The sequence below is a fragment of the Virgibacillus subterraneus genome, from assembly GCF_900110695.1.
In the GTDB taxonomy this organism is placed as follows: domain Bacteria; phylum Bacillota; class Bacilli; order Bacillales; family Amphibacillaceae; genus Lentibacillus; species Lentibacillus subterraneus.
On the sequence record NZ_FOEH01000007.1, the window covers coordinates 57,672 to 113,487 of the forward strand.

78 protein-coding genes, 2 pseudogenes and 1 other annotated feature (2 of these 81 only partly in view) are annotated in these 55,816 nt (G+C 36.1%); of the genes and pseudogenes, 12 read left to right on the forward strand and 68 right to left on the reverse strand.

What is annotated here, in order from left to right:
- From BMY13_RS16640 to BMY13_RS16760, 25 genes and pseudogenes are all read right to left on the reverse strand, one after another.
- Positions 1-344: the 5' portion of a class I SAM-dependent methyltransferase gene (locus tag BMY13_RS16640; RefSeq protein ID WP_245736140.1), read on the reverse strand. It extends 226 nt beyond the left edge of the window; the window shows 344 of its 570 coding nt (coding positions 1-344); the start codon lies at positions 342-344; the stop codon falls past the left edge of the window.
- A gap of 81 nt (positions 345-425) precedes the next feature.
- Positions 426-1,031: a peroxiredoxin family protein gene (locus tag BMY13_RS16645; RefSeq protein ID WP_092493372.1), complete on the reverse strand. Its 606-nt coding sequence runs from the start codon at positions 1,029-1,031 to the stop codon at positions 426-428.
- 16 nt (positions 1,032-1,047) lie between these two features.
- Positions 1,048-1,806 (reverse strand): cytochrome c biogenesis CcdA family protein, encoded by a 759-nt coding sequence (locus BMY13_RS16650; protein ID WP_092493371.1) that lies wholly within the window; start codon positions 1,804-1,806, stop codon positions 1,048-1,050.
- 518 nt (positions 1,807-2,324) lie between these two features.
- Positions 2,325-2,725 (reverse strand): annotated as a pseudogene (locus tag BMY13_RS19810) (DUF6157 family protein).
- Positions 2,726-2,775: 50 nt separating this feature from the next.
- Complete coding sequence (locus BMY13_RS16660) at positions 2,776-3,342, reverse strand: maltose acetyltransferase domain-containing protein (protein ID WP_092506011.1); 567 nt, start codon at positions 3,340-3,342, stop codon at positions 2,776-2,778.
- 21 nt (positions 3,343-3,363) lie between these two features.
- Complete coding sequence (locus tag BMY13_RS16665; protein WP_092493368.1) at positions 3,364-3,975, reverse strand: DUF3267 domain-containing protein; 612 nt, start codon at positions 3,973-3,975, stop codon at positions 3,364-3,366.
- 15 nt (positions 3,976-3,990) lie between these two features.
- Positions 3,991-4,530, reverse strand: a complete 540-nt coding sequence (locus tag BMY13_RS16670; protein ID WP_092506013.1) for a GNAT family N-acetyltransferase — start codon at positions 4,528-4,530, stop codon at positions 3,991-3,993.
- A 19-nt stretch (positions 4,531-4,549) separates the two neighbouring features.
- Positions 4,550-4,930 carry a VOC family protein gene (locus BMY13_RS16675; protein WP_092506015.1) on the reverse strand — a complete coding sequence of 127 codons (381 nt, stop codon included), beginning with the start codon at positions 4,928-4,930 and terminating at the stop codon, positions 4,550-4,552.
- A 162-nt stretch (positions 4,931-5,092) separates the two neighbouring features.
- Entirely contained in the window at positions 5,093-5,824 is a 732-nt protein-coding gene (locus tag BMY13_RS16680; RefSeq protein ID WP_092493365.1) for a nucleotidyltransferase domain-containing protein, read from the reverse strand.
- A 716-nt stretch (positions 5,825-6,540) separates the two neighbouring features.
- A complete protein-coding gene (locus tag BMY13_RS16685) occupies positions 6,541-7,188 on the reverse strand; it encodes a Type 1 glutamine amidotransferase-like domain-containing protein (protein ID WP_092506017.1) in 648 nt (215 codons plus the stop codon).
- Positions 7,189-7,236: 48 nt separating this feature from the next.
- Entirely contained in the window at positions 7,237-7,623 is a 387-nt protein-coding gene (locus BMY13_RS16690) for a VOC family protein (RefSeq protein WP_092506018.1), read from the reverse strand.
- On the reverse strand, positions 7,607-8,020 hold the full coding sequence (locus BMY13_RS16695) for a flavoprotein (protein ID WP_092493362.1): 414 nt from the start codon (positions 8,018-8,020) through the stop codon (positions 7,607-7,609). Before BMY13_RS16695 ends, BMY13_RS16690 begins: the two co-directional genes overlap by 17 nt.
- A 19-nt stretch (positions 8,021-8,039) precedes the next feature.
- Positions 8,040-8,594, reverse strand: coding sequence for an AAA family ATPase (locus BMY13_RS16700; protein ID WP_092506020.1), 555 nt, complete (start codon positions 8,592-8,594; stop codon positions 8,040-8,042).
- 22 nt (positions 8,595-8,616) lie between these two features.
- Complete coding sequence (locus BMY13_RS16705) at positions 8,617-9,111, reverse strand: GNAT family N-acetyltransferase (RefSeq protein ID WP_092493360.1); 495 nt, start codon at positions 9,109-9,111, stop codon at positions 8,617-8,619.
- A gap of 26 nt (positions 9,112-9,137) precedes the next feature.
- Positions 9,138-9,413, reverse strand: a complete 276-nt coding sequence (locus tag BMY13_RS16710) for an HIT family protein (protein ID WP_425445167.1) — start codon at positions 9,411-9,413, stop codon at positions 9,138-9,140.
- Positions 9,414-9,580: 167 nt separating this feature from the next.
- Positions 9,581-9,928, reverse strand: coding sequence for a VOC family protein (locus BMY13_RS16715; RefSeq protein ID WP_175476847.1), 348 nt, complete (start codon positions 9,926-9,928; stop codon positions 9,581-9,583).
- Between the two features lie 16 nt (positions 9,929-9,944).
- Entirely contained in the window at positions 9,945-10,403 is a 459-nt protein-coding gene (locus tag BMY13_RS16720) for a helix-hairpin-helix domain-containing protein (RefSeq protein ID WP_092506022.1), read from the reverse strand.
- A 487-nt stretch (positions 10,404-10,890) separates the two neighbouring features.
- Entirely contained in the window at positions 10,891-11,928 is a 1,038-nt protein-coding gene (locus tag BMY13_RS16725; RefSeq protein ID WP_175476848.1) for a serine hydrolase domain-containing protein, read from the reverse strand.
- A 213-nt stretch (positions 11,929-12,141) separates the two neighbouring features.
- Positions 12,142-12,543 carry a hypothetical protein gene (locus tag BMY13_RS16730; RefSeq protein WP_139180795.1) on the reverse strand — a complete coding sequence of 134 codons (402 nt, stop codon included), beginning with the start codon at positions 12,541-12,543 and terminating at the stop codon, positions 12,142-12,144.
- Between the two features lie 35 nt (positions 12,544-12,578).
- Positions 12,579-12,818 carry a hypothetical protein gene (locus BMY13_RS16735; protein ID WP_092506024.1) on the reverse strand — a complete coding sequence of 80 codons (240 nt, stop codon included), beginning with the start codon at positions 12,816-12,818 and terminating at the stop codon, positions 12,579-12,581.
- The gene (locus BMY13_RS16740) at positions 12,818-13,174 is read right to left on the reverse strand and encodes a hypothetical protein (protein ID WP_092506026.1); all 357 of its coding nucleotides are present in this window, start codon (positions 13,172-13,174) and stop codon (positions 12,818-12,820) included. The genes BMY13_RS16735 and BMY13_RS16740 overlap by 1 nt, the downstream gene beginning before the upstream one ends.
- A gap of 1 nt (position 13,175) precedes the next feature.
- Positions 13,176-13,643: a hypothetical protein gene (locus BMY13_RS16745; RefSeq protein ID WP_092493354.1), complete on the reverse strand. Its 468-nt coding sequence runs from the start codon at positions 13,641-13,643 to the stop codon at positions 13,176-13,178.
- Between the two features lie 55 nt (positions 13,644-13,698).
- A complete protein-coding gene (locus BMY13_RS16750) occupies positions 13,699-14,196 on the reverse strand; it encodes a metallophosphoesterase family protein (RefSeq protein WP_092493353.1) in 498 nt (165 codons plus the stop codon).
- 15 nt (positions 14,197-14,211) lie between these two features.
- A complete protein-coding gene (locus BMY13_RS16755; RefSeq protein WP_092506028.1) occupies positions 14,212-15,618 on the reverse strand; it encodes a hypothetical protein in 1,407 nt (468 codons plus the stop codon).
- A gap of 564 nt (positions 15,619-16,182) precedes the next feature.
- Positions 16,183-17,628: a DEAD/DEAH box helicase gene (locus tag BMY13_RS16760; RefSeq protein WP_092506031.1), complete on the reverse strand. Its 1,446-nt coding sequence runs from the start codon at positions 17,626-17,628 to the stop codon at positions 16,183-16,185.
- Between the two features lie 163 nt (positions 17,629-17,791).
- Between BMY13_RS16760 and BMY13_RS16765 the strand changes: the two genes are divergently transcribed.
- Complete coding sequence (locus BMY13_RS16765) at positions 17,792-18,229, forward strand: S1 domain-containing RNA-binding protein (RefSeq protein ID WP_092493350.1); 438 nt, start codon at positions 17,792-17,794, stop codon at positions 18,227-18,229.
- A gap of 90 nt (positions 18,230-18,319) precedes the next feature.
- On the opposite strand, the gene BMY13_RS16770 is transcribed toward BMY13_RS16765, so the two are convergent.
- Together BMY13_RS16770 and BMY13_RS16775 are read right to left on the reverse strand one after the other, a co-directional pair.
- Positions 18,320-19,147 (reverse strand): LCP family protein, encoded by an 828-nt coding sequence (locus BMY13_RS16770; protein ID WP_092493349.1) that lies wholly within the window; start codon positions 19,145-19,147, stop codon positions 18,320-18,322.
- A complete protein-coding gene (locus BMY13_RS16775) occupies positions 19,137-19,664 on the reverse strand; it encodes a sigma-70 family RNA polymerase sigma factor (protein WP_092493348.1) in 528 nt (175 codons plus the stop codon). Before BMY13_RS16775 ends, BMY13_RS16770 begins: the two co-directional genes overlap by 11 nt.
- Before the next feature lie 138 nt (positions 19,665-19,802).
- Here BMY13_RS16775 and BMY13_RS19575 point away from each other — a divergent pair, with 138 nt between their 5' ends.
- Both BMY13_RS19575 and BMY13_RS16780 read left to right on the forward strand, forming a co-directional pair.
- Positions 19,803-19,964: a hypothetical protein gene (locus tag BMY13_RS19575; RefSeq protein ID WP_175476849.1), complete on the forward strand. Its 162-nt coding sequence runs from the start codon at positions 19,803-19,805 to the stop codon at positions 19,962-19,964.
- A 183-nt stretch (positions 19,965-20,147) separates the two neighbouring features.
- A complete protein-coding gene (locus BMY13_RS16780; RefSeq protein ID WP_092493347.1) occupies positions 20,148-20,333 on the forward strand; it encodes an aspartyl-phosphate phosphatase Spo0E family protein in 186 nt (61 codons plus the stop codon).
- Positions 20,334-20,424: 91 nt separating this feature from the next.
- On the opposite strand, the gene BMY13_RS16785 is transcribed toward BMY13_RS16780, so the two are convergent.
- From BMY13_RS16785 to BMY13_RS16795, 3 genes are all read right to left on the reverse strand, one after another.
- Positions 20,425-20,979 (reverse strand): DUF3231 family protein, encoded by a 555-nt coding sequence (locus BMY13_RS16785; RefSeq protein WP_092506033.1) that lies wholly within the window; start codon positions 20,977-20,979, stop codon positions 20,425-20,427.
- Between the two features lie 69 nt (positions 20,980-21,048).
- Positions 21,049-21,312: a hypothetical protein gene (locus BMY13_RS16790; protein ID WP_092493346.1), complete on the reverse strand. Its 264-nt coding sequence runs from the start codon at positions 21,310-21,312 to the stop codon at positions 21,049-21,051.
- A 125-nt stretch (positions 21,313-21,437) separates the two neighbouring features.
- Positions 21,438-21,995 carry a beta-class carbonic anhydrase gene (locus tag BMY13_RS16795; RefSeq protein ID WP_092493345.1) on the reverse strand — a complete coding sequence of 186 codons (558 nt, stop codon included), beginning with the start codon at positions 21,993-21,995 and terminating at the stop codon, positions 21,438-21,440.
- A gap of 193 nt (positions 21,996-22,188) precedes the next feature.
- On the opposite strand from BMY13_RS16795, the gene BMY13_RS16800 reads away from it, so the two are divergent.
- Entirely contained in the window at positions 22,189-22,374 is a 186-nt protein-coding gene (locus BMY13_RS16800) for an aspartyl-phosphate phosphatase Spo0E family protein (protein WP_092493344.1), read from the forward strand.
- A 14-nt stretch (positions 22,375-22,388) separates the two neighbouring features.
- Here BMY13_RS16800 and BMY13_RS16805 read toward each other — a convergent pair.
- The 7 genes and pseudogenes from BMY13_RS16805 to BMY13_RS19300 all read right to left on the reverse strand — a co-directional run bounded on the left by BMY13_RS16805 (position 22,389) and on the right by BMY13_RS19300 (position 29,449).
- Positions 22,389-23,266: pseudogene (locus BMY13_RS16805) on the reverse strand (DMT family transporter).
- 400 nt (positions 23,267-23,666) lie between these two features.
- Entirely contained in the window at positions 23,667-25,025 is a 1,359-nt protein-coding gene (locus BMY13_RS16810; protein ID WP_092506035.1) for an FAD-binding oxidoreductase, read from the reverse strand.
- Between the two features lie 28 nt (positions 25,026-25,053).
- Positions 25,054-25,440: a VOC family protein gene (locus BMY13_RS16815; protein WP_092506038.1), complete on the reverse strand. Its 387-nt coding sequence runs from the start codon at positions 25,438-25,440 to the stop codon at positions 25,054-25,056.
- Positions 25,441-25,501: 61 nt separating this feature from the next.
- The gene (locus tag BMY13_RS16820; protein WP_092506040.1) at positions 25,502-26,395 is read right to left on the reverse strand and encodes an aminoglycoside phosphotransferase family protein; all 894 of its coding nucleotides are present in this window, start codon (positions 26,393-26,395) and stop codon (positions 25,502-25,504) included.
- Positions 26,396-26,474: 79 nt separating this feature from the next.
- A complete protein-coding gene (locus BMY13_RS16825) occupies positions 26,475-27,296 on the reverse strand; it encodes a DUF4349 domain-containing protein (protein WP_175476850.1) in 822 nt (273 codons plus the stop codon).
- A gap of 227 nt (positions 27,297-27,523) precedes the next feature.
- A complete protein-coding gene (locus BMY13_RS16830; protein ID WP_092506044.1) occupies positions 27,524-28,891 on the reverse strand; it encodes a TrkH family potassium uptake protein in 1,368 nt (455 codons plus the stop codon).
- Positions 28,892-29,272: 381 nt separating this feature from the next.
- The gene (locus BMY13_RS19300) at positions 29,273-29,449 is read right to left on the reverse strand and encodes a hypothetical protein (RefSeq protein WP_175476851.1); all 177 of its coding nucleotides are present in this window, start codon (positions 29,447-29,449) and stop codon (positions 29,273-29,275) included.
- A gap of 116 nt (positions 29,450-29,565) precedes the next feature.
- Here BMY13_RS19300 and BMY13_RS16840 point away from each other — a divergent pair, with 116 nt between their 5' ends.
- Entirely contained in the window at positions 29,566-30,063 is a 498-nt protein-coding gene (locus BMY13_RS16840; RefSeq protein WP_092506046.1) for a GNAT family N-acetyltransferase, read from the forward strand.
- 97 nt (positions 30,064-30,160) lie between these two features.
- Here BMY13_RS16840 and BMY13_RS16845 read toward each other — a convergent pair whose 3' ends face one another.
- Positions 30,161-30,343, reverse strand: a complete 183-nt coding sequence (locus BMY13_RS16845; RefSeq protein WP_092493336.1) for a hypothetical protein — start codon at positions 30,341-30,343, stop codon at positions 30,161-30,163.
- A 161-nt stretch (positions 30,344-30,504) separates the two neighbouring features.
- Between BMY13_RS16845 and BMY13_RS16850 the strand changes: the two genes are divergently transcribed.
- Entirely contained in the window at positions 30,505-31,092 is a 588-nt protein-coding gene (locus tag BMY13_RS16850) for a TetR/AcrR family transcriptional regulator (RefSeq protein ID WP_175476852.1), read from the forward strand.
- A gap of 11 nt (positions 31,093-31,103) precedes the next feature.
- On the forward strand, positions 31,104-32,360 hold the full coding sequence (locus BMY13_RS16855) for an MFS transporter (protein WP_092506050.1): 1,257 nt from the start codon (positions 31,104-31,106) through the stop codon (positions 32,358-32,360).
- Between the two features lie 32 nt (positions 32,361-32,392).
- Here BMY13_RS16855 and BMY13_RS16860 read toward each other — a convergent pair whose 3' ends face one another.
- The 5 genes from BMY13_RS16860 to BMY13_RS16880 all read right to left on the reverse strand — a co-directional run bounded on the left by BMY13_RS16860 (position 32,393) and on the right by BMY13_RS16880 (position 35,538).
- Complete coding sequence (locus BMY13_RS16860) at positions 32,393-32,965, reverse strand: histidine phosphatase family protein (RefSeq protein WP_092506052.1); 573 nt, start codon at positions 32,963-32,965, stop codon at positions 32,393-32,395.
- A gap of 39 nt (positions 32,966-33,004) precedes the next feature.
- Complete coding sequence (locus tag BMY13_RS16865) at positions 33,005-33,547, reverse strand: GNAT family N-acetyltransferase (RefSeq protein ID WP_092506054.1); 543 nt, start codon at positions 33,545-33,547, stop codon at positions 33,005-33,007.
- 95 nt (positions 33,548-33,642) lie between these two features.
- On the reverse strand, positions 33,643-34,503 hold the full coding sequence (locus BMY13_RS16870) for a hypothetical protein (protein ID WP_092493331.1): 861 nt from the start codon (positions 34,501-34,503) through the stop codon (positions 33,643-33,645).
- A gap of 140 nt (positions 34,504-34,643) precedes the next feature.
- A complete protein-coding gene (locus BMY13_RS20090) occupies positions 34,644-34,841 on the reverse strand; it encodes a DUF2197 domain-containing protein (protein ID WP_092493330.1) in 198 nt (65 codons plus the stop codon).
- A gap of 157 nt (positions 34,842-34,998) precedes the next feature.
- The gene (locus BMY13_RS16880) at positions 34,999-35,538 is read right to left on the reverse strand and encodes a hypothetical protein (protein ID WP_092493329.1); all 540 of its coding nucleotides are present in this window, start codon (positions 35,536-35,538) and stop codon (positions 34,999-35,001) included.
- Positions 35,539-35,735: 197 nt separating this feature from the next.
- On the opposite strand from BMY13_RS16880, the gene BMY13_RS16885 reads away from it, so the two are divergent.
- Together BMY13_RS16885 and BMY13_RS16890 are read left to right on the forward strand one after the other, a co-directional pair.
- Entirely contained in the window at positions 35,736-36,281 is a 546-nt protein-coding gene (locus tag BMY13_RS16885; protein WP_092506056.1) for a sigma-70 family RNA polymerase sigma factor, read from the forward strand.
- A complete protein-coding gene (locus BMY13_RS16890) occupies positions 36,278-36,949 on the forward strand; it encodes a hypothetical protein (RefSeq protein WP_092506058.1) in 672 nt (223 codons plus the stop codon). Before BMY13_RS16885 ends, BMY13_RS16890 begins: the two co-directional genes overlap by 4 nt.
- Before the next feature lie 41 nt (positions 36,950-36,990).
- Here BMY13_RS16890 and BMY13_RS16895 read toward each other — a convergent pair whose 3' ends face one another.
- From BMY13_RS16895 to BMY13_RS16905, 3 genes are all read right to left on the reverse strand, one after another.
- Positions 36,991-37,449 carry a hypothetical protein gene (locus BMY13_RS16895; protein ID WP_139184838.1) on the reverse strand — a complete coding sequence of 153 codons (459 nt, stop codon included), beginning with the start codon at positions 37,447-37,449 and terminating at the stop codon, positions 36,991-36,993.
- 38 nt (positions 37,450-37,487) lie between these two features.
- Positions 37,488-37,931 carry a DUF2243 domain-containing protein gene (locus BMY13_RS16900; RefSeq protein ID WP_245736142.1) on the reverse strand — a complete coding sequence of 148 codons (444 nt, stop codon included), beginning with the start codon at positions 37,929-37,931 and terminating at the stop codon, positions 37,488-37,490.
- 178 nt (positions 37,932-38,109) lie between these two features.
- Positions 38,110-39,594 (reverse strand): flotillin family protein, encoded by a 1,485-nt coding sequence (locus BMY13_RS16905; RefSeq protein WP_092506062.1) that lies wholly within the window; start codon positions 39,592-39,594, stop codon positions 38,110-38,112.
- A 659-nt stretch (positions 39,595-40,253) separates the two neighbouring features.
- Here BMY13_RS16905 and BMY13_RS16910 point away from each other — a divergent pair.
- Positions 40,254-40,700, forward strand: coding sequence for a DUF5392 family protein (locus BMY13_RS16910; RefSeq protein WP_092493323.1), 447 nt, complete (start codon positions 40,254-40,256; stop codon positions 40,698-40,700).
- Between the two features lie 412 nt (positions 40,701-41,112).
- On the opposite strand, the gene BMY13_RS16915 is transcribed toward BMY13_RS16910, so the two are convergent.
- The 22 genes from BMY13_RS16915 to fosM all read right to left on the reverse strand — a co-directional run bounded on the left by BMY13_RS16915 (position 41,113) and on the right by fosM (position 54,418).
- Entirely contained in the window at positions 41,113-41,628 is a 516-nt protein-coding gene (locus BMY13_RS16915) for a GrpB family protein (protein WP_092506064.1), read from the reverse strand.
- A complete protein-coding gene (csaA, locus tag BMY13_RS16920; protein ID WP_092493321.1) occupies positions 41,628-41,957 on the reverse strand; it encodes a chaperone CsaA in 330 nt (109 codons plus the stop codon). The genes BMY13_RS16915 and csaA overlap by 1 nt, the downstream gene beginning before the upstream one ends.
- A gap of 189 nt (positions 41,958-42,146) precedes the next feature.
- On the reverse strand, positions 42,147-42,665 hold the full coding sequence (locus BMY13_RS16925; protein WP_092506066.1) for a shikimate kinase: 519 nt from the start codon (positions 42,663-42,665) through the stop codon (positions 42,147-42,149).
- A 17-nt stretch (positions 42,666-42,682) separates the two neighbouring features.
- Positions 42,683-43,192, reverse strand: coding sequence for a GNAT family N-acetyltransferase (locus BMY13_RS16930; protein WP_092506068.1), 510 nt, complete (start codon positions 43,190-43,192; stop codon positions 42,683-42,685).
- A gap of 24 nt (positions 43,193-43,216) precedes the next feature.
- Complete coding sequence (locus tag BMY13_RS16935) at positions 43,217-43,408, reverse strand: SelK/SelG family selenoprotein (protein ID WP_092493319.1); 192 nt, start codon at positions 43,406-43,408, stop codon at positions 43,217-43,219.
- Positions 43,409-43,648: 240 nt separating this feature from the next.
- Entirely contained in the window at positions 43,649-43,939 is a 291-nt protein-coding gene (locus tag BMY13_RS16940) for a hypothetical protein (RefSeq protein ID WP_092506070.1), read from the reverse strand.
- Positions 43,940-43,978: 39 nt separating this feature from the next.
- Positions 43,979-44,152: a phosphoesterase gene (locus tag BMY13_RS19815; protein WP_245736143.1), complete on the reverse strand. Its 174-nt coding sequence runs from the start codon at positions 44,150-44,152 to the stop codon at positions 43,979-43,981.
- Positions 44,133-44,708: a metallophosphoesterase gene (locus BMY13_RS19820; RefSeq protein WP_342729419.1), complete on the reverse strand. Its 576-nt coding sequence runs from the start codon at positions 44,706-44,708 to the stop codon at positions 44,133-44,135. The genes BMY13_RS19815 and BMY13_RS19820 overlap by 20 nt, the downstream gene beginning before the upstream one ends.
- Before the next feature lie 243 nt (positions 44,709-44,951).
- Positions 44,952-45,434: a site-2 protease family protein gene (locus BMY13_RS16950; RefSeq protein WP_175476853.1), complete on the reverse strand. Its 483-nt coding sequence runs from the start codon at positions 45,432-45,434 to the stop codon at positions 44,952-44,954.
- A 4-nt stretch (positions 45,435-45,438) separates the two neighbouring features.
- Entirely contained in the window at positions 45,439-46,173 is a 735-nt protein-coding gene (locus BMY13_RS16955) for an alpha/beta fold hydrolase (RefSeq protein ID WP_092506074.1), read from the reverse strand.
- A gap of 20 nt (positions 46,174-46,193) precedes the next feature.
- On the reverse strand, positions 46,194-46,601 hold the full coding sequence (locus BMY13_RS16960; protein WP_092506076.1) for a hypothetical protein: 408 nt from the start codon (positions 46,599-46,601) through the stop codon (positions 46,194-46,196).
- Between the two features lie 57 nt (positions 46,602-46,658).
- On the reverse strand, positions 46,659-46,922 hold the full coding sequence (locus BMY13_RS16965; protein ID WP_092493313.1) for a hypothetical protein: 264 nt from the start codon (positions 46,920-46,922) through the stop codon (positions 46,659-46,661).
- 18 nt (positions 46,923-46,940) lie between these two features.
- Positions 46,941-47,411 (reverse strand): alpha/beta fold hydrolase, encoded by a 471-nt coding sequence (locus tag BMY13_RS16970; protein ID WP_092506078.1) that lies wholly within the window; start codon positions 47,409-47,411, stop codon positions 46,941-46,943.
- A complete protein-coding gene (locus BMY13_RS16975) occupies positions 47,384-47,833 on the reverse strand; it encodes an alpha/beta fold hydrolase (RefSeq protein WP_175476854.1) in 450 nt (149 codons plus the stop codon). The genes BMY13_RS16970 and BMY13_RS16975 overlap by 28 nt, the downstream gene beginning before the upstream one ends.
- Before the next feature lie 74 nt (positions 47,834-47,907).
- A complete protein-coding gene (locus tag BMY13_RS16980; protein ID WP_092493311.1) occupies positions 47,908-48,093 on the reverse strand; it encodes a hypothetical protein in 186 nt (61 codons plus the stop codon).
- Positions 48,094-48,179: 86 nt separating this feature from the next.
- Positions 48,180-48,797, reverse strand: coding sequence for an NUDIX hydrolase (locus tag BMY13_RS16985; RefSeq protein ID WP_092506082.1), 618 nt, complete (start codon positions 48,795-48,797; stop codon positions 48,180-48,182).
- A gap of 91 nt (positions 48,798-48,888) precedes the next feature.
- A complete protein-coding gene (locus tag BMY13_RS16990) occupies positions 48,889-49,590 on the reverse strand; it encodes an HAD family hydrolase (RefSeq protein ID WP_092506084.1) in 702 nt (233 codons plus the stop codon).
- Between the two features lie 44 nt (positions 49,591-49,634).
- On the reverse strand, positions 49,635-50,507 hold the full coding sequence (locus BMY13_RS16995) for an alpha/beta hydrolase (protein WP_092506086.1): 873 nt from the start codon (positions 50,505-50,507) through the stop codon (positions 49,635-49,637).
- A 564-nt stretch (positions 50,508-51,071) separates the two neighbouring features.
- The gene (locus tag BMY13_RS17000; protein ID WP_092506088.1) at positions 51,072-52,289 is read right to left on the reverse strand and encodes an MFS transporter; all 1,218 of its coding nucleotides are present in this window, start codon (positions 52,287-52,289) and stop codon (positions 51,072-51,074) included.
- A 316-nt stretch (positions 52,290-52,605) separates the two neighbouring features.
- Positions 52,606-52,858, reverse strand: a binding site (T-box leader).
- Between the two features lie 81 nt (positions 52,859-52,939).
- On the reverse strand, positions 52,940-53,398 hold the full coding sequence (locus BMY13_RS17005; protein WP_092506090.1) for a GNAT family N-acetyltransferase: 459 nt from the start codon (positions 53,396-53,398) through the stop codon (positions 52,940-52,942).
- Positions 53,399-53,506: 108 nt separating this feature from the next.
- Positions 53,507-53,980, reverse strand: coding sequence for a GNAT family N-acetyltransferase (locus BMY13_RS17010; protein WP_092506092.1), 474 nt, complete (start codon positions 53,978-53,980; stop codon positions 53,507-53,509).
- Positions 53,981-54,004: 24 nt separating this feature from the next.
- Positions 54,005-54,418 carry a FosM family fosfomycin resistance protein gene (fosM, locus tag BMY13_RS17015; RefSeq protein WP_092506094.1) on the reverse strand — a complete coding sequence of 138 codons (414 nt, stop codon included), beginning with the start codon at positions 54,416-54,418 and terminating at the stop codon, positions 54,005-54,007.
- A gap of 163 nt (positions 54,419-54,581) precedes the next feature.
- On the opposite strand from fosM, the gene BMY13_RS17020 reads away from it, so the two are divergent.
- Positions 54,582-54,908, forward strand: coding sequence for a DUF6376 family protein (locus BMY13_RS17020; protein WP_175476855.1), 327 nt, complete (start codon positions 54,582-54,584; stop codon positions 54,906-54,908).
- A gap of 251 nt (positions 54,909-55,159) precedes the next feature.
- Positions 55,160-55,816: the 5' portion of an MFS transporter gene (locus tag BMY13_RS17025; RefSeq protein ID WP_092493303.1), read on the forward strand. 579 nt of this gene lie beyond the right edge of the window; the window shows 657 of its 1,236 coding nt (coding positions 1-657); it begins with the start codon at positions 55,160-55,162; the stop codon falls past the right edge of the window.

Below are 55,816 nucleotides of genomic sequence, written 5' to 3' on the forward strand. Positions count from 1 at the left end.
TCATGAATAACAAATGCCACCAAAACCTTGTTCACTGAATCATCTTTCAAATTAATGCCTTCTAAATCACTAACGATGTATTGAATATTTTCAATTTGTTGTTCATCTGCACGTTTTTCCAGCAATTTAAGCATTTGGGACTCGATATCGACAGCATAAACCACTTCATTTGTTCTTTCTGCTATTGGGATGGTAAAAAATCCATTACCAGCGCCAAGATCGGCAACTCTATCCCGTTCACGAATACCAATCTTATCAATGATTTTATTAGGTTTTAGACTTTCTTTTCTTTCCTCACTTAAGAGTTTATCTGCTTTATTCGGGTTAAATCGTTTATCTGACATCACTTGCATCTCCTTTACTACCAAAAGGTTTATACATTCATTATTCACGATACATGTATTGTTTAACCCAAGAGAAAAATGTTATTCCATTTTTGCCAATTCTTCTACCATCATTTCGTAATTCATTGCCCCCATCGCAATAAACTGTATACGACCATTTGAATCAATCATGTAGGAAGTTGGATATGCTCGAACTTGATAAGCATTAGCTACATCAGAATTTTCATCCATCAATATTGGGAATGTCAGCTCAAAGTCTTCTACAAATTCTGTGACATCTTCTTCACTATTTTCAGTTTCTGTTAAATTAACGGCTAAAATCTCTAAATCTTTATTTTCATAAAATTTTTGCATATCCGGCATTTCCTCTCTGCATGGAGGACACCATGTAGCCCAGAAATTTACTAAGACTCGTTCTCCTCTGAAGTCAGATAATTTTACTGTTTTCCCTTCAAGTGTTTTCAATTCAAAATCAGGGGCAATCTGTCCTTCTTCAAGCCCAACTTCATCAGAATTAACAACCTCTTCTTCCGCATTTTCCTCTTCATCCATCGGTGCTGAGATAGAATTTCCAGAGATATTACCATCTTCTTCTTGAACGGATGTATCATCATTTGCAATTGCAAAATCATAAACGGCCCACCCAATCATTCCTATTGCAAGTACGATAACAATCAATTTTTTCATTTGAATGCACCTCCTATTATCCTAATTTTGATAACCATGTTCCTTGTATTAAATCAAGTAGAAATCCTGTAATACGTGGCATTAGACCAAAAAATAAGACCAAGCCCATGATGATCATAATCACCCCGCCTACTTTCATAATCACTTGACTATGACGGACGATCCATTTTGTGGACCCAAGGAAGAAAGTTAGAATAATAAATGGTAACGCAAAGCCTATAACATACATAACAGTGTAGAATACACCTTGACCAGGGTTACTTGCAGCTAATAGCAGAATTGATCCAAAAATTGGACCTATACACGGCGTCCACCCAGCAGCGAACCCAAGACCAACAAAGAAAGTCCCCAAATATCCAGCCGGCTTTTTGGAATAATTAAAACGCCTTTCCTTCATTAATGCAGTTGGACTAATCCACCCTGCAATAAATAATCCCATTATAATAATGAAAACCCCTGCAATACGTTGAAGAAACAATCCAGAATCACCTAGTAGTAAATCTTGAATCCATTGACCCAAAAATGAAGCGCCTGCACCCAAGCTGATAAATACTAACGAAACCCCTAGTAAAAAGAAAGCAGAATGACTCAATAACTGACGACGTATTTTAGTGTTCTGATTTCCTTGTAACTCTTTAACACTTATCCCGGTGATATACGATAGATAAGCAGGAAAAATTGGTAAAACACAAGGTGACAAAAAAGATAGTGCTCCTGCTCCTATCGCTAAAAACATTCCTGCGATTAACATTGTGTCAGCTTCAATTCCCAGCATTAAAATCCCTCTTTCTGTGTTTAAGAATGTTTATTTAGAAACTTATAGTGAAACAACAATAAGTTAAGATCCAATAATATAATTGCTAGTTACGATTTAGATATAAGGAAATAAAAAAGTTAATCCTTCTATGTATGGTTTCACTTCATATTAGCATCTGAATCGCTTTGTCATGCTTATTTACCCAGCCGATACATGATGAATTTGAATCTTTCTAATCACAGATTACAATTTCTATGTGAAAGTTTGATGAAAGTAAGGATTTTTGATGCAATAAGTCTATGACAAAGTGGTGACAAAAGAATAATGACTCGTGAATAATGAATTAACCTGGAATAAGTTTAAGACGCGCGCAAAGTAAGCAATGTGAATCCTTATTCCGCTAGAGAGAGGAAGGCTGTTCCAAGAGGGAGGAAGCGGAACCTTTAAAATCAGTAGAATATTGGGATTAAAAAAACATTTAGCGGAATGAGGTTCCGGCAAGTAAGCAAAGAATCTCATTCCGCTAAAAGAATTGTTTATTTTCTTTTTGAACGCATTCCTTTTAACAAAGAAATATTATTCGAATTAAGAAGTTCATTATATTTATAACTATTCACTTCAAACATCGCGATTTTCCCTTGACCGTCATAATGTATTCCCCATCCATATTTTTTTACTAATGGAGAAGCTCTGAAACAGGCTTTAGGTTTTGAAAAAATTGCTTACGTAGTTCATCTAGATTAGTTAATCCGATTTGTTTCTTGATCAAATAAGTTTTAAATTGTACATCTTCTTGAGTATATTTGTAAGGATTATTTTTGATTAAATCATATTCGATGGAAGCGACAGTAGGCTTTCCGTTTCTTGGGAGAGGTATAATAGCAGAATCAACTGTTGAATCCTCAGAAATTATAATGAACGTGTCTTTATAACTAATAAAATAACCTCCTTAGTAGGATCAGAGTATGCTTTATTGATAATTAACAGTCATCCATTTTCAATTTCCTTTATTATTTTCGCAGGATTTCCACCTGTCACAACGTTATCTGGCACATCTTTTGTAACAACTGCGCCTGAAGCGACAACAACATTATCACCTATTTTAACTCCAGGATTTATAATAGCTCCTCCACCAATCCAGACATTGTGACCGATAATAACAGGTATTCCATATTCTACACCTGATATTCTCTCATAGGCATTTAATGGATGTGTCGCTGTATATATATGTACACCCGGCGCAATAAAGCAGTTTTCACCTATTCGAATTTCACAGACATCCAACAATACACAGTTAAAGTTAGCATAAAAATTTTCGCCAACATGTATATTGTAACCATAATCACAACGAAACGTTGGCTCTATGTAAAATTTGTTTCCTGTTTTACCAAACAGCTCTTTTAATAATTCGGTTCTTCTGTTGTCATCCGTTTCAATTGATTCATTATATAACCTTGTTAACCTTCTGGCATTCAATCTTTCTCTTACTAATTCAGAATCATCGGGGTTATAAAGTTCGCCACTCAACATCTTCTCTTTTTCAGTTTTATTCATAATTGAGCTCCTTCTATCAAATTACGTCGTCTTTTTCCAATAAGTCTTTGTTCCGTTATTTGTTAAAATTGTTTTTCTTGGCACTTGAGTTAATAAAAGAACGACATTAAGTATATCCACTGAAGATGCCATAGCATTTAACAATATAAGAATTTTTATTGTAGGTGTTAAAATTCCGATTAGACTTAAAACAATTGGCAAAATGATTGAAATTAAAACGAATGGGGCAATAGTGACTACTATATATCTTGATTTTAATATTTCTTCTTCGGTTAGTACATAACCACCAAACGGTGTAAGTCCAATAAACGTTTTCTGAGATTTAATAAAGTTCGGTATGAACGTCAAATGAAGCAGTTCGTGTAAGATGATAAGTGAAAATATCCATATAATTACATCTAAATTGATTGTTATTGATATGGAATCTGATGACAACCCAAATTCGCTCAAGGTAATAGTTGAAAAGACATTTAATATACTAATGCTAATTATGGCATTTAAAAGCATGAAAGGAATAGATAATACTGTAGCAGCCCAAACACTCTTAGGTTCTTTCATGGGAATCCAGTCGTTATTGACTAGGTTTAAATGTAATTGTTCATCAGCCTCTGGCATTTTATTTTGTATTTTCATAAAGTCACCCCCCCCCTAACAACATTCAATTTCCATCAGCCAGCAATCCTGATGTACTCCCTCATGAAATTCACGCTTAGGGAGAACTTTAACTTTTTTAAAGCCACATTTTTCATAACACTTTATAGCTCTAACATTTCTTGTTTGAGGGTCCATTACTACTCGGACCGCCTTTTTATCCTTGACTAAATAGGTAACCATAGACGAAACAAGTAACGTCCCGATTCCCTTATTCCAGTAGTCTACTTCGCCTATGAACTGGTCTATCCCGTAAATATTCTCCTCTTCATTATGATAGCCATAGATCTTTTTCGTTTCACCATCCAGTTGATAAAATTGAATATATCCAATTCTAGTTCCTTTAAACTCTACAATACATTTAACAGCATCATTTTCTGAGTTATAAAACTCTTTCTTAATTTTGTCTAAATCAAAAGGTTTATCCCGTCCCTCATAAAACTCAAGAACTTGTGGGTCGGAAAGCCACTTTGCTAATATATGTTTATCTTTTTCTTCTATTTCGCGAACTCTTAAGCTATCATTCTGAAATAACATAACATATAGCCCTTACTCACTATTGGCAAACGCCTAGTGGATTGCCATCTAAATCAAAAAAAGTAAAATATTTAGTGTTTCCTTCTCCGCCAATGTCATTAACGTTGACATTCTTTTCACACAACAATTGATAGGTTTCTTCAATATCTCCATTAGAAATGAAATTATAATATTTACCTACACCAAAATTATTATCAGGAAACTTCATTGGCTGATAATCTAATGTTCTTACAAGACATATTACTGTTTGAGACGCTGCTGAAATATTCATAACAGCGGCTTCTTCTTCAATGTAGTTAAGTGTAAGGCCTAGTTTTTCTTCATACCATTTGGCTGATAATTTCGGGTCTTTTACTGGAATGAATACTCCCTCCATGCCTCCTAATAGTGGTTTAGTCATATAAATTAGCTCCTTTACATTAATTTTTAATAAGTTTACTTTTCTTTTTCGGACAGTAACTTATCTAGTTTTTCTTCTACTCTGCTTCATCGCTTGTTTCTTTTAAAAAACATAATAAATAATGAAACAATAACTAGAACAGATTATGACAGCAAAAATAAATTATGGACAAGGATCATTCTTTCCTAATGAAAAGCCATCAAACAGACGTCCGCCGTAAGGTAATAGCACAATGTCAACAAACTGGATTAGTTGCTTTTTTTCACCAGTTTTATAAAAATCATCAAATGCCTTAACAAAACGTTCTGCAAACTCAACATCATAATCTCTTAATGAACGTACAATCCATTTAGACGCACCAATCCACCTATGATTTGTCCTAAGTACAAATTCGCTTACCAATTCAGCAAGCGTATTGGCTATAAATATTCCTTCTGCTCTACTATCGCAACCGATAAAATCATCGAGTGTATCAGTAATAAAGTATCGTTTCGTCTCTATTGTTTCTGTTAACCATTGTTCTGGACCTTTAGCTATTAATTCATTTGCCTCGTTTTTTATGGCCTCGACTACCCCATTATCTTTTAAAACAATACCTTCTGATACCATTCTAGGCATGGAAGGTCTAGCTCTTTCATAGTCACTTTTAAAAAACGCTTTATAAGAGATTAGGTTATGAGCAAATATTTCTATTTTCCAGCCTAAATCAATTAGCGATTCTCTATATGAAGAACTGAAGTTATCATCAAATATTACAATGTCAAGATCTGATGTTTCTGTTGCTTCACCACGAACCACACTGCCAGCCAATAAACCTCCATCACAATTTGGAAATTGCATATTTATAAACGTCTGTGCCGCTTTAATTGGACTTAGCTTTTTTAGTTCTCCCATTGTCCACACCTCTTACATATACTCTAATTTCGAAAGTAACGAATTCCTAATTACGGCTAATTTAGTGAACGCCAATTATAACGTCATAATAGAATCCAAACTTACTTTTCTTCATACAAACACTAGGCACTGATTTTTCGGGACCGTCGCTCACTTCAGGGTTATGGATAACGTAACAATCACCATATGTTTTATCTTGAGAGTCATGTTCATTTTGTATATCAGCAGTAATAGCACTAATTGGATAGCCATTAAAAAAGATAGTACGACGAATGACTAATTGATTGGAAAAAGACATTGAAAAATATAGAACAAGAAATAAGACTATTAAGGAAGATATGATGATCAACTTTAAATTTTTGTTAAAGAGATGAACATCCCTCTACACGTCATAATTAAACTAATGTTTATTTTTTGGCTGAAAGAAAAATATGTTCAAGATAAGTAATAAGCAGAAGATAATCAGAACAAATGCTGGGAATAAAATTAAACCAGAGCCCTCCGCACCAAAAATATAACTCAGGCGATTACCTACAAACACGGCAAAGGCAAATTCTACAGATAAGATGATGAAGACAACCAAAGTATTTATTAGAAAATATCTGGAGTATAGCAGACTAAGTAAAAGAATAAGTATTCCTGTAATTATTATTAAGGACAATTCTACATTACCGATTTTATGTTCCTCCCTTTACTGCTAGCTTATTAACAAAACTCTATTTTTCTTGCTTAAAAATATAGAAATTATCTCCTGCTGTTTCTGAAAGGACTTCATTTTCAAAATATAATCCTTCATCGTCATCAATTCCGTAACCAATTGGAGCATTCACTCTTGCTAACGCTGCCTTTAAATTTTCTTCTTCTTCCCATTTAGAGAAGTGAACACTTATTACACAATCTTTTATAAGTCCCAATCCGTTGAGGAAGAGATGCTCATTCCTGGAATTATCTATAGGTGGTATGACGCAATTCGAAGGACTAATTAAAGCTCCTGCTGAAAACCCTGCAACTGGGGCTCCATTTTCATACAGTTCTATGATATGTTGGCCTATTGGTGTATCAACTATATAGTCACGGTAAAGCTCCGTTTCTCCACCCGAAATAATTACTCCTGTACAAGAACTTAACTCCTCTAGAGTAGAATGATTGGTATTTGGCGAGAGCGGTAAATAAACAAATCTCTCTACATAATATTCTTCCAGTATACTAGTGTATATTTGCATATACTCTTCCCAGCCATCCCTCTCGATGAATAGGATAGCAACCTTACCTTTGTTACTAAGCGCAAGGTCAGCAAACTTTTCGCCAAATTTTTTACTGAACGGTGGACTCCCACCAAATATAAATAGATGTCTATTTTTCAAAATTTCACTCCTTAAAGCAGAATTTGAAGTCACCTTGATTTTCAAGCATCAGCAAGTACAAGCCATCAGTACATTACCGTCAGGATCAACAAAGTTAAACCAGGCAAAGTCTTCTCCAATCCTTTCTATTTCCCTTACAATTTCCACATTATTATTTTCCATAAAATTGTATGCTTCATCAATGTCCTCCACAAGAAGGTTGCAAACTGGGTTAGGACTAGGTTTATGTATAAAATTTTTATCAAATTTATGGTCATCCAATGTTAACCCAGTTGCACCATCGATCGGAATGTTAAAAACGGGGGATTCTACACTATTCCAATCGTAATCAAATCCAAAAATATTGCTGTACCACTCCACTGATTTTTTTAGATCTTCAACATGAATGAATACTGTTCCAATCTGACTCTTTATAGGATTAGAATAATTTCCCATCAATTTCCTCCTTAACAACTCCTGCTTCTATATAACTTCTTACCAACATCCAACTATTGTCTTCATTTCTCTTGAATGTTTCAAAAAATAAATTTACGGTTTCCAGACTTTTCCCTTCAATAACTAAAGTAGCTGACATTATCGCCATCGTTTCATCATCGCGTAAAGGCAGAATTGAAATTTCATTTAATTCCCATTGGGCATCGTTTTCCTTCACGAAATTAAAGCCCTGCTCCCACCCATTTATTGCTTCTTCATAACCGAAATCTACTACTTCGCCGCCTGATATTTCTCTGGCTTTATAGTCATTTGAAATTATGTATTTAAGCTCTTCTAAAGATGATCTTTTCCAAATGTCTAAAAAGTTATCAAGAAACTTACGGAATGAATTATCCATTAAAAAACCTCCTAAAAGCCTATAATTGAAACGCTTTTTTTATCATTTGAGCTACCTCTTCAGCACTCAAATTTGTGTTATTTATTTTTATATAATTCTCCATCTCGATTTCGCCTTCGTATGAATTTAATCTAAGCGTGTCTAAAGTGCTTAGTAAATCTTGTTCCGATTGTTCGACGTTTCTTTTCGTTGGCTTTTGGTCAAGTCGATGGGGGGTTTTATTCCGTTTAAGCCTTTCTTCTACATCAGCTTCTAATTCAACGAAATAAATTTCACCTTCAGAACTAAAGATATTAGCCATCTTATCGACAGCATCCCAATCTTCCTTTTCATTAAAAGCCCATACAAAAGTAAATATCATGCCATACTTATCACTTTTTGAAAATGACTTGAATATTTCTTCTCGAAACAGGTTTGATAGTCTCCACATTTCCGGCGTAAATCCGTAAAATGGTTCAAGAAGATCAATCGTCATATGATTATGTAATAGCTTTAAGTCCGTAATTTTTGCCAGTTCCTGTCCAACAGTCATTTTACCCACTGCTTGCGCTCCAAAGATTAGAACAAATTTCATAAGGTTACTCCCCCTCTTACTACTAAATTGACCAGTAAATTTCTTTATCTTCCGTTCTGATTTGTTCAAATCCTGTCTTTTCCAGAACGCGGATAGACGGAATATTACTTTCTGAGCAACTGGCTGTGATTTTGTTTACATTCTGTTGCTGTAATCCCCAGTTCACCATAGCAATTGTCATTTCTGTCGCATATCCTTCACCTTGATAACTGGGAACAATGCTATATCCCAAGTCCATTTCTCCTTTTTCATTCGGTCCACCCTTAAATCCCATGTCACCCATAATCGTATTATCTTTCTTATGAATGATAATACCTTCCCATTCATTTTCTTCTGGGTACTGTGTAAACCGATCTATTTTATAGGAAAGCAATTGTTTATAATCCTCCAACGGATATTCGTCAGCCGCTTTATAGTCTGTTATTTTTCCCAATTGATTTTGACCAATCAAAGTCGCCTTCATCATCTCAACTGTAAATGTAACTAGGGTTAGTCTGTCAGTATTTATGTACGGCAATTCTTAACATTCCTTTTCTATTATTATTATTCTAGAATTTTCCTCTTATTTTCAGGCTGCTTCAACCAGTAACGAACACCTTTTCCAGCATGTGTCTCATCATTATACCTTGGTATCACGTGAAAATGACTATGAAATATAAACTGACCTGATACTTCGCCGACATTCCATCCGAGTGTGTATCCATCAGGAGAATATTCCGATTCAAGATACTTAGTTGCAGCTTGTAAAAGTTCATATGTATCATTCCACTCTTCTTTTGTTAATTCTAACGCATTAGCATGGTGCTTTTTTGGGACTATGAGACCGCAGCCTTAGAATACATTCTGTTCCCTATTGTGCTGTAAAAAATAGCACGTCTCATTTTCAAATACTATATTCTGCTCATCATCATCCATTGGATTGCAAAACGGACAATTTTTATCGTAAGCCATAGCTGCCTCCTTAATTATTAATATCTGAATAACTATCAGTCTTGAACAAAACCTAATTCGTTACCATCTAAGTCAGTAATCGTGAATTTTCGGGTACCATACGGTGTTGAAAACAATTCTTCAATGACATTAACGTTATCTTTTAGTTCTATCCATAATTGTTCAACATTGTTTGTATTAAAATTAAGTCTGCCGAGAGATGGGTAGTTTTCATGTTCCATTATAGCGAAGGTTGCTCCATTATCCGCTTCAAAATGCGCGTAATTAGGTTTTTCAGGTGGCCATGTTGCAACTACTTTAAACCCAAGTGTAGACTTATACCAATCAATTGCTTCGTCTAAATCTTTAACATTGGCTCTGACATGTGCTAGTTTTGTTTTCATTAATCTCCCTCCTCCTCTATTCATACCATGCTTTCTTTGGTCTATTTTCTGGATACCCAATCTTTGTACGATAATCCTTTCTTTCTTTTGTAAAATCAAACCATTTCTTACTACTGCTTGGATCATTCGCAAAGTATACAACACAGCGAATTTGATCTTCGACACAAGGATCCGTCCATACACCTAATCGTTGTTCCAATTCATCCAATAGCTCAGCACCATTTTGATCTTTTAATTCTTTTAAGGAATAAATGTCTAAGCGGTGTACTAGTTTCTCAGCTAGTTCATAACCAATAGAAGGCACTTTCTGAAATTCAGCCAATGCTTTAACAGTTCGCGCTCTATCATCTGAAATACCTAAAATTTGCGCTAATTCTTCTCCACTATACGTATGTACTTCACTTATATTTATTTTTGCTCTTCTAAGTTGGACTTTTTCATTTTGAGTTAGTTCCAATTTTGGATTAAAGCTCAATAACTTTTCTCCTTTCTATAAGATTCATCAAATTAGATTTCGACAAAATAATTGAATAACCTTCCTTCCTGAATAAAATCTCCCAGATTATTAGGGAACTTGGCCTTCGTTAAACCTTTATGGCGGTGAAAGAGTAAAGTATTATGCTTTCTTAACTGCTTAAAAAAAGACCCTTGCCGATAGTAGCGGTTTCAGCAGGAGGTAGAAAATCGCATACGAGTTAAGGGTACAGAATTTACAAACGAGGGATTGCAGGGAATAGAGGAATGAGGATCCGGCAGGCTAAGCAATGTGGATCCTCATTCCGTTAAATGGAAGAAAACTGTTCCAAAAGGAATAAATCGGATCCTGGTTCCGCTAAAGGTACAAAATCAATGGATTATGTGGGTTAATAAGACAAATAACGGAACGAGGATCCAGGTTCTGAACCCCTTAAGCTTTTTCTCCCAAAAATGACCCCCTACTCACTTAGCAGGAATTTCTGTGTTTACAAGGTATTAGTGCTTTGTAATGCTTCTTCAATTCCACTCATTATATCAAATGCCCCATCTGACTTATTAGAACAAACAACAACCTTAACTGATGAGTCAGGATAATAGGCAGAATGAAAGCTGACACCAGGGTCATAGCCCATCACATGGTACTTAATGACATTGTTTTCCGCCCGTTTAATCCATGTTCCATAACCATAGAAGCTACTTTCATTGACTTGTGCATGAGCTGATAAAAGCTTTTTTGTGTTCGATTCATTTAATAGTTGATAATTCAGAAGCGCTTCCCATAGCTTAGTCATATCATCAACCGTCACATATGCGCCACCATCTGAACCACCTTTTACAGGCAGGGAATAAATATTTGTTTTCCAGGTTCCATCAGGGTTATCGATATAGCCTAAGGCAGTGTTTGATGGTAGAGAATCAAAGGAAAAATATCCTGAGTTCTTCATGTTAACTTTACTGAAAATGTATTTCTGAACATATTCAGAGAATTCCAGTTTACTAGCCTGTTCCACTATCAATCCTAACAAAATATAACCCGCATTATTGTAATGAAATTTTTCTCCTGCTGGAAATTTCATTGACTCATTTTGAAATAACGGCAAAAAATCGCTTAACTTACGTATGTGATACATAGGATTTTTAACCCACAACTCATCAAAGTCCTCCATTACTTCCTCATCAAAATAGTCCGGTATTCCCGAAGTATGGGTCAGTATATGGTGGACTGTAACTTTATCATCGAAATGCTTAAAGTCTATAGCAAGACAATCGCTTAACTTAGATTTAAATGAAAGTTTACCTTCTTCGACTAGTTGACAAATCGCTATTGCAGTAAAGAGCTTACATCCAGATGCTATACCAAAGCGAGTCATGGAGTTATTTTCTAATTGATCAGATCGATTAGCGAACCCATAGCTTTCATCAACTAAAACCTTATCCTTGTCCTTAACATATACCGCTCCTGAGAAATCAACCTTACTTTGAAAATCTGAGATTACCTTTTTTAAATTTAAATTTATGTTCATAGCTATTCCTCCAAAATTACGTATATTTTTAATGTTATTACTAGTTAAGAATAGGAATCGCTTGAACATAACAAATAATATCAAACTGTATTCCTAATTATACGAATATTATCATTGCTAAAACCTCCAATTTTTTATTGAATTAAAGCATAGCATAATTGAAAGCTAACATAACCTCTTCCATTAATTTATTGGCTTACAAATGGAAAAATATTAACCTTCAATAACACCTAAATACGGTATCTTCTTACCCTTAATCACCGCAATTAATATTGGTCCATTTTCCTTTGCGGGGTTATATATTTTTGTTCCTACCGGCAGCTTTGATGCTGTACCACTTTCAAATTCCTTTGGAGTTGTCGATTGCTTTGTAATTTCAAAGTATTCATCACCTAAACTTAATTCCAGTTCATTAACCCAGCTAACGTTTTCAGCGTTTATATAAACAACATCAATTGTCGCAAAGATATCAGCATCCTTGTTAGCAGCTAATAACTGTTCAGCATCAGGATTTCCTATGTCATTTCCGTCTGTACTTTCATCCGAATCACTATTACATCCCACCATTAAAACTGGGATGCTTAATAGTAATAAAGCTAGCAACAATCTCCTCATAAAATCCCTCTCTCAACAGAGTCTCTCACAATCTATCAATTCAAATCCTTCTCATAAACAACATTACCACTCTCATCTATTCCTCTTAGCGAAAGCCTTCTATATTCATGTTTCTGCTCATTCCAATGAAATAAGAACATGCGATGATTCTCTAATTCATATGAAAACGTTCGAATTTGATCTTCACTAACTTTTTCTGCTCGGTCATATCCTTCCACAACGTCTAACTCAACCTCGGCAATTTCTGGATTTGTTACTATCCCATAAAATCTCATTAGCATATAATCTTCTTTAATCGTTGAGCCTGCCATGAATGGGTTATGTCCTGATCCTGTTTAATTTCATCACCTCCGACTCCACTACCAGGGCGCCAGAAGATTCCGGCATGCCTCACAACCATATTCGCTGAAAACCAATCTTTATATTTTCCAAGATAAATATGAACATCTCCAAGGTCGATATCTTCTACAACTTTGGATGGTCCATAGTAATAGGTTCGCTCAGACTGCTCATGTGCTTTTATGGGAGAAAGATGATAGTAGTTTAGATACCGAGATTCACTAACTATGAGGAAAATCAAAAGAGCAGCGAGAATCCATTCGGTGATTGCCTTTTTGTTAATTTTTGTCATATTAATGATCCTCCTGGTTTAACGAAAACTCCGTTTGGAAAGATTTATCGTACCATCTAAAATCAGCTATAATCGTATCGACATCATCTTTTAAAGGCTTATATGTATGTATTATAAATTCTCCCCATGATTGACCGGACGATGAACCGCTGCTAGCGTTATAGCTGTTTCCTTTCCCATCCATTAAATCGATGGCCCCACTCGGAAAAGACCAACCTGATTCCTCCGTATGTACTTCATATATTAATGTTGTTTCATCATCTGAAAGTATAAGATGTTTAAATCTAATTTCATCCTGACCTATTGTTACTTCTTCGTCCAGGTCAATCATTTTTGCATCTCCACTATCTACCTGCTTTTGAATATCTTTTGGGATGTCACGATCAAACGTCGATGCTGTTAACATGATAATATCAGGAATAAGAATAATTAGTGCAATAACGATAAATAGACGTCGAATCCATTTCATCATTTGACCTCCTTCACAGCCATTTAACTGTCCATAATCTTAACAAAATAATATACTAGCTTTTATCACTGAAAAAAATAATCTCAGACCGTACCTCCTGATCGATTTCAAGGATTCCAAATGAATAATATGGGAGTGTCCGTTTATCCGTTGGCGATCCAGGATTGAATAATAGCGTCTTCTTAAAGTACTTCAGCATTGGAATATGCGAATGGCCATAAATGATGACATCCATAGCCTCACCTTCAAAGGCTTCAATAGCCCGCTTTTCTGTTGACTTTTTATCCCCATGCCCGTGGGTTACTCCGATTTTATGTCCGGCCACGTCAATTATTTCCTTGAGAGCAAAGTTTTCTTTTATATCGTCACCATCGACATTTCCATAAACACCTTCCACCTCTGCATACTTAGTGAGCATGCTGTGAACCTCCATCGATTTCCAATCGCCAGCATGAATAATCAATTCAGCACTTTCTAATTCTTTAATAAGCCGGGATGGCAGCTGTTTACCTTTTCCGGGCATATGCGTATCCGCTACTACAATAATTTTCATTTACAGATCTCCATTCTAAAGATTATATACGACAAATTGTACATAAATCTGCACCATCACATATAAAGCAATTGCATACTTCAGATTAAACTTAATTCCATTTTTATAACCGCTTAATCCATTCGTACCACTCAATATAATAACTGGCATAATTAACGGTGAAAGAAGTATCGAAATAGCACTTCCGGAAGTTATCGACAGGACAACCAATTCTGGCGGATAAGGAAGTGAGATACTTTCCAATATCCCTGCAACTAAAACCATTACGGTCAATGGACCAAGCCCCATAAATCCAAGAATTATAACGATAAACGGAAGGAAATATAACATATTAAAGAATGGTATAATTTCCTGCAGGTTATAGATCATTTCGATAAAATTCGCCCCAAGACCGGTTTGATTTATCCCCAATATCATTACGCCAGCAGCCAGCATTATACTGAATTGATACCCCTGGCTAACAAGCCCCTCTCTATAATATTCAGTTGTTTGCCTAAACAGTTTCATCGGGCTTTTTTTAATCATGAAATAAATACTGGTCCATACAATAATAACCAGTGGAATAAGTACCATCAGCGGGATTGAAAGAACTTCATATAATATAAAAATTGAGCCAAATAATGTTATGAACAGAAAAGCGAATTCTAAAGAATTACGAATTTGCTGTTTTCTATTAGAAGAATGGCTGACTACCTTATCAATTTCTGTTTTTATATCAGATGTTAAATTCACACCATAACGTTTCTCATCGAAATATGAAAAAATCACAGCCATCGCAATGGCGCAAACCGTCACCACGAATCCTTGCAAAATGGTTACCCATAACGAAGCGTTCAACGCCTCGACAGCAAAAGTGAAACTTGGGATGCTGATTATCCATAACGTTGACAGTGCAAAAGCACGCAAAAGTGCTGTCCCTTTAAAATTTTCCCATGCTTCGCCCTGTTGATTTTTCAGAATGTCATCAACGAATCGATACATAAGCGGGATTGACCCAAATAATAAAAAATATGAAATAATATGAGTGAAGAAGATCATTCCAAAGTAAAATTTACGACTTGTATCAAGCATTCTGTGTGCTAAACCAATGATTTCTTCAATATATGGCTCTTCTCGTAATACCCAGCCAATCATTGGCACAATAATTAATAGTCCAATAATACTGCTCATTTGTAGTAGACCATTCTGTATATTTTCAAAGAACGAATCTCCGGCAAGCGTAATGGTGATTAAGCCTGTCAGAAAAAGAAATAGTGGTAATTTAAATTGTTTTAATGTCAGATTTATCCCTGCAAACACCAATATTAGAAGTCCGCTTAATGCCTGCAAATCAGCCAATAATTCGCTGTCCACAAAAAACGTGACAAAGTGTAATATGCCATACAAGAAAATTGATAGCCTTAGTATTCTCGACAAATACATGTTGATTAACTCCTTAGTTTACTCCTGACATTAATAATGACAGACAACTAATTGATTGTATAGATAAGCTTTTTAATAATGGCTGTATTCAAAAAGATTGATGTTGATTAGAAACTTGGCACTCTTCAAGACTTGTGGTGGATATCATAGTTACACTTATCCAGGATGAAAGTTGGTTTAATTTCATAACTGCGTGAAATACTGTGACACAATGCGGAAAAATACTTTACCGCGTTCTCATAACCTCGATGAAGACACTTTTCATGCTATTTGAACAGCGTTCGCGTTCTCATAACCTCGATGAAGACACTTTTCACGCTATTTGAATAGCGTTCACGTTCTCATAACCTCGATGAGTGACTGTTTCACGCTATTTGAGCAGAAATTTTCCATGGTGAACGCCCCGGCCTTCTTGCGAGCAAAATGTACTCAGTACGTGGGATCTTCAGACTGTTCCTTCGACGAACAGGACGTTCTTGTATCGGCGATGAAATTGTGCCTGCCTTAATAAAAAAAGTAACTGCCCTCATTTAATGATAAGCAATTACTTTTTCATTTAGCACTTTATTTGATTGCCTTGCTAACTTTTAACTTTTTCCCTTTAATTGTCGTATTCTCCATGGCTTGCAGAACAACTGAACCTTTGCCATTAAGAATATCAACATATGATAAACTATCCTTAATTGTTATAATCCCGATGTCATCTGCTGATACACCAGGAATTTTAGCTATTGTTCCTACGAAATCTACCGCACGAATCTTCTTCTTTTTGCCACCGTTAAAGTGAAGCTTCATGATATCTTTGTTGATTCGTTCTGTTTTATTATTTTTAACAATCCGGCGACCACTAAGTTTCTCATCGAAAGTGGCTTGTTTGCTTGCAACTTCCTGACGGTTAGGTGCCTCTATTACAGGTATCTCAAATCCAATGTATCTTTCAATAGAATTAAGTTTTTTTCCTTCATTAGGAGTTGCAAACGTAATCGCTTTTCCTTTATTACCGACACGACCTGTTCTTCCTGTTCGATGAACGTAGCTCTCTTTTTCCATTGGGACATCATAGTTAATCACAAGCGTCACATTGTCGATATCGATTCCCCTAGCAGCTACATCAGTTGCCACAAGATATCGGAATTCGCCCGTTTTGAAACCTTCCATTACTGCAAATCGATCGTCTTGTTCTAACCCACCATGAAGTCTTTGACAGGGATAATTGGCCTGATCTAATTCAGTAAAGACAATATCAACGTGTTCTTTTGTTCTGCAAAAAATGATGCAGCTATCTGGGTTCTCAACAACCGTTACATCTTTTAACAGTGGAATTTTTTCTTCATTTTTCACTTCAATTAGTTTATGCTGAATAGTACTCGTTGTTATACCGGTATCTTCAATATCAATATGAGTAGGATTCTTCATATATTTATAGCAAAGATTCTCAACATCTTTTGGCAATGTAGCTGAAAACACCATCGTCGCTCTATTTGCAGGAAGTTCTTTTATAATCGATTCTACTTCGTTAATAAAACCCATATTTAGCATTTCATCTGCTTCATCTATTATGAGGTAATTTATTTGATCTAAAGCAAGTGTCCCTCTTTCGATATGATCCATTACTCGTCCGGGTGTACCAACCACTACATGTGTTTTTTGTTTCAATTCCTCTTTTTGTCTGGCAAAAGGTTCTTTTCCATAAACCGCTGCAGCTTTGATCCGTTTGAACCTTCCTATGTTTGTTACGTCTTCGCGAACCTGCACTGCAAGTTCCCTGGTTGGTGTAAGAATAATGGCTTGTGGATTTTTTTCTTCCCATTCAATCATTTGGCAAATAGGTATACCAAAGGATGCGGTTTTACCAGTGCCTGTTTGTGATTTCACGACAAGATCTTCATTTTCCATTGCTCTTGGTATTACTTCACGTTGGACTTCAGTAGGATTTTCGTATTTAAGAACATCTAGCGCTCGTTTAATTGTGTCACTTAAATTATAATCCTCAAAATTACGTTTACTCATGTACTAACCCTCGTTTTTTCGTATTATCCGACTTATATATAGGATTCTCTAAGGAGAGCTATCATATTCAAAATCTGACTATGTTCATTATACACGCTTATTGCTATTATTTCTTTAATTTGTTATAATTAGTTGGTTTTAATAATATTTAGGGGGAACTTTTTTGTCAATTGAAGTAGGCAGCAAGGTACAAGGTAAAGTAACAGGCATCACCAATTTTGGAGCATTTGTAGAAATTCCTGGAGGTACAACAGGTCTCGTGCATATTAGTGAGGTAGCGGATAGCTATGTAAAAGATGTTCACGACCACCTCACAGTAGGAGACCAAATTGAAGTAAAAGTGATTAGTGAGAAGGACGGAAAGACTGCCTTGTCCATCAAAAAAGCAATAGATAAACCCGAAGGACAAACCTCATCTTACTCTAAGCGCCCATCACGCCAGGGAAGTAACAGAAATTCCGGTCCAAAAGGAAATTTCAAATCAAAAGATAATTTTGAAGATAAAATGGCTCGTTTTTTAAAGAGTAGTGAAGAAAATTTATATACACTAAAACGCAGTACCGAATCAAAACGAGGTGGCAGAGGCGGAAGACGCGGATAATCTGCTGTGATTTATAGATAAAAGCAAGTCTGTTTTAACAGGCTTGCTTTCTTTATTGTACTAAAATGGGAGGATTTTTTGACCCTCCAGTTATTCTAAGTGTTCTTGCAACACGTTAGATGTTTCGGCTAACTTTTCTTCCTCAATCTCCACATAATAAGTTTCATCAATCATTTTTTCATTATAACCTTCTCTCAAATCAATAATTTCAACTGATGTGGAATCACTATCGAGTATGTTGAATTGATCTTTGGTCATGTTCGTTTCGCTTTGTTTCACAAGTTCTTTGATTTTGGAAATTGATAAATTTTCCTTTACTTCGTGCATGAAGTTATTCCTATTGGTGTCATTTTTAGTGAGGCCTAATGATTTGGCAAGGTTTTCTGCTGGAATAGTCGCATAATAATTAATAGGAATGTCAAATAACTGAGAAACTGTTGCCATTACTGTTTTAGGTCCTGCACCATATGCCCCTGCGTGTAATAATTTATCCTTTTTAATTGTTTCGCCTTGCGCATCCAGTATTGAGACATACGTATCACGTGGGACAGGTACAACCTTCATACTCTCATCATCGCTATTGTAAGCTAGTAGTATGTTTAAACTAGTTCTACTTCTTGGTTCTTCTCCCATCAGTAAAACAGAAAAAGAGTTATTATTTTGCTGTGATGCTAATTGGTTATCACCATTTTCATCCCCAGAATAGATAATGGGTAATAACACACCTATGGATAATATAATAACTAGAAAAGTTGCTGTTACTGGTCCAATCGATTGAAAAAGGCCTTTGAAATTGCTTTTCCTATTATGCTTCTTTTGGATTTTGGTTATAGTTTCCTCCCGATCCTGTTTCGTAAAGTTCAGTTCTTCGTCATCCAAGTAGGCAAACAGTTCTTTAACGAACTTCTTATTCTTCATAAATACTTGCCTCCTCCATCATTATTTTAAGTTTTTGCTTTCCTCTTCTAAGCCTTGTCTTTACAGTACTTATGTTAAGACCAGTAACTTCCACTATTTCGTCCATAATTAGGGACTTATAGTAATAAAGAAAAATGACTTCACGATAACTTTTGGGAAGAGAAAAAATAAGTTGCCTAATTTCCTGATTTTCAGATTCCTTGATTACTTTATCCTCAGCTGACGGCAAGATTGATTTTGCAGTTTCTTGTACAAAGCTTTTTGCTTGAACCTTTCGATGATGCCAACTTCTTAAGTAATCCTTTGATTCATTAATAGTAATACGGTATAGCCATGTTTTTAGCGATGATTCATTACGAAAATCATCCAGATTTTTATAACACTTAATGAAGCTGTTTTGAACAACATCCTTAGCGGTTTCTTTATCTTTTACATAGTTGAATGCCAGTCGTACCAAGTCATTTCCATACTCAACCATAATTTCCTCTAGTATGATTTCATTTCTGTTTTCATCCATAATCCCCGCTTCTCCAATCTGCCTCTGTAATTCGAACATTTGACGGATGCCAATTTAAAATAGTTTCAGGATGGTGATTAATGATATAACTTTCGTACATATTAAGGATAAAGGAAAAGTGTATTGGAGGTATAGACAATGGATAAAAATTATCGCGAGTATCGAACTGGTCAAGGTGTACCTGAAAAAGGGGAGTATATATGTCAATCCGGGGAAAAGGCAAAATTAAATGAGGATGAGAATTTCCCGGCCTGTCCTGTCAGTGGTGATGAGACAACCTGGAAGAAGGATGATCATTAACATTCGAGTAGCACCCCTACTCGAAAAATATTCTATTAATCTATTCTTTTTGTCGTATTATGTAAACTTTTGACTTCCTTTGTAGAATCTATTGAATATTTTTATAAAAGTAGTCATAATAGATTTCGTTGTGTGTTAAGACTTTTGACCTAACTATTTAATCGCTAGAGAGGGAGAAGATAAATGATTGCATTAGTTGAACCAACTCGAAATAATTTGCCTAAGGAGATTTTAATGAAAAAGAAAGAGATGATTGAATTAGGTATGAAATACGGACTGGCTAATAAACGCACTATAGAATGCAGCCAACAACTTGATGATCTATTAAATGAACATTTTAATGTCAAACAGTCCTACTATACTGCTTGATAGTTTCTATACCTATTGATTGAGGACTGATTTAAACCTCAATCACTCTCAATGATTATTTCAATTAATACATTCGAGTTGGTTTTTAACCCTATTGTTTTGGAGAACCTGGTGGATAATAATAAGGTGGTACTTTAATCCATCCACGCTTACGCATAAGTGTCTTTAAAGTTGTTCCAAACGTTATCCAATCTGTATAAAAATCAAGCCATATCATACCAATATCACTTCTAAGTGAATCCGCTTGTCCTTTAGCACAGGATTGCATACATGTTACTAGCTTAAATGCAACGCCATTTGTAATTTCATTATCTGTCAACTTCACTCCTAGAGGAATTTCGTTCGGTTCTGAATTTGGTTTTGATGACGTCACATCAGGTAACGGAATTCCCTCTTCTTTCATAAACTTACTTAATTTTTTCACCTGGGATTCACACAATTTAATGACATCCTGGAGCATTTCTTTTACCTCATCATCTGCTGTTGTGTTTAACCCAGATTCTTCATAACGAATGAATTCTTCCATAATTGTAAGGTATTTCCAGCAGTCACCTGCTTCAACTATATTCAGAGGGGATTTTGGTTCATTCATATTATCCATTGACGTTTTCAGTGTGTTCCAAACTGCTTCAAATGGATTAGACATAATTCACACCTCCTCGTTAATATTTTCTCCAATACTCGTAAATAAATGTAATAAAATTGTCTTATAAATCTAATGATATAAAGCTCTTACTTTATCCAGATCCTCTAGGAAGTGTATGATTTCCTTCCGACTCAACGGAACAAGCATTTGGTCATATAATGTAAGAATTTGTCCATTAGCTTCATGTTTATGGTTATTCAGATATTCAGAAAGGTCGTTTAATTGATTTTCTTTAATAATTGACTCCGTTGAAAAATGTTTAATTCTTTGTAAAACAAACTCATTTGTTAAATCATCAAACTCGCCAGAAATTATGTTTCCATTTAAGATCATGATTTCACCCCCTGTCAAAAAGTCCTGTTATTTATAGTTTGCCCCAAAAAGCTCATTTTTTGTAAGTGAACTTAAAAATGTGGCATACCCAATAGGTACACCACACTCTTTTGTTAATTATCAATTTAATAACCCTTAGAAACAACGTCTAATTTCCCTGTGTCAGGATTAATTACTAATCCGTGAACAGGTACATCCTTAGGTATTAAAGGATGGTTCTGAATTGTTGAGACACTTTGCCTTACACTGTCCTCGACACTATCAAACCCCTTTAAAAATTGTTTCAAATCCACTCCGGCATTTTGCAGTGTGTCCAATCTTTCTTCACTTATGCCACGCTCAGTCATCTTGCTCATAATACTCTCTGATTTCAAACTGGACATGCCGCAATCATGGTGACCCACAACACATACCTCATCAGCCTTAAGCTCATAAACCCCAACAAGAATACTTCTCATGATGCTCCCAAACGGATGTGATATAAGCGCACCAGCATTTTTAACTATCTTCACATCACCGTTGCCTACATTCATCGACTTCGGAAGCAGTTCAACCAAACGTGTATCCATACACGAGAGTATAACGAGTTTTTTGTTGGGAAACTTTCCTTTTTGATATTTTTCATATTCTTTGTTTTCTACAAACTTTTCATTATGTGTCAAAATTTCATCTAGTAATGTCATCCAAATTCCTCCTAATGGTTAAATTTATTATCTTTATTTTACTATAAAATAATAATTATGTCGTATTTTGTAAGGTTATGACTTCTTTTGTTGAAACTATTGATATCCGATAGGGAAATTGGCATAATAATTTTTATGTGTTCGAGACTAATTTACTATATAGTTGTAATATAAATGAAAGGAAGTAAATATAATGATTCAGGTAGAAGAAGTACTCCGCTATAATTTAATCGAAGCAATATCAATGAAAAAGGATGAAATGATTCAGCTTGGTATGAAATATGGATTGGCACATTATAAAACAATAAAATGCAGCCAGCAACTAGATAAACTTTTAAATATACATCGTAATGGGACACAGTATTTCCTTAATCATTGACATGTTGAAGTAGATCATTTGCTTTTTGTTGTCAGAATTACACCACTTATTACCGCCACAGCTCCAATAATTTTCATTATTGTAATGGATTCACCTAGCCAAAAATAGGCACCAATCATGGTAACAATCGGCAAAAAGTTCAAAATACGGAAGCCTGTGATGCGCCAAGTATTCTTACTGCACGATTATAGAAAATTAATGCGAAGAAAGATGGAAATATACCAAGATACACTAGACTGCTTAGATTCATAGGTGTCAACAAGGAAGAAGGTATCCCTGTTATAATCCACTCTGCAACAACAAAAGGGAACAGGACTATAATTGATATTCCACTCATTACTAGAAGTGCAGCATTTTGTGGAAATAGATGCATGTATTCTTTTACAGTAATTGAATAGACTGCCCAGCAGCCAATTGCTCCAATCATGATGCCGTCTCCAACATTCCAGCTCATTTCAGCCAACTGAAATATCTTCCCGTCCATAACTACCCAAACAGCACCGACAAGGGATAATATGACTCCAGCCTTTTGTATGTTCCACAGCTTTTCTTTTAAAAGTACAGCACTTAATACGACCGTCACAACTGGTATAACCGTTTCAAGCACTGATACATTTGTTGACGTGGTAAATTGTAATGCGCCATAGATAAATGTATTGAAGAACGTAATTCCTGTTAAAGTCATAATTACAAATGGCTTTTTATATTCCCACATTTTAAAGCGATACTTCCAAGTCTTCTTTAAACCAAAAGGTAAAATGATCATAAAAGCTACTATCAACCGAAAAAACGCAATTGTGAAAGGTGGCAGTTCATTAATAGCTTTCCCCAGAAGAATATTTCCTGCATAGAAGATGACAACAAAAACCATCATTAAGTAAGGATAAATCATAGAATCACTCGCTAATTATTAAGTTAGCCTTAAGCTTATCAAAAATCCTTTCCACTTAAAAAGAAGCTGTACATCTAAAACACAGTACATATAGCTATGATTCCGATTGTCTAATCTCCGCTCGACTTTGGGGCCTTTCCGCTCGACTTTGGGGCCTTTCCGCTCGACTTTGGTCCGTTTCCGCTCGACTTTGAGGCCTTTTCGCTCGAGTGGGTCCGTTGTCGCTCGATAATCTGCTGCATAAGATACGGATCCATTTCAGTCTGCAACTGCATTTTGGATGATTGGCGCCAAATATCTAAAAAACCGCCTCGACTCATGTTCAGGTCGAAGCGGGTAATTTTTGATTGATTGGATAAGGGGATATCCTCCATATCCAGTCGATAAAACAGCTATATCGTTATACTATTTTACCAGGATTCAACACTCCACCAGGATCAAGAGCTTGTTTGATTTTTTGCATGACAACGAGTGATTCACCATGTTCTCTTGCCTGGTATTTATGTTTGCCTGTGCCGACACCGTGCTCACCGGTACATGTCCCACCTCTTGTAAGTGCATAATCAACAATTCGTTCATTTACGACATTAGCCTTTTCAATTTCTGCCGGATCATCGACATCTATCATTAATAGAATATGATAATTCCCATCCCCGACATGCCCAACGATACCGCCAGAAAGACCGGATTCATCGACGGCTTCTCTGGCATCTTTAACAGCTCCGGCCAGTTCAGAGATTGGAACACAGACATCCGTTACCATCTGCTTTCTACCCGGATGACCATGAATATATGCGTATGCAGCATTATGGCGGGCTTCCCATAGCTGATTTCTAGCAGCTGTATCTGACTCAAACTCTATTTTTTGACAGTTAATATCCTCAACAATTTCCTTCATAAATTCAACATCTTGCTGTAAGCCTGCCTCGTTACCGTGAAACTCCAGGAATAAAGTAGGTACTTCATTGTAATTGGTGTCACTAAAATGATTCATCTGTTTAATTGACTGCTCATCGACCAGTTCAACTCTTGCAACAGGAATTCCTGCCTGTAATATAGCAATCACCCCGTTAACAGCATCATCGACACTCCCAAATTCTGCTCGGGCAGCCATAATATGCTCGGGAATACCGATAACTTTTAACGTTAATTCGGTAAAACATCCTAGTGTCCCTTCCGAACCAACAAATAGACCATTCAAATGATAACCTGACGATGATTTTGCAGCCATGTTTCCTGTATGGATCACTGTTCCGTCAGCAAGCACAACTTCCATATCACGAACCTGATCCCGCATGATCCCATATCTAACTGCAGTTGTACCGCTGGCATTTGTTGCTGCCATTCCGCCTAATGTAGCATCTGCACCTGGGTCAACTGAGAAAAACAGTCCATACTTTTTCAGCTCTTTATCAAGCTGGGACCTTGTAACACCAGGCTGTACCTTTACTAGAAAGTCATCTTGTCGTACTTCAAGGACTTTGTTCATTAATGAGAAGTCAACGCTTATTCCACCCTCATATGGGATAGCATTACCTTCCAGGCTTGAACCCAGTCCAAATGGGGTGACAGGCTTTTTATACTTGTTTGCTAGTTTCATAATATTACTCATTTCATCGGCACTTTCCGGAAAAACGACAAGTTCAGGTGAATGTGGTTTATGGTAAGATTCATCTGAACTGTGTTGATCCAAAATTGTATCATTCATGGTAACTCGGTCAGCCGCCAGCACCTGCTGTAGTTCTTCAAAAAGCTTCATAATAAATTCTCCTCGCATCCGTTTTGTATTATTTTTCTTGAGAAATCTGAATTAGGTTTCCGCATGTATCATCAAAAATCGCAAAAGTTACAGGTCCCATTTCTGTTGGTTCTGCTGTGAATTCTACACCGCGTTTTTTCAACCGTTGGTATTCTTGCTGAATATCATCTACCGCAAAGGATGTCGTTGGTATTCCCTCATTATAAATCGCTTTTTGGTATGTTTTTGCAGCTGGATTATCATTTGGTTCTAAAAACAGTTCAACTGAGTCTGGTTCTTCTGGTGAAACAACAGTAATCCATTTAAAATCTCCGGCTGGCGTATCTGTTTTTTTCACAAAACCCAAAACATCCGTATAAAACCTCAACGCTTTCTCCTGATCCTCCACAAAAACACTCGTTATTTTTATTTTCATCGTTACCCTCCAGTAGTAAACTATTATTTCAATTGTACCATTTATTTTTCAAAATTTTAATTCACTTATACCAATTTGGAATACATTGTCTGAAATGATCATGATCTTCTATCACATCTAATGAGTAAGCCAGCATTCTTTCATAGTTTTCACTGCCAAGTTTCTTCCCCCAAACAAGCGCTGAGACAATATGCATTGCACTATACAAAGCATATAACTGCCAGAATGATTCATTAATGCCAGTATTGGTACGGTACCCGTCAATAATTCCTCTGGTAAACGCGATACTAATTCTTTTTGAAAAAAATCCTAGCTTATGTAAGTCATGAATCGGGTCTCCCCAATCCATCCGTTGAAAATCGATAATTCCGGAAAAAGTTTTACCCTGTATTAAGAGATTTGCAGGGTGGAAATCATCATGCTGAAATGTATTGGGTCTGTCCTTCAACAAATATTCATTCTTCTCTATATATATTGTAAGCATTTCCATGATATTTTCATCTAGATTAATTTCCTTTAGCTGCTCGAGGTATCTATTGTTCTTTTCTCTTTTAACAGAATACCAGGACGGATAATTTACAGGCGCTGAAAATTGATGCAGTTTAGATAATTCTTCACCTGCGTGAAATCCCGCAGCGTATTGCTCCTGTTCCGTTAAGTATTTCAGTATCACCTCAGCATCTGCACCTGGCAGGTAGTCAAGGACCATGTATGCGATTCCTTCATTTATAAGGGATTCAAATTCGAAGCCTTTTGGCACATAATTAGAAAATCCTGCTAGCTTATTTAATGTATTAAATTCTATCTTTCTACTTTCTTGATCCTTAATTGGAAAAATCCTGATAAGATATTTATTATCAACTACATATTTTTTGTCATGCGAGAATCCTTTATTCAGTTCCACAATAGCTTTAGCATTTTTTAAATATGAGATTTTTTCTTCTAAATTAACCAATTGACCACCACCCTTATAGAATAACAATACGATTAAAAAAGGTACAATTCAATTAGAATTGCACCTTGGGAAAAACTGATTATTCCCGACTGCTTCTCTTTCTTCTCTTAATAATAAAAAATACTGCCAGTCCAACAGCACCAAGGATGATGAGTACTGGTAAATTTCCTATAAAGAAGACGAACAAACTTGAAAAGGCTGATATAAGTACGTTGATACTTTTCATGAATTGTTGTTTTGTTTTTTCCCAGGTATTTAAATCTTCCTTATTTATACTTGAAATGGTTACATTTTTTTCTTGAATATGGATCGTTACCGTTGCTAAGTCGGCTTTATTTTCCAGGTAATTCATTCGACCTGTTATCTCTTCAATCTCTCCTTGAGTTTTAGCCAGATCACCTGAAATAGTTAAGAGGTCTTCTGTCTTTTCTGCTTTCTCCATAAATGAAAGTAACCGTTTCTCGACAACTCGTTTTGATTTTAATCGTGACTCCAAGTCTATGTATTCCTCAGTCACGTCCTGCCCGGAAATAGAACTTTCCAAAACCTCATTGCTACCGTCTTCCACTAATTGAACAAATTCTCGAAACTGCTCCTGGGGAATCCGTGCTGTTATCCGTCCATTTGTTGATCCATCTTCAGAGCCACCATGCATGTTTGATTCCACAATATAACCACCACGATCTGATACCTGGTTCTGAATATCATTTATTGCCTGTTGATAATTCTTCACTTCGATACGGAGATTAGCTGTATAAATTATTTTTCGATTTACATCGCTAACTTCCCCATTTTGGGATGTCGCATCTTCCTCTTGAGATTCGCCATCCTCACTTACAGCATCATCACCGCCACTTGAAACACTGCTATTTTCCTGGGACGATTTCTCTTCCGTATTCACATTGGCTCGATCACTACTCGATTCACTGTCCCCCGCCTCATTGCTGCAGGCAGTAATGAGGATACTAATACTAATAATCATGATAACGCGGAGTAAATATCTAATATTGACTACCCCCTTTTCTCTTTTAAACACAGACGGTATTTAAATGAAAAAGGTTACATATTTGTTTTAGTGAAACTGGCGCTATCAATTCTACCTTGATTTTGCCAGGATTTTTAATAAGTCTATCCTATTATCACTTTCTCCTTAGGATAATGGAATTTATCTTTAGTTACCTTACCTCTAATAAGGAATAAAAATGAGAATATACCAATCCTACCTACAAACATTAGAAAAATAATTATACCCTTACCAGCATTACTTAAATCAGATGTAATTCCCATTGACAGTCCGGTAGTTCCAAATGCTGAGGAAACCTCAAAAGCAATTGAAAGCAATGGAAAGGGTTCAACATAATTCAATACTATAATTGCAGTTATACATAACATTGCTGCAGTTGTTATAACAATAAATGAACGGATGACCTCTTCATTATCAAGTTCCCGTCCAAACACCTTAATACTAGTTCTTCCTTTAGCGTAATTATAAATTGCTAACAGCATTATAGCGAATGTCGTTGTTCGAATACCTCCTCCTACACTACTTGGAGATGCACCAATAAACATTAACACACACATCATTATAAGCGTCGGGGAAGTAAATTCATTTACATCCATTGTTGCCAGACCACCATTTCTGGTCGTAACTGACTGAAATAGACTATAAAATATTCTTTCATGCCAGCTTTTATCAGCAAAGAACAATGAATTATGTTCTAAAATTAAAATTAATAGCCACCCGGCTAAGATAAGTGCAAAAAACGTTACCGTGGTAAGTTTTGAAAATAAAGAGAAACTATGTTTTGGGTTACGTTCATGATAATCTCCTCTTATAAAATCCTGTAGTTCCAGTAATACCGGGAATCCAATTGCCCCTAAGGTTAATAAAATAATATTGATAAATTGAACGAAATAGTCATTAGCAAAAGGAACAAGCGATGAGCCAGTTATATCAAAACCAGCATTCGTCGTAGCACTAACTGCCCCGAAAAATCCTTGTAATAATGCTTCTTGCCATGTGTCAAAGTAAGATAAAAAGTATGTACTTAATATAATAGTACCTATTAATTCAATTAGTAAAACAATCTTCAGGATTTTTAACAATAATTGAACGAGCCCTCCTAAAGTTGTTTGGTTTTGGTCAATTTGAATGAGTTGTCTACCTCTTAGGCCAACTTTTTTCCCGAGAAGAATCCAAATAAAAGTTCCTAAGGTCATTATCCCAATCCCGCCAAACTGCAATACTACAGAAAGCGCAATACTTCCAGCAGCATTAAACGTATCCGCAGTTGAAACAACTGTGAGCCCTGTAACACTGACAGCACTTACAGAAGTAAACAAAATATCAATAAACGTTAAATCCACACCTTCATTATGAAAGAAAGGAATACTCAGTAATAACATCGAAAATATAACTGCTATCAAATAGAACAAGACGATTAGTCTAATTGTAGATAGGTAACTTACTTTAAATAATTTTGAAAATTTATTCATTAGAAAGTCTCCTTGCATTTTAAAAGACAACTTTATATGATAATAAACTGTATTATACAGGAAAGTAAATAAGAAATTCTGTAATTTTTTCTATAAAAAATAATCGTTCAATAAAAGAACGATTATTTACTAATAAATGAGCAATTTTTATATTTTGTTAGCCTACATTTTTAAATACGTTAATTAAAAACAGAATCGCACCAACTACAATCATAATAGATCCAATTATCGTTAAAACTACGATTGAATGGTTAGATGTTAATAGCATTGCTAACTTCGTCTCACCAGCCTTTGGAAAACAATAATAAATAATTCTTAGAAAACTTGGCTTATCGCCAAGCCTTAGTTGCACTTATGCAGTAAGAAAGTATTTATACTTTCTTAACTGCCGAATAAAGCGAGTGACACCCAACCTAACAAATTTAAATGTGCATGAACAGAAGTGAAACTAAAATTTTCTGTAATGCCCATTGTAAGCCCTAAACAAACTCCTAAGACAGAGTATACTGCTGCAATCTTAAGAAACCGCGCGGCAATATGACGACTCCCTCCTTCCATCCTCCTTATCTAGAATTATAGATAAATAAATGTTTAAAAAATCGATTAATTCTTTGATAATTTGTTATGGGCTATATGTTAGAATAATTTTATGTTAAATATCGAGGTGTAGAATATTGAATCAATCAATCGTAAAAGCAAATACAACGTATACAGTGGCAATTGCTGATATATGTGCAGCGGGATGGAAACAGACAGTAGAAGGAAAGTTAAGCGAAGAGTACCAAACGAAAAATGTTGATTTTTGGTATAACCATGAAAAAGTTTATCATGACATAAAAGCCGGGCTTTATTCACATGTAGCACTATTCAACTCAGAAGCTGTCGGAGTAATTGGTGGCGCTATGACCGGTCCTAATGTGGGAGAGATATTTGTCCTTTATGTAGATGAGACGTATCGATATAAAGGAATAGGAAAACGTCTTCTGGAAGTATTTACGAAACAGCAAATTGACAGTGGCGCAACTGAGCAATGGGTATCGGTGCAGGACGAAAATCAGCGGGGTATCCCTTTTTATGAGGCAAGAGGCTTTCTGTATCAAAAGGAAAAAAATTCAATTACCGACACCGGAGAGAAACAAGTTTCCTTACGCTATTCCAGACAACTGGATTAGTATATTACAGAAAGGAACACTAAGCGGAACCAGCACACACATAGCTGACCAGACGGATCCTCATTCCGTTATTTGTGACAAATCCCTTGTTTCGAGCTTAGCTTCGGATCGTCATTCCGTTATTTGCCTTTTTTAACCCCATATTCCATTGATTTTGTACTTTTAGCGGAACCAGGATCCGCTTCACCCCTCTTAGACCAGCTTTTGTCATTTTAGCGGAATGAGGATCCACTTCACCTCTTGCTGAAGTGGTCTGCATTTCACAAGTCCATTTTTTCATAAACGCAGCATTTTTAAGTATCCCTTTACATGGAAATGACGTGTGTATATTGATAGTTTCACCCTTGAGATAAAGCGTTATAATTTTTACTTGTTATCTCACCTAAATTATTGTACAATAATAAATAATTGATTAATCAATCATTTAAAGGAGGCGTTACCTTGGCTAAACCAAGATCTGGTGAAAAGCGCACTAAGATTTTTCGGACTGCACTCCGACTTTTTGCTCAAAACGGATACTCAAAGACAACTATCAAAGACATTGCTGCAGAATCCAATGTCAGCTTTGGCACTGTATTTACCTACTTCGAGAACAAGGAGGAACTTTTCCATCTATGCGTAACAGAACCAATTGAAGAATTTCGGCATCATCTGCTTGAAACAAGTGGGATCCTGGAATACTTTTCCATAGATAAGTTAAAAGAAATGATTAACGAACATGTTGCGTATTTTTTAGAGAAAGAAGATTACTTACGGGTGATTCAATATGTAATTGGGCAGCCGGAAAGATTCTCTAAGATGATGGAAGAATTGGATCTGTTTTCAGATGAATTCATGTCATTCGTTCAGAATGTTGTCAAAACAGGCATGGAAAAAGGTGTTCTACCAGAAAGTAATCCTGAAGAAGTTGGATATGGTTACCTCGCTTTTCTTATGGGGGCTCGGCTGACATTCACCGATTACCCAGGAGTACAATTAACCAATGCTTTAGAAAAACAGGCCTATCGATTGTTCGGAATTGGTATTTAGGGGGAAGTTAAATGAAACGATTCAACTCTTTACATAAATCTATTAAAATACGCCTGTATTTGCAATTTGCTACTGTCTTGGCAACTGCCACCATCATGCCTTACATCGCGGTTTATTTCACCGGATTAGTTGGCCCCAAAATAACCGGACTGCTTGTAGTACTTGTCATTTGCTCCGGTATCATAGGTGGATTACTCGGCGGATATTGGTCGGATCAGATTGGACGAAAAAAGCTGCTCGTCCTCGCTGAATTGGGTCTTGGTATCTCCTTTTTAGCAATTGCTTTCGTTAATTCTCCATGGACGGTAATGCCTTATGTCAGTTTTGCATTCTTTTTAATAAACATGTTCAGTAATGGGATATATATTCCTGTTTCAACTTCCATGATTTACGATTTGGTACAAAAAGAAGATCGTACATTTGTTTTTACTGCAATATATTGGATTGCAAACTTGGGAACAGCGCTCGGGACTATAACAGGGGCATTCCTGTTTGAGGAATATCATTTTTATTTATTTATTTTTGTCGCTTCCATAGCACTTCTTTCTTCAGTCATTACATACTTATACATCAGTGAGACATTCACCAAAAAAGTTGGAGAATCTGACAAGGTAGTAAAATCACCATCCATATGGTCCAATTATCAACATGTTTTAAAAGACCGTATTTATATCATTTTTCTGATTGGAACATTGTGTGTAGTCTCGCTTGAAAGTCATCTAACTAATTATATAGCAGTTCATTTACAAAATACAGTTGAGGAAACTTCCTTGTTCGGGTTCATTACAATCGATGGGATAAATATGATAGGAATTTTGCACGCAGAAAACACATTACTTATCGTATTAGCAGTTGGCCTGGTAAGCTGGTTAATTAAAAAAACATCTGATTACACGCGGCTTATCTACGGAATGGCAATCTACGTGTGCAGCTACGCCATTTTAAGTTACACTTCTGCCCCATTACTGCTGATTGGATTGATGGTATTCATTTCAATTGGTGAACTAATGTATGCTCCAGTTCGTCAAAGTTTGCTTGCTGATTTGGCAGACGAATCCCATCGCAGCTCCTACCTTGCGCTGAATAGTTTCATGGATCAAGGGACAATGATTTTAGCAGGTGCCGTCATCACAATTGGAGGAATCTTGCCGGGATATATTATAAGCAGCGGTTTCCTGTTAGCGGGTATGACAGGAGTGTTTTTGATGGCTTATGTCGTGAATCAGCTAAAAAGAAATGAGCATAATCAACAAAAGCAAACTGGATAGCTCACTTCTTTTATGGATTCTTTTAGTGACCTTTAACCTGAAAGATGTGAAACCTGGTTAAAATCTCTTACATTCCACTTTTCTTCTTGGAAATAAATATTGCTTATACAGGCGTTAACTAGTTTGGTTTTTCCTGCACCTATCTCACCATTTGAAATAGTGCCGAGGATAGAATTTATAACTGCACCATGTGCTACAAGCAACAGCATACTGCCCTGGTAAGTTTGGTTTATTTCATGAATGCCTGTGATAATTCGTTCTTTAAATGACTGCTCGTCCTCCTGATTTGGAAATATTTTATCCGGAAATCTTTCTAACCTCTCTTGTGGTGTCGTTCCTTCAGCATCACCAAAAGATTTTTCCTTAAAAGCAGCCATTTCAGCAAAAGGGATATTCAATTTTTCATTTATAATCTCAGCCGTTTGCTTCGCTCTTGTCAATGGACTTGTAATTATTACATCCCATTGCGAGGACTCTAAAAATGCAGCGCATTCCTCAGCCTGCAAAATACCTGTTGTATTTAAAGGTATATCCGTCGCTCCCTGCAGCTTTTGGGATGCGTTCCAATCTGTTTCTCCATGTCTTATTAAGCATATAGTAGTGATGATTACATCCTCCCTTATTTCCTGGTTTTAATAAATACCTCATAGGTAAATCCTTTTTCCCATTATAACCTGAACATCATCCATTGATATAACTGCAGCATTTTCCTTAATAACTTCCCGCCCCTTGCTTATGTATAAATTTATCGCAGGGTTGTTTTCTACCGAAGTTGTTAAAACGGATGTATCATGATCAATCTCGCTTAGTAGTCTATCATGCAATTTTCGACCGACACCCATGCGCCTAACATTGGTGTCTACGGCTAATTCAACAAACTCGAAACAATCGCTTAACCATTCGATTTGTTGTTGGTCTGTCAATTGTGCTGCCAGTTTTTCACGATAAAATTGATCAAGCAAGCTTGTATATCCATATGAAAATCCAATTAACGTTCCACTTTCATCTTTGGCCTTTAATCCCTTGAAACCTTCATAGCTAGTATGTTTATTGATATTTTCAACAGTATTCTCAAAGTCCATGGAAGTATAGTTATCTCCTATAAACGTTTTACAGTAAAGTCCTGCAACGCTATGTAAATCTTCATCCTTTTTACCAAACGGAGTAATCATATTGTTATTAATCATTGAACCTCTTCTCCCAATTCGCCTTTGTATATGCAATGATTATTCCTAGTCGTTGCATGTTAGTTTTGCTTGTACGGCCTGACCTGCAAGTAATCTTAATACGTGGTATCCGCAATTGTTTCATATTTCAACCCCAACCCATCTTCAACAGTGACACGGAGTTCAACATTAGCTTCCTCGCCTATCTCATCTTCAAGATTGTAGGAGTTATGATAGTTGATATTTTCAGTAAAAGAATCGGAGTGCATACCCTGATTCCTCTCTAATATATCCATTTCCTTGATGGGTTCTCCATCTACATATAGCAAGGCCTTGGCGCTTTTCACTTTTAAATCATCTTTATTTTCTGCAAGCATAAACTCCTGCTCTAAGCGATTATGAATGCTTATGTTCACTTCAAATTGCCCATTACCTCTTGGATGTAAAAAAGCATCAATCATGATCCGATTGTCTAACTGTTCTTTAAATTTCAGGTTTAACAAGTCCTCACTTCTCTTACCATCCGCTGAAGTCGCTATTACTTGTGTTTCATAATTTCCTTTCAATGGAAAAGTATGCTCTAGAGAATAGTTTAGCCCACCTTTATTATTAACTTCAAGCTCCGTCCACTCCTGAGTACCTTCTTCTCGATATAAGAAAGCTAACTTCTCTTCATCAAGCAGGTCTCGTAAACTCCATTCTAAAATCACGTCAATTTTATTTTCCTCTAAATCGACATTAGTAATTTTATATTCTTTTTCTGGTATCCATAATTGCTCTCGTAAGAATTTATCCATCTGTGAATTTACTTGCGAAGATATATTTCGTACAGAATTGTTTACATTTTGGACTTCACCTTGCATATTATCTAACGTCTGTATTCTGTCCTCTACATTACTAATTTTAACGTAGTTTAATAGACTAAAGATTATAAGAATACCAATTGCTATACTATAAATTATGTTTTGTTTTGACAAATCTCTACCCCCATAATAAAAAATTAGAAACCAATTACTAAATTCAAATTAACTCTATTTTACATCTATAGTAACTCTTTGTTATCTTCAATTTCAAAATTAACCCCTCCTGTTTCACTAAATGAAGTATCGACCCGACGTCATCGTAAAAATTTATCGTATTTATCAATTACATCCATATCTAACCCAGTAGTTGATTGAGCTTCCCTTTGCATTGATTCGTTACATTTTTTACAGACATAGTATGCTTTTGGATTTGCTTTAATTTTTTGGTACTGAGAATCTGAATAATCAATTGTATAACTCTTTTTACAGAAAAAGCACTTTGTTTTTATCATTCTTACCCGCTCCCCTATCCTGGATTTGTAAACTTCAATAGTTTTTCGCTCACATCGATAATTGGCTGCTGATTACAGGCTGTAAATCATTAAATATCTGGGTTTCAAGCGTCCTCATCCTCTGGGAAAACATACTTATTTTTTATACAGAGCTTTGTTAGTGTACTATTTGTTTAACAAGCTGTTCTGCAATATTAAGAGAATCCTGCTTATTTATTTCATCATTAAATATCACATTTAAATTGTACGAACCTTCTCCAGTATTAATTGTAAATATTGCATGCTTATCGTCAGCTAAAGTTTGAACTTTTTCTCCTGAAATAGTTGTAACTTCAGAGTTAACTATTTTAGTTTCAGAGTTACTTACCTCAATATAAAAGTCATTCCTGCTGTCAGGGTTCCCGAATAAAACATTCATTTTATGCCCTTTTCTTAAAAGCTCTTTTTCTTCCCTAGTTAGCTCAGGTAAATTGTCTTTTTCAATGGTATACCCAAACCGAACTCTCTTCTTCTCACCAACAGGAGGATATTCAATACTAGCAAAGTTCATAACAAAGCCTTGAAATTTTGGAATTTCGACATTATATTTGACCTCATAATTAATCTGATCCTGAACGGTTTGAGTTGTAGCCTGCTTGCTACAGCCTGATACTATGAAGACCATAATCATAGTAAATAAAAATATTCTCAGCGTCATCAACCCCCAAAGTTGAAGAACTCCCTACTATATATATATTTCGCCAAATATGTCCAAATTCCTTTAAACAATTGGATTGTTCCAATAGTTGGGCACCATTAAAATTAAATAAATATTATATTTTTAAAATGAATTTTTTGTAGATATAATTCGTCTTATATATAGAAAAAATTATCAAATGGGAGGATGGTGCCTCGTTGGATAAGTTTGTCGAGCAATACCGGAACAACGAAATTGATAAAGACCAATTAATTCAAGAATTGATGACACATTACGGGTCACAGGTCACAAGATTGGCCTACTCCTATGTCAAAGATGTACAGACTGCTGAAAATATCGCACAGGATGTATTCATTAAATGTTATAAAAAGATGCATCATCTTAAAAAAGGTTCAGCTATTAGACCGTGGATCAACAGTATCACTATCAACAAGTGCAAGGATCACTTTCGAAGTGGATGGGTAAAACATCTGCGTCTCAATGTAGACTTTTCTAAATTTATTAAAAGCACGGCTCCATCTCCAGAAGCCGAGATGGCAAAAAAGGATCAGCATGACGATCTTACTAAAGAAGTCCTTTCCCTTCCTGTTAAATACCGGGAAGTAATCATCTGTTATCACTTTCAAGAGCTGTCTATCAATGAAACCAGTGAACTGCTGAATGTAAAAGTGCCAACAGTCTCGTCAAGATTAAGAAGAGCTCGTCTAATGCTGAAAGAAAAACTGGGGGGGGACCATAAATGAAGGAAAGACTAAACGAATTCTCAAAAAAATCCACCTTAAACAACATTGATTTTTCTGAAGAGAGCCGTGAACAGGTGATGCAACAGATCTCAAAGAAAAGTAAAGTAAATGTATTTTCAATGTGGAACAAAAGAATATTGAGCGCAGCAACACTCTTGCTTTTATTAATGGTTCCAGCCTATATCACCTTTAACTCATTACAGGATGATGCAACAGATCCGAACGAAAATCTATCTGGGCCAAGTGAAGATTCTGAGGTACAGACAGTTGAACCAGAAAAACCACCACTCGAAGACTTGGATAATCAGTATGAAAGCATGGTTGTGCAAGAATATAATGAACAACTAGAGGTAGTAAATTATGACACGAAACAGGAGCTGACTGATGCCTTTACCGAAATAATGAGTCAGGACTTAGCAATACAAAGTGCAGATCAATTTTTCCGTGTAAACAATGGAGAACTATTTGTCAGTGAGTCAGGAGGACCAGCGCTAATTGATTTCGATACAGAATATAACTTAACCAAAATTAGTGATAAGGAGTACGAATTAACACAAACACAAGAAAGCGAATTTACAGGGAATATCCGTTTGACCGTTACCTATCAATATCAAGAAGGTGACTGGATTATCGCAGATAGAAACGCGGAATCCTTGGACAGTCAATAATAATAAATTTAAAGCACCGCATTTGCGGTGCTTTTTGCAACTTACCAAGTATATGATGAAACTTCCACAATTTCACTATTTTCAATCGGCTTCCCCTTATAAACTAAAGCCCCATGATTATTAGAATGCAGTGATACTCTTATTTTAGTTTTTCCTTCCTCCAAATCACCTAAATTAAAATAATTTCCATATAGACGGTTTATCTTTTCACCATTTATGTATAAATGAACATGGCCTTCATTATAGCTTGGAATATCAGACCCTACCTTATCAGGTGCAAACGTAAAATGTTTTGTTTTGAGGTGTAAAAGCCATGTATTCGGACGATCTTGTGAAACTTTAACCTCCACAGAAGGTACCGTATATCCTTCTGGTATCTCAACTGGTTTATGGGTTATATGCCCCTCACTATTGATTAAGTGCGAGTTCTGATTTACAAAATAAAAAAATAATACTAAAAAGATTACTGTAAAGCCAGTAAAACTCCTTATCTTTTTCATCCTTATTCCTTTTTGATTAGATAAATTATACATACTAGTCATCCGCTTTGATACCTGCGCTTTATAAGAAAACCAATAATTACAAGTACAACTCCTATTGCTAAAAAAACTAAGTCGTATAACAGAGGATTTTCAGCTGCTGGTCTAACACGATGAACTTGCAATATATGATGATCAATTATTCCTTCGACAATATTGAATACTCCACCACCTATAAAGACGCCACTGCTGAAAATCATCCAGCTATGCCCCAGTTTATTATGTCGTGCATCCTGAAAAATTTTAACCCCACCCCAAATAAGCAAAGCCGAAAATGCAGCAGTAAATAACCCATCGGTAATAATCTCAAGCTTAATGTTAGGATTAAGTACCATATGATGCCATTGCAACAGCTGATGAAAAACAATTCCGTCAACAGCTCCCAATAATCCCAATCCAAGAATAACAGCTGCAATGAATAAATTTTTATCTTCTTTAGTCAAATATATCATCCTTTAAATGGTAGTTCGCTACTTCGATTAATGCCCAAAATGAAGAGGAATATACCATATTACGTAAATTTTAAAGAATGGGTTCAAACTTCACCGGGAGTCACAATCCAAAAAAATAGCGCAATTCTCTTTTTAAGAATTGCGCCGAGATTTATATTTATATCTATATCTATTGATTGCCTGTAGCTTCTTCAGCAGTTGACGGTGTTTCCTCATTTGAACCTTTAGCTGCTGAAGCTTCATGATAATACTTTTCTCTTTGAGAACCAAAATGATCAGCATTTCCACGGGATACATAACTCTCAAGCATTGCCTTCAAATCCATTCCCGTTGTTTCTTTTAATGATTCCTGAATACCGAGCATCGTTGACGTCACACTGTTTGTTATTTTTGATGTACCACCCTGTGAATTTTCTCCGCCCATATCAATCACTTTCATATCCTGAATCTGTGATAGTGGAGCGGCAACTTTTTCAGCGTAATCAGGCAGCACATTGATAAGCATTTCTACAATAGCTGCTTCCCCATATTGCTCCATCGCTTTTGCCATGCGTTCTTTCGATTCAGCTTCGGCAATACCACGCTGACGAATAACTTCTGCTTCTGACTCACCTTTAATGCGGCCCTTTTCTGCTTCTGCTTCAGCTGCTTTCGTCGTTTTATATGCTTCAGCATCTGCTATTGAGCGGCGACGTTTGTTTTCTTCTTCCTCAAGCTCAACGGCACGCTGTTTTTCAATATATTGTACTTTAAGTTCTTCATCTTTTACCTGCTGGGCTAATTTTTGACGTTCCAGCTCACCAGCTTGCTCTGCATTTGCTCTTGCACGATTGGTTTCTTTTTCAAATTCAGCTTCCTTAATATCTTTGTCGTTCTTGGATTGGGCAATCGCTGTTAAACGGCGATTTTCTTCATCCTGTGCTTCCTGATCATTTTGTGCCTGATAAATGCGTGTTTCTTTCTCCGCATCAGATTCTGCCTGATCTGCAAGCTTCTGTACTTCCGCTATATGCGGGCGCCCTAAGGCATCAATATAACCATTCTCAACATCAACATCCTCAACATCATTCAAGGCAAAAGATGTAATTTCAAAACCCATACCTTTAAGGTCTGCTTCCGCAATTTTCTTCACCTGTGTATTTACTTCTTTAAAATCGTTGTAAATCTTCTCAATCGAAAGTGAAGCGATAATCGCACGCAAATGCCCGTTTAATACATCTCTTAATTCAGATTCACGTTCATTTTGCTTTTTACCAAGGAATTTTTCAGCAAAGTTAGCCATAATCGCTAACTCACTTCCAATACTGATAACAGCTGTGCTGACTACTCGAACTGGAATACCTTCCTTTGTGTATGCTTTCTCAGAGTCAACTTTCAGCTGGAATGACGTTAAATCAATTGGTGTAGCGGTTTGGAACATACGCAAACGATAGCCACCGCCACGTATAATTTTAACCGAACGTCCATTTTCATCCTGGAATACATTTGTATCCTGCTCAGGATCTCCAAGCTTTGGCCCTGTTACAATCAGTGCCTCATTAGAACTTGCTGTTTTATAGCGCAGTCTAAAAATGAAAAACGCTATTGCTCCCCCAATTATTGCTACGACACCAATAATTGCTAAAATCATTAAAAATAATGCATCTTGAAACATGTGAAAAATCCGCTCCCTTATAAATATTTATGATTCAATCCACTATTAAAAATGGCTATATTACAGTACGATTACACCTGTATAAAGTTTCAATATTTGATTAATTTGTTCTTAAAGTACAAATTATTGTTCCTTTAGTAAGAATGTAGCTTGAACTTGCATAACATATTGGCTCCACAACGCGTAATTCTAGTTATTTCTGATTCTTCCATCAGCGATGTAAAGAGAGTTATTGCTTCTTTGGCATATCCTTGACTAAATATGGTTTAACCTTTAACATAGCGATCCGTAATAATTATTTAACAAAATTTATGAGCAAAATTTATGACAATATAAGAATAAAATTATATAATACTCTTGGGAATAACTTTTAACAGCAAAGTCGTCATTACAGAGTTCGAGATTTACGCGAGTTATGAGTACACGACTCTATTCAAAATTCGTGAAATGGTCACTCTTTGTTGCCAACGATGTTATTAGCAAGACCTTACCATATATGATGGTTAGGTCTATTTTTAGCAGTTAAGAAGTTTTCTTAGCAGATAAGAAAGTATAAATACTTTCTTACTGCATAAGTGCAACTAAGGCTTTCGCCATTAAGGCTTGGCGATAAGCCAAGTTTTCTAATAAAACCAAAATGTAAGGAGAGATGTTTGGTTATGAATAATTTCATGATGAATAATATGCCTGCCTTTATTGAAAAGGAAATACAGACAATTACCGATATAGTTAAGCCACAGTTGAAAAAGAGTTCAAGATACCTTTTAATTGCGATACCTTTACTAGCAATTTCATTTACGAATTTGATTTTGTTATTAATCGTAGGCGGATGGAATATGGACAATATGCTTTATCTAGCGTTATACGCTTTAATGGGGGCAGTTGGTATTGCATTATATAAAGAATCGAAACATGTAAAAAAAGAAATGCAGCAGATAAGCATGGAGCATATCATTGAAAGAATCAATAAAAGTGAGCATATGAATGATTATGCTAAGAATCAATACGTTCAGAACATTAAGGCTAAACCCAAATTCGGGTTCCATACCTTTTTAACCTTCTTAACAGAAGAAGATCAGCGTAAACAGCGAATAATGGAAAATTGATTATTATCGAGAACCTTTAGTTTATAAAGGTTCTCTTTTTTCGGCAATTAAGAAACCACCATGGCTGCTGAATGCGCAGCCACCATCTAATTTTTCATATAGCAAATTTGAGTTTAGCGGACACCAGGGACCTTATTTGGCAAAAATCCACAAAAATGGTGGTGTTTGCGGACCACCAAGGACCTTATTTCACACAAATACAGTCAAATAACCATGATATTTGTATAATAAGGGCTTCTGTGTCCAGATAACTTCGAGAAAGTTACTTTTATATAGAAATAGCGTCTCCTGTGTCCGCTAAAATCAAGTTGTAGAGGTATTTTCATACAAAGTATAAATACTTTCTACTGCATAAGTGCAACTAAGGCTTATCTATATTAAAGATGGAGATAAGCCAAGTTTTCTAATAAAATTATTGCATGTTATACCATGCCAAAGCACTTCTTTCTGTTTTCATGACAAATTCTGCTTTTCCATTTATGTAGGACTCCATATCATAGGGATGCTGATCCATAAGATTACGCTTTAAGGTACCATACTCTTTTGCCACGTCTTGGTGAGCACGTAAATAATCCCTAAATGCAAGATGTCGGTCAATGTGTGGACTCCCTGATTCAAAGACATGAATATGGTGTGTTCGATTATCTCCACCCTTCTGAAAATAACGGCGACCTACTATTCCATACTCACCCTTTGCCTCATATCCGATGCCTTCCATTGATCTGTTGTAAGAATCAACTTCAATGATGTTTTTAACAACTGGCATGATGTCAATTACTGGTTTTGCTTCAAGTCCCTGTATTGACGTACTTCCAATATGATGAATTTCTAATACCTCTTGGCCAAGAATTGCCCTTAATTTTTCCGCTTCTTCTTTAAACATCAATGGCCACTGATCATTATGTGGTGTGACTTCTACCTTTCTCATTAAGATACACGCGTGCCATTCTCGACAGGTTCGTCCGGCCTCAGAAGCACTACATCATCTTCACCCGGTACACCGCCTATCACCAGGACCTCAGACTTAAAGCCAGCCACACGCATTGGAGGAAAGTTCACTACTCCTGCTACTTGACGTCCAACTAGCTGTTCAGGTTCATAACGATGTGTGATTTGAGCAGAAGATTGCTTTATGCCTATTTCGCCAAAATCAACCTCCAACTTAATTGCCGGTTTTCGTGCTTCAGGGAAGGGTGCTGCTTTCACTACTGTTCCAATTCGTATATCCAGTTCCATAAAATCTTCAATTGTTGCCAAAGCTATTACCTCCAGTGATTTTTTATTTGCTCTAAGATTTATTTTATCCATAATTCAGCCAAAAAAAGCAGATTAATTATCTTTGTCCTCGGAACCCCAATCATAATCTGATTTCCCCAGAAAGTATAGAAAACCTGCTGATGACAGAATAGCTAAAACTGCTATTATAAAGCCCATTATCAGATCCTTCTATAAAAATATATCTTCAAGCTGTTTTTTATTTGTAACAACGATTGTCTTATTAGAATACATTCCATACTTTTCAAAGAAGTTGGGCTTTCCTTTTTCTTCAAATCGTCTGTTCCATTTAAACATTTTGAAAAATATTTTAAGCGTGGGCGTATAATTTGATTTTTCTAAGCCAATTTTCTGTAAGATAAACCGCTTCAAAATTCGATAGTTCCTGATCGCATATCTTGTATCTAAAAAGATAATCATGTCTGCATTATCAAAACTTTTCGATACCCATTCTTCGTTATGAACACCTTCAATTACCCAAGCATCAGAATCGATTAAAGTATTTAAATATTCTTCTCTTTCTTTTTCAGATCGTCTTATGTCTCCAGCTTTGTGTCTTTTCCATACAACATTATCCAATTCATGAAAAGGAACTTCTAACCTAGATGCTAATTTTTTTGCTAATGTCGTCTTTCCACTTCCAACTGAAACTAAAATATGTATCTTATTAGGAAGGTTTTTGGTTTCCATACTTTCTGCACCTGCTTTTATTGTTTAAGATACAATACCCTATACTCTTCATCATAATAGATATCATTGATAATGAGTGCACGTATTTCCGTGCCGAATACTTTAAAGCCTAGTTTACTATAAAGTTTCTTTGCACTTTCGTTCGTTGTTACGACCGTTAAATTAAGATTTTCTATTGTTTTCATTGATTTTGCGTGGTTGATTGCTTCTAATAGAATTTCATTACCAACACCTAATCCACGCATTTTAGGACTTACATACATTGCAAATATGTTTGCTTTATGTCTTAGTTTCAACGGCGCTTCCTGCATTAAAGTAACAACACCAATTAGATCATTATTATGGAATGCTCCAAATGTGAAGCTCCCCTCTTTTGATAGGTTCTTTGCTACACCTTCGACTGGATTTTCTCTGCTCATAGCCTCTTCATAGCTTGTAGCAAACGCCTCTGGATTTTGTTCTAATGCTTCTAATCTTAAATCCCAGTATTTTTTTGCATCTGATGCATCTAATAGTCTAATATCCATAAGTTCTCCTTTGTCGATTTTCAGTTACATAGCCCCTCCACCACCGAACGGACGTCTCCCTCTTTCTTTTTCAACTGCAATTTCCGTTTCTTTTTCCTGTTCTGTCTTTTCACGATGTGGATTTTTACTACGCTTTTTCTTCTTACGTTTGTCGAGAAAAATCATAAAAAAAATAAATATAACCAAGAATATTCCCCATAAGACATTTGAAATCACTCTATCACCCCCATAACTTTCACTAAAATTATCCCTCCACCATGGCTTGGTATACTAATTCTTCATCATTTATTTCTACTATTACTGATGAAGGGGGATACTCACCATAATCCTTACCATTCGACATAAAAATTTTAGTTCCTTTTGGAAGTTTGGTAGTTAGAAAACTTGGCTTATCGCCAAGCCTTAATGTCGAAAGCCCTAGTTGCACTTATGCAGTAAGAAAGTATTTATACTTTCTTAACTGCCAAAAAAGTTCCTATACCACCAAGTAGCTGTTGTCTGCTTTTTTATTTCACCAATCTCTTCTCCCTTGGTATATTGATTATCATCAAGCCATTCCCTATCCGAGACATTTGAATAGATTAACCCATCTAACTTAAGGATATCCGCATCAGGGTTTCCTTTTAAAATATCCCTTGCGGTGTGGTTGCCTATACCACCAGAATTGAATGGAAATGTATTAGTTAAGGCTAGGGTTGCCAGAATGCCTAACAAGAGGCACAGGGCTATGTAGATGATTACTTTCAAATCTCCCCCTCCTCATCTTAAAGACTATTTATCTCTGGGCTATTGATCATTTGCATGCAGCGTAACACTTACAACTTCCGGGCGGTTAAAGATTCTCTGAGGAATAATACTATTACCAAGACCTCTGCTAACAATCATTGCAGAGCCGTTTTCAACATATTTTCCTGCTGTATAATTTGGAAATAGGCCTTGGTCAGGAGCAATTTCCACCAATAAACGGTAACCTAAACTGACCACCATGTGCATGACCGGAAAAGGTAAGATCTATCTTATGATCCTGGTATACGGAAAACATTTCTGGCCGATGTGATAAAAGAATTGAGAATTCAGCACTCATCTTAATCTTTAGGCTGTCTATCGATTCACTTACGATACCTTTCTCAGCATAGGAATCTTCAGCTCTTGCAGGGTCATCAATACCCGAAATTGCTATACTACTACCTTTTACCTGAATTAGTTCACTTGAATTCCGAAGCACACTGACTCCCGCACCTTCTAAGTCATTCTCCAGGGAACTATATTCCTCTGACCACCATTCATGATTCCCGGTTACGAAATATACAGGTGCAATTGTAGCGATATTTTCCATTAATATAATACCCGGTTTTTTATTAAAGTCTTTCTGATCGACTATATCTCCGGTAAAAACTATTAAATCAGGATTTTCATTTTTAACACGTTCTACTAATCTCTTTTGATTTTCTCCAAAGGATTTACTGTGTAAGTCAGACAGATGAACAATCCTGTAACCATCAAAGCCTTCTGGCAGTTCATCAGAGTGAACATCTAATTCCGTTGTCGTTCAAACGTTATTTTGATGATAGGAGAGCGCAATTGCGAAAACAATTATTGCCAGTACGAGTAGTAACTTCTTTTTCGTGAAAAATTTCAATTTAAATGCCCTGCCTATCGAGTTAGACTACAATCTAACTGAATTTTATCACAATTTATTTACCCTTGGAATGACTTAAGCGAAAAATACTCTTTAACGACTATTGGGGTGCCGCGTCTTTTACTTTTTCACAGCCATATATATTCTGTATCCATCAGAAGGAAAACCCTTATATGGCCCCCACCATTTTGGATATTTTATTGGTATAATCGTGAGAAGAAAATTTAACATGTTAAACAGTGAAATACCGGCAGCAAACTTCCCTATCTCTGGCTGAGTTGTATATATGGAAATAATATAAAACAGGATTGATAAAAGGAGTGACATTATTGGACCGCCTGCCGCAATAATTCCTCTTTGAAAGTTCGTTTGCTTTTCATCTCCTTTTGAAAAATTACAATATCCGAAAAAAGCTAAAGTAATATGGAAATGCATTCTACCAATTTTAAACACTTCTTTATTACTCTTATTCGCAGGCCCGAGGAAAACTCTTGCATTTTCGCGTGTGAAAGCAATAATTCCAACTGCATGACCGACTTCATGAAGTAAGACAGACAATGGGGTTGCCACTATATAAAAGATAATGAAAAGTATCATTTCCATATGATCACCTAATGCCATGTTCGATATTCTGATCTACGTCATGAAGGAACATTTCTAATATTTTTGTATATAATTCTGGCTGTTCGGAATGAACTAGGTGCGATGCAAACGGAATTATAGATACGTGAACATCCTCTTTCATTAACTGATATAATATAGCACTGTTTGTTTCACCTTTATTCCCTTCACCAACCATATACAGAACGGGTGATTCAATACCAACCAAATCTTTTGTCTGCTGAAATGGATACCATTCTTCATCCTTAGCCATATACAAAAACTGCTTCCAATCAGAACTATGTAGATTGTCAAAGTAATTTACCGTATCGTCATCTAATAATAATTGAGCCTGATGTTCTGCATCTTGTTTATGCATTTCAAGCCAGTTATCTGGTTTTTCCGCCAGAACACCTGAAATGGTCAAACTCCTTACCTTATTCGGATATTTTTTCGCAAAGCATAAACTAACCAAAGCACCTAGTGAGCAGCCCACAATATGTGCAGATTCCACACCCAGATCGTTAAGTGTCTCAGCAACGTCTGAAGCTGAATCATTGAAAAAATTGGAAAAGTCGTTTTCAATTGATTTGCCGTGGCCTCTTAAATCGGGAAGAATTATTTTAAATGTATCCTTAAAATATTCTCTCTGGTACTCAAAATCTGTTAAACCTGTCTGCAAACCCGTATGGAGAAATACAATAGGTTCTCCATCCCCAAAAACTTCAGTATGTAATATCATATCCATTCCCACTTTTCTATTTAATTTATTTTAGAAATTATTGGTTCATACTCGGAAATTATATCTACCTTATGTTCTATACAAGCCAATGAAAAATGCCTCAAACTTTTGTCTGGCAACGTTGATTCCTTTCTTATAAAATCAAAATAACTTGATTTATCATAAATTCGAAATGCCTCACCTATATATACTTCATCATGGTTCCAGATGGTAAAATCATCGTAAATTACGGAATATGTAACATAATTTGGAAAGTCAATCTGTAAGGTTGTCACTTCGCTATCAGGATGAGGATGTATAAGTAAGTCAGTTAAATCCTCACTTGTATTTACAATTATCCTCAACATCACTTCGTTTGTTCTTGGTTCCAGGATACCTTCAAATGAAATATCATAACCTCTGTCCTTTACCAAATCTTCAAATTTCATCACAATCAGCCTTCACTGCTGTTTAACTCTATTCCTCTTTAGTTTAATTAATCTATTTTAGAATCGCTTTTCAGGCATCGGCAAATATTTCGTGAAATAAGCACCTAAAAGCAACAGGAAAACACCAATAGACCAGCTTAATACTCCTATAAAGTTATACCAGTATGCCAAAATGTTTGTAATCGCAACAAGATACAAACATATTGAGGTTAGAGCACTTTTCATCCCTGTAATACCGGATTTTTTTCTTTTTTGAACCACAATATATATGGAACAAACAAGACCAATCAGAAGAATTATCGTTAAAATAACCGGAACCAATGTGATTACCTCCCCCTTTTATACAAATCCTTTCAGGAAACCTTTTACCTGTGTTATAAATTCCATTTCTTGCTCTATATGAGAATAGTGAGCCGAATTTATAAATTCTACATGCCTACTATTTTTTATACCAGTATTAAAAAGTTCGGCTTGCCCAACCGATATCCCATCATACTTACCACTCATAATAAGTGTTGGACACTTTATTTCATTTAACCTGTCACAAATATTATAACTAGCCATTTCTTTATTTTTAACGGGATTCCAAATTAATTGATTGGTTTCAAAATCCTTGCCATTTAATGCTTCGGATAAATATTTGGGATACTCGGCTCTACAATAAAACAAGCTATTGTACTTATTAATAGCTTCTTCCATTTCATCGGATGAAACTTTTACCCCATCGTTATATTTCTTAAGGACTCTTTTTAATTCCTTTGGAAAATATTCTTCTTCAAAATTTAGTCTAGCTTCAGACATTTCTTCCAATCTGCAATACCACTATGTAAAATTAAGCTTCGAGTATTTTCTGGATATTGTAAAGCAATATTTACTCCTAAAATAGTTCCCCAAGAATGACCAAGAATGTGAAACCGGCTTAAGTTCAGCTCGGTCACCACATTATTGAATTGTTTTATAAAATCCTTAATATCCAAAGATGTGAACTGTTCTGACCTAGTTGACTTGCCACTACCTATTTGGTCATAAGCAATGACTGGTCTTGTTTCAGCTACGTTTAAAAGAGGAGTTAGAGTTTTACATGAAAGTCCAGGACCACCAGCCAACAGTATAATGGGTGTTAATTCAGAGTTAGGGTGACGAGGGGTATGAACTTCATAGTAAGTCTTACAATTTTCACTCCCTATAAACCCCTGTGTCCTTTCAATTGAGTTTAAAGATTCATTTTTCAAAACGAATGACCCTCCATTTATATATACTAGACTAACAGTAAGTTAAAAGGAATCTCTCTAATATTTTTACATTGCTATAGATTTTGCTTATATATTTTGTCAGCTCTAGCTACACTAATGAACATTACACTTAATGCAACAACAAATAACACCCAGTAGTTATTACTGTTTGCAGCTAATACTATTGCAATTACTCCTAATATTTTTGATATGGAGAAACCGATCATTGATTTTAAATCTCTTAATACTGGCCAATTCATTTTTCTTTTCCCCATCTATTACTTTATTTCAATAATTACTATTTGCTTTTTTATTTTCTATAGCATCACCATGAAGTACAGAAAATCTAATCAACTAGTGATAATTTACTAGGATTTCTTAAATAACCAAAAAGCATTTTTATCTGGTTTTCTGTATTTCTCCCAGTTGAAAGTTTAGGGAGATTGTTCTCAGAAAAAAATTGTACATCTTTCGTTTCTATCCCAGTATCTGCTTGCCCTCCAATTAGGTCGCATTGAATAAATATTTTGTAATAATGATAAGGTTGAGGTGGATGAGAATGTTTATTCATATCCAGCAGTGCAACTAATTTTTTGGCGACGACATCATAACCTGACTCCTCTTCCACCTCTTTAATAATATTTTCAGAAGGTGATAATCCAATATCACAAAAGCCTCCCGGTAACGACCATTTATCATCAATCTTTTCCCGTACCATTAAAATTTTATCGTCATTAAAAACAGCCCCACGTACATCTACTTTAGGGGTTTGATACCCTGTTTCATTTGTGAACAACTCCTCTATTTTTTCCATTTCCAAATCAGTATATTGCTCAATTATCTCAGCACTAATCTTTCGCAGTTCTTCATATCTTTCAATATCGTACATATCGTTTGAAAACGATAGCCCTGATTGGGATATTGATTGGATTTTCTTTGCCCATTCTAACCATTTATAACTCATTATGAACACCTTTTCCTAAAAATTTTTAATCAATAGCCTAATAGACTTAATTTCTTTATGATTTGGTTAACATGGAACTGGGATAAGCGGTTTATTTCAACACTTTACTGGCTAAATCAGATAAACTATTGTTATTTAATTCACGTATAATTAAAGGTATTTCCTCCAAATCATCAACTTTAAAATCCGCCACAGTATCAGACCCTAGATCATCTCTTTTCCAAATACCTTTCATGCCTGCATTTTGAGCAGCTTTTACATCTTTCTCTGGATTGTCGCCAATAAAAATAGCTTCAGCGGATGAAACATTAAGTTTATCCAGGGCTTTATTGAAAATTTGAGGATCAGGCTTTTTCATGCCTTCCCATTCGGATATAAGAATTGTTTCAAAGTAGTTTTCAATACCCAATGCCCTTATATTATCCATTTGAAATTGCCCTTTGCCATTTGTAATCATGCCAAGAACAAGGTTGCTGCTTCTCAATTTTCCTAACATATTAATGAGATTAGGGAAAGGGATACAGCAGTTTTTAAATTGGCTGATATAATCTTGAAGCAACTCTTCCCACGTTATTCCTGTAATATTAAAATCATCAACTAACTGTTGATATACGGCATCTTTCCAAACGTATCCTTGATTATCAAGCTCTATGAATCTTGCTATGTATTTGTCTTTTGGTACATGGCTTAGCCATTTATCTAATCGTTCGTATTGCTTATCAACAAATGTTTTTACTGATTCATCACGATTCAGCAGAGTCCCATCTAAATCAAATAGGGCAGCCTTAATCATTTTCCCCACTCTCCCACACATTCTCAAACTGCTTGTTTTATTATTTAGCCTTCTAATATTTCGTTTTGAGGATAACCTAAAAATTCTCTTATCTCATCTAAGCATTTTTCATCTGCCCAATGTACGTAATGATGACTGTCTATTTTGAATAGTTTTAGATTACTAGTTGGGTTAATTTTGTTAACTTCATTATCTGTCATACGTGCTCTTTCTTCATCAATATCTTTAAAGGATGCGTATATTAAAAGACAGGGGTGGCTAATTTTCTGGAGTATTTTGGGCAAATTTAGACGATAATAACCGAACATAAGACGTAGACCTTCACCAGTAAAAGGCACTTCTTCCATCAAGGCTTTGTTTATATAGTCAGATTCTTCTAGTTTAAACCTTTCACAAAATTCCCTTAGTTGTTTTTCATTTGTATTTGCATTTGATGAATTATTATCATCATCCGAAATAAAAAACTTCTTAATCCGTTTAATTAGTTTGTCTCCAAGTAGTCTTTCCATTAAACTGATAACTGGTATTACATAGCCAAAAAGGCCAAACTCACTAGTCGGAAATCTGGGTAATTTTAGGTGCCCTTGATCTAACAATACTATTCTGTTTACATACTCTGGGTAAACAGAAGCAAAACACATTGCAATGCCGCCTCCCATTGAATGTCCGATAAGAGTAACATCCTCTAACTTGTTTTGATCAGAGTACTGTTTTACCCAGGAAGCGATTTCAGGCATTGATACTCTGCCTTTTAATCCATCACTCTTACCTAATCCTGGTAGATCCAACAAATGGCATTCATAACTTCCTGCCAATGATTCTGCTATATTCAAACCCTCATTTCCCGAAAATCCTAATGCAGGAAGAAAAATTAAAGGTTTCCCTTGGCCAATTATCACAGAATGATATTTTCCCATTAATAAAAACCACCTTCTTTATTACTGTCACAATTTCTAGATATAGTTTAACACAAATTTTCAGAATACCTTGTAAACTTAGTATCTATTATTTTGGGAACTGATCGGTTTCGCTGTTTTCTAAAAGATTATTGCTTATACCAAGCATTGAGTCTTAGACGCGGTTGATATAAAATGCGACGTCGATACGATTAGAATTATTTAGTGAGAATCTCTAACCACGCAACTGGAATATACTCGCTTTCCGCGGGCTCACCACGAGCCTCCTCATTCGCAAAAAACGCCCACTGTGGGGTCTCTTAGCCTCGCTGTCCCACAGGAGTCTCGCATATTCCAGCTGCTAGTTTAGTGGTTTAAAATCTTGTTTTTATCAAGTTCTAAAGAGCAAACCCTAGCGGAGGAAATACACAAAGACCCCTGCGGAAAGAGCAACAGCTGAAGATCCCGCAGGAAGCGGCTTTTGCTTCAGAGGAAGCTGAAGCGTTGCCCTAAGGTGCGCGAAGTGTATTTCCGAAGCGGTATCATAGCACTCAGCCATTTTTCCATGTTAATTCGCAGTTTATATCAACTGCGAAGATTAAAAGCAGTAAAACTACGAAAAGAGCCTAAATTATACATAAACAAAAGTCCTGTCACCACCAACATAATAAATGCCCCGACAATCACAACAACTTGAATCGAAATTAATTGCGCTGCAACACCCATTACTGAAGTCATTACGATAATTAATATTGCCTCGGCAAGCCCATAAACACTGCCAATTCTGCCCATGACTTCGACTGGAATATTATTTTGATAAAATGTATAGAAGCCTGTATTGGCGAATGCCAGTGAAAAGGACAGGATAAAGAATCCTACTGCCGCTACAAGAAACCCACCGGAGAACGCATAGATAATATAGCCAATGGAAACAAACAAGGATCCTGCCCCAATTAACAACGCAACTGAAATTTTCTTTACAGAAACGGCATTTATTATTGCTCCCACAACAATTCCTGCTCCGGCAATGCTCACAAGAAACCCGTATTTTCCATCCGTTAAACCCAGAACCTCTTTCGCAAATGCTGCCTCGAGTGAATCTATCGCCGTAGCCATCACCATCATGCTGCTAAACAGAAAGTAAATAATCATGACCGAGACATTCCGACGACTGAAGTGCAACACTGCATGCCAGTCTTTTTTTAGTACTGTCATAGAAAACTTTTCCTGATGGATGATTCTATTTTCTTCAAGGTTAGGCATGAGCAATGTGATAAGACCTGACAAAAACAGCGCAATTGCATTGATAAAAATGGCGAAGTGGGGAGTTCCAATGATAAACAACAGACCGGCTATCGCTGGACCAATAAGGAAACCTCCTGAATCAATCAGGCTGCGCAACGAATTGAACCGTTTTCGTTGTTCAATTGGAATCAATTTTGTTATGTATGTCATTGATGTTGGCTCAAATATGGAACTAGCCATATTGATAAAAAACACACAAAAATAAATGAGCCAAATCGTTGAAAAAGCAGGTAATATGGCGATAACCACAGCACGAAAGATATCCAAAAATATCATTAGGTTTCTTTTGTTAAGACGATCTATTAAACTGCCAGACCAACTATTTGTGCAAATTGTTGCCACTGGTTTCAGAATATATAATGCAGCCACAGCTAATGGGGATCCTGTCATATCTAGTACTATTAAATTTAATGCGATTAAGAAAATCCATTCTCCTATATTAGATACACCTATACCGAATAATAGGATTGCGGTATATTTCCATTTCTCCAGTTTCATCAATCCTCACTCCTTTCCCAAAGAACAAAAGCACAAGCGCCTGTTCAGCGCCGTATGGACTGCGCCCGCGCATCGCGGGTGGGTCGACGTTGCCGCGCAAAGCGGCGGTCTTAGTCGATCTCCCTTTTCCCTGAGATAAAGGATACACGAAGAGCGTAAGCGATTCGATGTTGACTTATCGTAGACACGGGGAGGGAAGTCCACTAGGCGCTAGGCGCTGGAGCTGGACGTCGCTTATTCGGGAGTCCAGTTATCCACTGCACTTAAATTTTATAGTTTCCTAAATAGTAAAAAAACTCGCCCTCAAGAAATTAATCTTGAGGACGAGTTAACGCGCATCGCGGTGCCACCCCAGTTTATCAATATGTCACCATATCAAACTTATCAGGTACGGTATGAACTTACGTATACCCTAGCCCTATAACAGGAGCACCTGTCACACTATCCCCATCTGGTTCCAATGTGATACTCAGAGTCTTGCTTCAACATGGTCATTCCTGCTCCTTTTCAGCGACTGGAGCTCTCTTTAAAGAATGAAACATATCTACTCTTCTCGTCAACGCGTTTTTCCGATTTAGTTAAAAGATAGATTATCAGAGTCGAAGTATATTGTAAAGCTATTTTTTAAATAATTGGGTTAACTTCACAATTCATAATTGCTTCAGCATATGAATCCGTTGACTATCTCGTTTAAATGGAGTATATCCGTTAGTTTTATATAGATTAATAGCGCTTGGCCATTCCCTGTTAGTTTCAATAACTATTTTTGAATAACCCATTTTTTCAGCCTGTCTTTCCAGATGGAACAGCATTTTTTGGGCGACGCCTTGTCGGCGGTATTCCTTTTTTACGGACATTCGTTCAATTCTTGCTGTCGACTCGCTTTCCTTTGTTATGGCCCCAGTGCAAATAATACAATCCTCAATTTCTCCTACATAAAAGGCATTGCCATTCTTGTTAAAGTGTCTATATATGTTGTTCAGATCAGGATTCATTGTGTGATCTATAAAACCAAAGTGTTCCTTGAATCCTTCTAGAATTATGTCTTTGGCTGCACCCTGTTGTTGTTCGGTAACTTTTGTGAAATTTACTTCGGTAGTTGTTTTCATAATGCATCACCCTTAATTTTTAGTTGCATTCTGAATAGTCATGGTCAATTATGGTCACCACGCCTGTTTGTTAAAATAAGTTTTCCGACATCGCGTCTGGTCAGTCAATTAAGCTTCCCTCACCATCGTTATAAAGCCTGTGGTATCAGTGTCAAATTCTGTTCGTTTTACAAATCCCAGTTTTTCATAAAGATGAATAGCTCGTTCGTTAAATGTTGCTACTGTTAATCGATGATGTGAATCATTATAGTTTTCATGAATGTATGAAAATGTGAATGAGCAAAACTCAAAGCCATTCCCTTGTCCAGTGCGACTGGGCTTCATCCCAAACCCTACATCCATCATATCTTCATTGTATGCACCAAATTTCCTGCCAGGAGGTACTTGAGCTGATTCACCTATACAAAAATAACCAAATAATTCGTTATCCTGATCAACTATTGCGTGGTATGATCCTCCCAGGAATTCCTGCAAAGTGTCATTAGTCAACTCATTGTTATAAAGATCATACGGTTCAGCATATCTCCAATTGAGTGCTTCGACGGCCCGTTCTTCGTTCATATTTTTTATAAATAATTGCATCTTTGTAACCTCTTTCCTTCTGCTCTAATCAAAAAATTCCATGTGTGGTTTTTCCTGTCTATAATAATTGATTCTATCCTGCAAACTTCCTGTATGAAACTCGAACTTGTGCCCATCTGGGTCGGTAAAATAAATAGACTTCTTGTCCCGCTCGTCTCTTGGACGGCCCGATAAAATAGTTACATTAAGCCGCTCCAGCTTTGCATACATTTCATCGAATTCATTTTCCTCAATCGAAAATGCCATATGTGTATAGGATTCATGTATTTCGTTTCGCGGGATGTCTGCTTCAACATTCAAAGCCAGCCATAATCCATCCAGATCAAAGTAGGCTGTATTTTCCCCTTTCACTAAAAGTTTAGCGTTCAAAACCTCTTCGTAAAATCCTATCGACCGATTCAGATCTGAAACGGAAAACAGCAGATGATTTATTTTCATTAGGGTCCAACTCCAATAACGAGATATAACATATATTCCATGTTATGTTATTAGCAGAATAATTGAAAGGAGAGTTATATGAAAAAAATCAATTATTTCGCTAATCATGGTAACAACCCTAATACTTAGCGGATGTTCTTTTCTCCAGGAAGCAAATGATTCGTTGAACTATGCAACAGAAACAACCGAGTATATAAATGAGCTTAGCACTTTTGCAGAAGAAGCACCTAATCTTGAAGGTCCAGAACTTAAGTCCAGATTAGAATCTTTAAAGGATTCGATTAAGGACTTTATGAAGTTAGAAGCTCCATCAATTGCCGAAGATATTCATAAAGAATTAGAAAACAAGAGTCAAGTGCTGCTTGATGCCACAAACAAGATTTTACAGGACGGGGAAGTAACAATCGAACAGCTGAAGCAATCCGAAATTTATAAGATCATCGATAATATCACAAAGCTTAAAAATCAAATTGAGGATTTGGGATTATAACGGGCTTCAGCATTCTGGTTTTTATTAGAAGACTGATGTTTTCGTGGTTCGCAATTTCCTACATTAAGTGTGTTTCTTTATAGTACTATCGAAATCCAACCACAAAAAGTGGCATCAATTTTAAAAATAATTGATGCCACTTTTTTGCTTTTGGTAACGATTATTATAGTAGAATATTGCTTGTTTTTTTAGCAATATGTAATAAGACGTGTTCCTCTGCTGTTGATAAAGTACTATTAGAGGTGAAAAACATGTATACAGAACTGCTGCAAAACAAAAATATTCGGTACTATCTAATTGGTGGTGGGATATCTCGTTTGGGTGATGTATTATCTGGGATGGCGTTTCTTTTTCTCGCGTATGAGATTACAGAATCAACCATTTATACTACGGCAATGGCAATCGCAGAGACAGCACCATATCTTTTATTTGGCTTAATTGGAGGAGTGATTGCTGATTGGCTGCCGAAGAAAAAACTATTAATTATGCTTGACCTATTACGTATTCCACTTATCTTTTCGATATTTCTATTACATCATTTCAATTTGTTGGATTATTATTATTTACTCATTGTTAGCTTTGCCATTCAAACGATCGGCTGCTTTTTCAATCCGACACACCGGGCTATTTTGCCAATTATCACTGAGCCTGAGGAACGCTCGCTAACGAACAGTTTAAACGATACCCTGAGCCGTGGTGTTACGGTTCTAAGTCCAGTCATTTCAGTTTGGCTGTTAACATATGGTACTATTTATTTTTTCATTATCGATGCGCTAACCTATTTAATCAGTGTCATTTGCCTGCTTCAAGTACATTTCACGGAAACGAAACAAGAAGTGAACAAGTCTGTCAAAGGTGTCTTCCTTGCTATAGCGGAATTCTTTACGTGGGCTAAAAGAAACATCACG

Coding starts and splice junctions, on each gene's coding strand:
- BMY13_RS16645 (WP_092493372.1), bottom strand. CDS start 1,031: ATGAAAAAATTGATTGTTATCGTACTTGCAATAGGAATGATTGGGTGG.
- BMY13_RS16650 (WP_092493371.1), bottom strand. CDS start 1,806: ATGCTGGGAATTGAAGCTGACACAATGTTAATCGCAGGAATGTTTTTA.
- BMY13_RS16660 (WP_092506011.1), bottom strand. CDS start 3,342: ATGAATAAAACTGAAAAAGAGAAGATGTTGAGTGGCGAACTTTATAAC.
- BMY13_RS16665 (WP_092493368.1), bottom strand. CDS start 3,975: ATGAAAATACAAAATAAAATGCCAGAGGCTGATGAACAATTACATTTA.
- BMY13_RS16670 (WP_092506013.1), bottom strand. CDS start 4,530: ATGTTATTTCAGAATGATAGCTTAAGAGTTCGCGAAATAGAAGAAAAA.
- BMY13_RS16675 (WP_092506015.1), bottom strand. CDS start 4,930: ATGACTAAACCACTATTAGGAGGCATGGAGGGAGTATTCATTCCAGTA.
- BMY13_RS16680 (WP_092493365.1), bottom strand. CDS start 5,824: ATGGGAGAACTAAAAAAGCTAAGTCCAATTAAAGCGGCACAGACGTTT.
- BMY13_RS16690 (WP_092506018.1), bottom strand. CDS start 7,623: ATGGGAAATTATTCTAATCCTATAAAGAGTCAGATTGGAACAGTATTC.
- BMY13_RS16695 (WP_092493362.1), bottom strand. CDS start 8,020: ATGGATAATTCATTCCGTAAGTTTCTTGATAACTTTTTAGACATTTGG.
- BMY13_RS16700 (WP_092506020.1), bottom strand. CDS start 8,594: ATGAAATTTGTTCTAATCTTTGGAGCGCAAGCAGTGGGTAAAATGACT.
- BMY13_RS16715 (WP_175476847.1), bottom strand. CDS start 9,928: ATGAAAACAAAACTAGCACATGTCAGAGCCAATGTTAAAGATTTAGAC.
- BMY13_RS16725 (WP_175476848.1), bottom strand. CDS start 11,928: ATGAACATAAATTTAAATTTAAAAAAGGTAATCTCAGATTTTCAAAGT.
- BMY13_RS16730 (WP_139180795.1), bottom strand. CDS start 12,543: ATGAGGAGATTGTTGCTAGCTTTATTACTATTAAGCATCCCAGTTTTA.
- BMY13_RS16735 (WP_092506024.1), bottom strand. CDS start 12,818: ATGAGATTTTATGGGATAGTAACAAATCCAGAAATTGCCGAGGTTGAG.
- BMY13_RS16740 (WP_092506026.1), bottom strand. CDS start 13,174: ATGACAAAAATTAACAAAAAGGCAATCACCGAATGGATTCTCGCTGCT.
- BMY13_RS16745 (WP_092493354.1), bottom strand. CDS start 13,643: ATGAAATGGATTCGACGTCTATTTATCGTTATTGCACTAATTATTCTT.
- BMY13_RS16750 (WP_092493353.1), bottom strand. CDS start 14,196: ATGAAAATTATTGTAGTAGCGGATACGCATATGCCCGGAAAAGGTAAA.
- BMY13_RS16755 (WP_092506028.1), bottom strand. CDS start 15,618: ATGTATTTGTCGAGAATACTAAGGCTATCAATTTTCTTGTATGGCATA.
- BMY13_RS16760 (WP_092506031.1), bottom strand. CDS start 17,628: ATGAGTAAACGTAATTTTGAGGATTATAATTTAAGTGACACAATTAAA.
- BMY13_RS16770 (WP_092493349.1), bottom strand. CDS start 19,147: ATGAAGAATAAGAAGTTCGTTAAAGAACTGTTTGCCTACTTGGATGAC.
- BMY13_RS16775 (WP_092493348.1), bottom strand. CDS start 19,664: ATGGATGAAAACAGAAATGAAATCATACTAGAGGAAATTATGGTTGAG.
- BMY13_RS19575 (WP_175476849.1), top strand. CDS start 19,803: ATGGATAAAAATTATCGCGAGTATCGAACTGGTCAAGGTGTACCTGAA.
- BMY13_RS16780 (WP_092493347.1), top strand. CDS start 20,148: ATGATTGCATTAGTTGAACCAACTCGAAATAATTTGCCTAAGGAGATT.
- BMY13_RS16785 (WP_092506033.1), bottom strand. CDS start 20,979: ATGTCTAATCCATTTGAAGCAGTTTGGAACACACTGAAAACGTCAATG.
- BMY13_RS16790 (WP_092493346.1), bottom strand. CDS start 21,312: ATGATCTTAAATGGAAACATAATTTCTGGCGAGTTTGATGATTTAACA.
- BMY13_RS16795 (WP_092493345.1), bottom strand. CDS start 21,995: ATGACATTACTAGATGAAATTTTGACACATAATGAAAAGTTTGTAGAA.
- BMY13_RS16800 (WP_092493344.1), top strand. CDS start 22,189: ATGATTCAGGTAGAAGAAGTACTCCGCTATAATTTAATCGAAGCAATA.
- BMY13_RS16810 (WP_092506035.1), bottom strand. CDS start 25,025: ATGAAGCTTTTTGAAGAACTACAGCAGGTGCTGGCGGCTGACCGAGTT.
- BMY13_RS16815 (WP_092506038.1), bottom strand. CDS start 25,440: ATGAAAATAAAAATAACGAGTGTTTTTGTGGAGGATCAGGAGAAAGCG.
- BMY13_RS16830 (WP_092506044.1), bottom strand. CDS start 28,891: ATGAATAAATTTTCAAAATTATTTAAAGTAAGTTACCTATCTACAATT.
- BMY13_RS19300 (WP_175476851.1), bottom strand. CDS start 29,449: ATGGAAGGAGGGAGTCGTCATATTGCCGCGCGGTTTCTTAAGATTGCA.
- BMY13_RS16845 (WP_092493336.1), bottom strand. CDS start 30,343: ATGAAAAAATGGACTTGTGAAATGCAGACCACTTCAGCAAGAGGTGAA.
- BMY13_RS16855 (WP_092506050.1), top strand. CDS start 31,104: ATGAAACGATTCAACTCTTTACATAAATCTATTAAAATACGCCTGTAT.
- BMY13_RS16865 (WP_092506054.1), bottom strand. CDS start 33,547: ATGATTAATAACAATATGATTACTCCGTTTGGTAAAAAGGATGAAGAT.
- BMY13_RS20090 (WP_092493330.1), bottom strand. CDS start 34,841: ATGATAAAAACAAAGTGCTTTTTCTGTAAAAAGAGTTATACAATTGAT.
- BMY13_RS16880 (WP_092493329.1), bottom strand. CDS start 35,538: ATGACGCTGAGAATATTTTTATTTACTATGATTATGGTCTTCATAGTA.
- BMY13_RS16890 (WP_092506058.1), top strand. CDS start 36,278: ATGAAGGAAAGACTAAACGAATTCTCAAAAAAATCCACCTTAAACAAC.
- BMY13_RS16895 (WP_139184838.1), bottom strand. CDS start 37,449: ATGAAAAAGATAAGGAGTTTTACTGGCTTTACAGTAATCTTTTTAGTA.
- BMY13_RS16905 (WP_092506062.1), bottom strand. CDS start 39,594: ATGTTTCAAGATGCATTATTTTTAATGATTTTAGCAATTATTGGTGTC.
- BMY13_RS16910 (WP_092493323.1), top strand. CDS start 40,254: ATGAATAATTTCATGATGAATAATATGCCTGCCTTTATTGAAAAGGAA.
- BMY13_RS16915 (WP_092506064.1), bottom strand. CDS start 41,628: ATGAGAAAGGTAGAAGTCACACCACATAATGATCAGTGGCCATTGATG.
- BMY13_RS16925 (WP_092506066.1), bottom strand. CDS start 42,665: ATGGAAACCAAAAACCTTCCTAATAAGATACATATTTTAGTTTCAGTT.
- BMY13_RS16930 (WP_092506068.1), bottom strand. CDS start 43,192: ATGGATATTAGACTATTAGATGCATCAGATGCAAAAAAATACTGGGAT.
- BMY13_RS16950 (WP_175476853.1), bottom strand. CDS start 45,434: ATGGAAATGATACTTTTCATTATCTTTTATATAGTGGCAACCCCATTG.
- BMY13_RS16955 (WP_092506074.1), bottom strand. CDS start 46,173: ATGATATTACATACTGAAGTTTTTGGGGATGGAGAACCTATTGTATTT.
- BMY13_RS16960 (WP_092506076.1), bottom strand. CDS start 46,601: ATGAAATTTGAAGATTTGGTAAAGGACAGAGGTTATGATATTTCATTT.
- BMY13_RS16980 (WP_092493311.1), bottom strand. CDS start 48,093: ATGAATTGGCCAGTATTAAGAGATTTAAAATCAATGATCGGTTTCTCC.
- BMY13_RS16985 (WP_092506082.1), bottom strand. CDS start 48,797: ATGAGTTATAAATGGTTAGAATGGGCAAAGAAAATCCAATCAATATCC.
- BMY13_RS16990 (WP_092506084.1), bottom strand. CDS start 49,590: ATGATTAAGGCTGCCCTATTTGATTTAGATGGGACTCTGCTGAATCGT.
- BMY13_RS16995 (WP_092506086.1), bottom strand. CDS start 50,507: ATGGGAAAATATCATTCTGTGATAATTGGCCAAGGGAAACCTTTAATT.
- BMY13_RS17000 (WP_092506088.1), bottom strand. CDS start 52,289: ATGAAACTGGAGAAATGGAAATATACCGCAATCCTATTATTCGGTATA.
- BMY13_RS17005 (WP_092506090.1), bottom strand. CDS start 53,398: ATGAAAACAACTACCGAAGTAAATTTCACAAAAGTTACCGAACAACAA.
- BMY13_RS17010 (WP_092506092.1), bottom strand. CDS start 53,980: ATGCAATTATTTATAAAAAATATGAACGAAGAACGGGCCGTCGAAGCA.
- fosM (WP_092506094.1), bottom strand. CDS start 54,418: ATGAAAATAAATCATCTGCTGTTTTCCGTTTCAGATCTGAATCGGTCG.